This is a genomic window from Rhizobium aouanii, assembly GCF_037002925.1.
GTDB lineage: Bacteria > Pseudomonadota > Alphaproteobacteria > Rhizobiales > Rhizobiaceae > Rhizobium > Rhizobium aouanii.
This window is the reverse complement of the sequence record NZ_JBAMYD010000015.1, coordinates 54158-109910: the sequence shown is the minus strand read 5'-3', so window position 1 is coordinate 109910 and position 55753 is coordinate 54158. Positions and strand designations below refer to the sequence as shown.

54 protein-coding genes (2 of these 54 cut by a window edge) are annotated in these 55753 nt (G+C 62.1%); 25 read left to right on the top strand and 29 right to left on the bottom strand.

What is annotated here, in order from left to right:
• The 3 genes in view from V8P77_RS24835 to V8P77_RS24825 are tightly spaced (at most 2 nt apart) and all read right to left on the bottom strand, a layout consistent with a single transcriptional unit that may run on beyond the window.
• Window positions 1-212: the start of an MBL fold metallo-hydrolase gene (locus tag V8P77_RS24835; RefSeq protein ID WP_335914634.1), read on the bottom strand. Its footprint begins 799 nt before the window's first position; 212 of the gene's 1011 nt are visible here — the first part of the coding sequence; the start codon lies at window positions 210-212; its stop codon lies off the left edge, out of view.
• A 2-nt stretch (window positions 213-214) separates the two neighbouring features.
• Window positions 215-1465, bottom strand: a complete 1251-nt coding sequence (locus V8P77_RS24830) for a class I SAM-dependent RNA methyltransferase (protein WP_335914633.1) — start codon at window positions 1463-1465, stop codon at window positions 215-217.
• Window positions 1462-2247 carry a TlyA family RNA methyltransferase gene (locus V8P77_RS24825; RefSeq protein ID WP_373694606.1) on the bottom strand — a complete coding sequence of 262 codons (786 nt, stop codon included), beginning with the start codon at window positions 2245-2247 and terminating at the stop codon, window positions 1462-1464. The genes V8P77_RS24830 and V8P77_RS24825 overlap by 4 nt, the downstream gene beginning before the upstream one ends.
• 89 nt (window positions 2248-2336) lie before the next feature.
• Between V8P77_RS24825 and V8P77_RS24820 the strand changes: the two genes are divergently transcribed.
• Complete coding sequence (locus V8P77_RS24820; RefSeq protein ID WP_335914631.1) at window positions 2337-3335, top strand: DUF4424 domain-containing protein; 999 nt, start codon at window positions 2337-2339, stop codon at window positions 3333-3335.
• Between the two features lie 217 nt (window positions 3336-3552).
• Complete coding sequence (locus V8P77_RS24815; RefSeq protein ID WP_335914630.1) at window positions 3553-5487, top strand: methyl-accepting chemotaxis protein; 1935 nt, start codon at window positions 3553-3555, stop codon at window positions 5485-5487.
• A gap of 265 nt (window positions 5488-5752) precedes the next feature.
• Here V8P77_RS24815 and dxs read toward each other — a convergent pair whose 3' ends face one another.
• The 5 genes from dxs to V8P77_RS24790 form a co-directional block, all read right to left on the bottom strand.
• Window positions 5753-7669 (bottom strand): 1-deoxy-D-xylulose-5-phosphate synthase, encoded by a 1917-nt coding sequence (dxs, locus tag V8P77_RS24810; RefSeq protein WP_335914629.1) that lies wholly within the window; start codon window positions 7667-7669, stop codon window positions 5753-5755.
• 165 nt (window positions 7670-7834) lie between these two features.
• Window positions 7835-8758 carry a pirin family protein gene (locus tag V8P77_RS24805; protein WP_033181434.1) on the bottom strand — a complete coding sequence of 308 codons (924 nt, stop codon included), beginning with the start codon at window positions 8756-8758 and terminating at the stop codon, window positions 7835-7837.
• A 147-nt stretch (window positions 8759-8905) separates the two neighbouring features.
• Window positions 8906-9673 carry an SDR family NAD(P)-dependent oxidoreductase gene (locus tag V8P77_RS24800; protein ID WP_028742753.1) on the bottom strand — a complete coding sequence of 256 codons (768 nt, stop codon included), beginning with the start codon at window positions 9671-9673 and terminating at the stop codon, window positions 8906-8908.
• 86 nt (window positions 9674-9759) lie between these two features.
• A complete protein-coding gene (locus V8P77_RS24795) occupies window positions 9760-10011 on the bottom strand; it encodes an exodeoxyribonuclease VII small subunit (protein ID WP_003545921.1) in 252 nt (83 codons plus the stop codon).
• A 2-nt stretch (window positions 10012-10013) separates the two neighbouring features.
• Entirely contained in the window at window positions 10014-10949 is a 936-nt protein-coding gene (locus V8P77_RS24790) for a histone deacetylase family protein (protein ID WP_221947007.1), read from the bottom strand.
• A gap of 285 nt (window positions 10950-11234) precedes the next feature.
• Here V8P77_RS24790 and V8P77_RS24785 point away from each other — a divergent pair, with 285 nt between their 5' ends.
• On the top strand, window positions 11235-11636 hold the full coding sequence (locus V8P77_RS24785; protein WP_335914628.1) for an acyl-CoA thioesterase: 402 nt from the start codon (window positions 11235-11237) through the stop codon (window positions 11634-11636).
• Window positions 11637-11704: 68 nt separating this feature from the next.
• Here the strand turns inward: V8P77_RS24785 and V8P77_RS24780 are convergent, their stop codons facing one another.
• Window positions 11705-12598: a LysR family transcriptional regulator gene (locus V8P77_RS24780; RefSeq protein ID WP_335914627.1), complete on the bottom strand. Its 894-nt coding sequence runs from the start codon at window positions 12596-12598 to the stop codon at window positions 11705-11707.
• Between the two features lie 137 nt (window positions 12599-12735).
• Between V8P77_RS24780 and V8P77_RS24775 the strand changes: the two genes are divergently transcribed.
• Window positions 12736-14394: a carboxylesterase/lipase family protein gene (locus V8P77_RS24775; protein ID WP_335914626.1), complete on the top strand. Its 1659-nt coding sequence runs from the start codon at window positions 12736-12738 to the stop codon at window positions 14392-14394.
• A gap of 85 nt (window positions 14395-14479) precedes the next feature.
• Here V8P77_RS24775 and V8P77_RS24770 read toward each other — a convergent pair whose 3' ends face one another.
• On the bottom strand, window positions 14480-15130 hold the full coding sequence (locus V8P77_RS24770; RefSeq protein WP_335914625.1) for a GntR family transcriptional regulator: 651 nt from the start codon (window positions 15128-15130) through the stop codon (window positions 14480-14482).
• A 177-nt stretch (window positions 15131-15307) separates the two neighbouring features.
• Between V8P77_RS24770 and V8P77_RS24765 the strand changes: the two genes are divergently transcribed.
• The 5 genes from V8P77_RS24765 (at window position 15308) to V8P77_RS24745 (ending at window position 21983) form a co-directional block, all read left to right on the top strand.
• Window positions 15308-16732: a malonyl-CoA decarboxylase gene (locus tag V8P77_RS24765; protein ID WP_335914624.1), complete on the top strand. Its 1425-nt coding sequence runs from the start codon at window positions 15308-15310 to the stop codon at window positions 16730-16732.
• A complete protein-coding gene (locus tag V8P77_RS24760) occupies window positions 16729-18243 on the top strand; it encodes a malonate--CoA ligase (protein WP_335914623.1) in 1515 nt (504 codons plus the stop codon). Before V8P77_RS24765 ends, V8P77_RS24760 begins: the two co-directional genes overlap by 4 nt.
• 198 nt (window positions 18244-18441) lie before the next feature.
• Window positions 18442-19788 (top strand): SLC13 family permease, encoded by a 1347-nt coding sequence (locus V8P77_RS24755; protein WP_335914622.1) that lies wholly within the window; start codon window positions 18442-18444, stop codon window positions 19786-19788.
• 271 nt (window positions 19789-20059) lie between these two features.
• Window positions 20060-21604 carry a methionine--tRNA ligase gene (locus V8P77_RS24750; protein ID WP_335914621.1) on the top strand — a complete coding sequence of 515 codons (1545 nt, stop codon included), beginning with the start codon at window positions 20060-20062 and terminating at the stop codon, window positions 21602-21604.
• 184 nt (window positions 21605-21788) lie between these two features.
• Complete coding sequence (locus V8P77_RS24745; RefSeq protein WP_335914620.1) at window positions 21789-21983, top strand: hypothetical protein; 195 nt, start codon at window positions 21789-21791, stop codon at window positions 21981-21983.
• Window positions 21984-22113: 130 nt separating this feature from the next.
• On the opposite strand, the gene V8P77_RS24740 is transcribed toward V8P77_RS24745, so the two are convergent.
• The 6 genes from V8P77_RS24740 to V8P77_RS24715 all read right to left on the bottom strand — a co-directional run bounded on the left by V8P77_RS24740 (window position 22114) and on the right by V8P77_RS24715 (window position 26716).
• Window positions 22114-23253: a PAS domain-containing sensor histidine kinase gene (locus tag V8P77_RS24740; protein WP_335914619.1), complete on the bottom strand. Its 1140-nt coding sequence runs from the start codon at window positions 23251-23253 to the stop codon at window positions 22114-22116.
• Window positions 23253-24041, bottom strand: a complete 789-nt coding sequence (locus tag V8P77_RS24735; protein WP_335914618.1) for an alpha/beta fold hydrolase — start codon at window positions 24039-24041, stop codon at window positions 23253-23255. Before V8P77_RS24735 ends, V8P77_RS24740 begins: the two co-directional genes overlap by 1 nt.
• Window positions 24042-24161: 120 nt before the next feature.
• Complete coding sequence (locus tag V8P77_RS24730) at window positions 24162-24707, bottom strand: GXWXG domain-containing protein (RefSeq protein WP_335914617.1); 546 nt, start codon at window positions 24705-24707, stop codon at window positions 24162-24164.
• A 138-nt stretch (window positions 24708-24845) separates the two neighbouring features.
• Window positions 24846-25409: a biotin transporter BioY gene (locus tag V8P77_RS24725; RefSeq protein WP_335914616.1), complete on the bottom strand. Its 564-nt coding sequence runs from the start codon at window positions 25407-25409 to the stop codon at window positions 24846-24848.
• 24 nt (window positions 25410-25433) lie between these two features.
• Window positions 25434-26042, bottom strand: a complete 609-nt coding sequence (locus V8P77_RS24720) for an energy-coupling factor transporter transmembrane component T family protein (protein ID WP_335914615.1) — start codon at window positions 26040-26042, stop codon at window positions 25434-25436.
• On the bottom strand, window positions 26042-26716 hold the full coding sequence (locus V8P77_RS24715) for an energy-coupling factor ABC transporter ATP-binding protein (protein ID WP_335914614.1): 675 nt from the start codon (window positions 26714-26716) through the stop codon (window positions 26042-26044). The genes V8P77_RS24720 and V8P77_RS24715 overlap by 1 nt, the downstream gene beginning before the upstream one ends.
• Window positions 26717-27052: 336 nt before the next feature.
• Here V8P77_RS24715 and V8P77_RS24710 point away from each other — a divergent pair, with 336 nt between their 5' ends.
• On the top strand, window positions 27053-28243 hold the full coding sequence (locus V8P77_RS24710; protein WP_335914613.1) for a winged helix-turn-helix domain-containing protein: 1191 nt from the start codon (window positions 27053-27055) through the stop codon (window positions 28241-28243).
• Window positions 28244-28454: 211 nt separating this feature from the next.
• Here V8P77_RS24710 and ribB read toward each other — a convergent pair whose 3' ends face one another.
• The 3 genes from ribB to V8P77_RS24695 all read right to left on the bottom strand — a co-directional run bounded on the left by ribB (window position 28455) and on the right by V8P77_RS24695 (window position 34044).
• Window positions 28455-29558 (bottom strand): 3,4-dihydroxy-2-butanone-4-phosphate synthase, encoded by a 1104-nt coding sequence (gene ribB / locus V8P77_RS24705; RefSeq protein WP_020048761.1) that lies wholly within the window; start codon window positions 29556-29558, stop codon window positions 28455-28457.
• Window positions 29559-29570: 12 nt separating this feature from the next.
• On the bottom strand, window positions 29571-30668 hold the full coding sequence (gene aroC / locus V8P77_RS24700) for a chorismate synthase (RefSeq protein ID WP_335914612.1): 1098 nt from the start codon (window positions 30666-30668) through the stop codon (window positions 29571-29573).
• 199 nt (window positions 30669-30867) lie between these two features.
• Complete coding sequence (locus V8P77_RS24695; protein ID WP_335914611.1) at window positions 30868-34044, bottom strand: bifunctional diguanylate cyclase/phosphodiesterase; 3177 nt, start codon at window positions 34042-34044, stop codon at window positions 30868-30870.
• Window positions 34045-34285: 241 nt separating this feature from the next.
• Between V8P77_RS24695 and V8P77_RS24690 the strand changes: the two genes are divergently transcribed.
• Window positions 34286-34546, top strand: coding sequence for a DUF1344 domain-containing protein (locus tag V8P77_RS24690; RefSeq protein ID WP_003569889.1), 261 nt, complete (start codon window positions 34286-34288; stop codon window positions 34544-34546).
• Between the two features lie 249 nt (window positions 34547-34795).
• Here the strand turns inward: V8P77_RS24690 and V8P77_RS24685 are convergent, their stop codons facing one another.
• From V8P77_RS24685 to V8P77_RS24670, 4 genes are all read right to left on the bottom strand, one after another.
• Complete coding sequence (locus V8P77_RS24685; RefSeq protein WP_335914610.1) at window positions 34796-35386, bottom strand: histidine phosphatase family protein; 591 nt, start codon at window positions 35384-35386, stop codon at window positions 34796-34798.
• 24 nt (window positions 35387-35410) lie between these two features.
• A complete protein-coding gene (fabI, locus tag V8P77_RS24680; RefSeq protein WP_335914609.1) occupies window positions 35411-36229 on the bottom strand; it encodes an enoyl-ACP reductase FabI in 819 nt (272 codons plus the stop codon).
• A gap of 121 nt (window positions 36230-36350) precedes the next feature.
• Window positions 36351-37571, bottom strand: coding sequence for a J domain-containing protein (locus tag V8P77_RS24675; RefSeq protein WP_335914608.1), 1221 nt, complete (start codon window positions 37569-37571; stop codon window positions 36351-36353).
• A gap of 277 nt (window positions 37572-37848) precedes the next feature.
• Window positions 37849-38307, bottom strand: coding sequence for an RT0821/Lpp0805 family surface protein (locus V8P77_RS24670; protein ID WP_335914607.1), 459 nt, complete (start codon window positions 38305-38307; stop codon window positions 37849-37851).
• Window positions 38308-38372: 65 nt separating this feature from the next.
• On the opposite strand from V8P77_RS24670, the gene pdxH reads away from it, so the two are divergent.
• Window positions 38373-38993: a pyridoxamine 5'-phosphate oxidase gene (gene pdxH / locus V8P77_RS24665; protein WP_020048768.1), complete on the top strand. Its 621-nt coding sequence runs from the start codon at window positions 38373-38375 to the stop codon at window positions 38991-38993.
• A gap of 6 nt (window positions 38994-38999) precedes the next feature.
• Here pdxH and V8P77_RS24660 read toward each other — a convergent pair whose 3' ends face one another.
• On the bottom strand, window positions 39000-40037 hold the full coding sequence (locus V8P77_RS24660) for a polysaccharide deacetylase family protein (RefSeq protein ID WP_335914606.1): 1038 nt from the start codon (window positions 40035-40037) through the stop codon (window positions 39000-39002).
• A gap of 260 nt (window positions 40038-40297) precedes the next feature.
• Between V8P77_RS24660 and V8P77_RS24655 the strand changes: the two genes are divergently transcribed.
• Window positions 40298-41581 carry a serine hydrolase gene (locus V8P77_RS24655; RefSeq protein WP_335914605.1) on the top strand — a complete coding sequence of 428 codons (1284 nt, stop codon included), beginning with the start codon at window positions 40298-40300 and terminating at the stop codon, window positions 41579-41581.
• Window positions 41582-41679: 98 nt separating this feature from the next.
• The gene (locus V8P77_RS24650) at window positions 41680-41997 is read left to right on the top strand and encodes a pyrophosphohydrolase domain-containing protein (RefSeq protein WP_335914604.1); all 318 of its coding nucleotides are present in this window, start codon (window positions 41680-41682) and stop codon (window positions 41995-41997) included.
• A 113-nt stretch (window positions 41998-42110) separates the two neighbouring features.
• On the opposite strand, the gene V8P77_RS24645 is transcribed toward V8P77_RS24650, so the two are convergent.
• From V8P77_RS24645 to V8P77_RS24635, 3 genes are all read right to left on the bottom strand, one after another.
• Window positions 42111-42602, bottom strand: a complete 492-nt coding sequence (locus V8P77_RS24645; protein WP_335914603.1) for a GNAT family N-acetyltransferase — start codon at window positions 42600-42602, stop codon at window positions 42111-42113.
• 16 nt (window positions 42603-42618) lie between these two features.
• Entirely contained in the window at window positions 42619-44034 is a 1416-nt protein-coding gene (tldD, locus tag V8P77_RS24640) for a metalloprotease TldD (RefSeq protein WP_335914602.1), read from the bottom strand.
• 366 nt (window positions 44035-44400) lie between these two features.
• Entirely contained in the window at window positions 44401-45066 is a 666-nt protein-coding gene (locus V8P77_RS24635) for an invasion associated locus B family protein (RefSeq protein WP_205937191.1), read from the bottom strand.
• Window positions 45067-45382: 316 nt separating this feature from the next.
• On the opposite strand from V8P77_RS24635, the gene coxB reads away from it, so the two are divergent.
• The 6 genes from coxB (at window position 45383) to V8P77_RS24605 (ending at window position 50687) form a co-directional block, all read left to right on the top strand.
• Complete coding sequence (coxB, locus tag V8P77_RS24630; protein ID WP_335914601.1) at window positions 45383-46267, top strand: cytochrome c oxidase subunit II; 885 nt, start codon at window positions 45383-45385, stop codon at window positions 46265-46267.
• 17 nt (window positions 46268-46284) lie between these two features.
• Window positions 46285-47985 (top strand): cytochrome c oxidase subunit I, encoded by a 1701-nt coding sequence (ctaD, locus tag V8P77_RS24625; protein WP_335914600.1) that lies wholly within the window; start codon window positions 46285-46287, stop codon window positions 47983-47985.
• Between the two features lie 66 nt (window positions 47986-48051).
• On the top strand, window positions 48052-49002 hold the full coding sequence (locus V8P77_RS24620; RefSeq protein ID WP_027666679.1) for a heme o synthase: 951 nt from the start codon (window positions 48052-48054) through the stop codon (window positions 49000-49002).
• Complete coding sequence (locus tag V8P77_RS24615; protein WP_020048779.1) at window positions 49002-49142, top strand: cytochrome c oxidase system small membrane protein; 141 nt, start codon at window positions 49002-49004, stop codon at window positions 49140-49142. The genes V8P77_RS24620 and V8P77_RS24615 overlap by 1 nt, the downstream gene beginning before the upstream one ends.
• Window positions 49139-49747, top strand: coding sequence for a cytochrome c oxidase assembly protein (locus V8P77_RS24610; RefSeq protein ID WP_335914599.1), 609 nt, complete (start codon window positions 49139-49141; stop codon window positions 49745-49747). Before V8P77_RS24615 ends, V8P77_RS24610 begins: the two co-directional genes overlap by 4 nt.
• Before the next feature lie 61 nt (window positions 49748-49808).
• Window positions 49809-50687, top strand: coding sequence for a cytochrome c oxidase subunit 3 (locus V8P77_RS24605; RefSeq protein WP_003545992.1), 879 nt, complete (start codon window positions 49809-49811; stop codon window positions 50685-50687).
• A 296-nt stretch (window positions 50688-50983) separates the two neighbouring features.
• On the opposite strand, the gene V8P77_RS24600 is transcribed toward V8P77_RS24605, so the two are convergent.
• The gene (locus V8P77_RS24600) at window positions 50984-51625 is read right to left on the bottom strand and encodes a chloramphenicol phosphotransferase CPT family protein (RefSeq protein WP_335914598.1); all 642 of its coding nucleotides are present in this window, start codon (window positions 51623-51625) and stop codon (window positions 50984-50986) included.
• A gap of 119 nt (window positions 51626-51744) precedes the next feature.
• Here V8P77_RS24600 and V8P77_RS24595 point away from each other — a divergent pair, with 119 nt between their 5' ends.
• The 5 genes from V8P77_RS24595 (at window position 51745) to rnhA (ending at window position 55427) form a co-directional block, all read left to right on the top strand.
• A complete protein-coding gene (locus V8P77_RS24595) occupies window positions 51745-52125 on the top strand; it encodes a DUF983 domain-containing protein (RefSeq protein WP_003545995.1) in 381 nt (126 codons plus the stop codon).
• Window positions 52118-52873, top strand: coding sequence for an SURF1 family protein (locus V8P77_RS24590; RefSeq protein WP_335914597.1), 756 nt, complete (start codon window positions 52118-52120; stop codon window positions 52871-52873). The genes V8P77_RS24595 and V8P77_RS24590 overlap by 8 nt, the downstream gene beginning before the upstream one ends.
• A 63-nt stretch (window positions 52874-52936) precedes the next feature.
• A complete protein-coding gene (gene ispH, locus V8P77_RS24585) occupies window positions 52937-53938 on the top strand; it encodes a 4-hydroxy-3-methylbut-2-enyl diphosphate reductase (RefSeq protein WP_011650764.1) in 1002 nt (333 codons plus the stop codon).
• 71 nt (window positions 53939-54009) lie between these two features.
• Entirely contained in the window at window positions 54010-54975 is a 966-nt protein-coding gene (locus tag V8P77_RS24580) for a homoserine kinase (protein ID WP_335914596.1), read from the top strand.
• Complete coding sequence (gene rnhA / locus V8P77_RS24575) at window positions 54972-55427, top strand: ribonuclease HI (protein ID WP_017959271.1); 456 nt, start codon at window positions 54972-54974, stop codon at window positions 55425-55427. Before V8P77_RS24580 ends, rnhA begins: the two co-directional genes overlap by 4 nt.
• Window positions 55428-55715: 288 nt before the next feature.
• Here the strand turns inward: rnhA and V8P77_RS24570 are convergent, their stop codons facing one another.
• On the bottom strand, window positions 55716-55753 hold the 3' portion of the coding sequence (locus V8P77_RS24570; RefSeq protein WP_017959272.1) for a zinc-binding metallopeptidase family protein. It continues 1048 nt past the right edge of the window; 38 of the gene's 1086 nt are visible here — the last part of the coding sequence; its start codon lies beyond the right edge, outside the window — the gene reads right to left on this strand; the stop codon is at window positions 55716-55718.

The following is a 55753-nucleotide window of genomic DNA, read 5'->3' as shown; positions in this document are numbered from 1 at the left end:
CCGTCGACGTGTGGATCGGGCTTGGCCATCGCGTAAGGACTTGGGACCGACCTCGGCCAACGCTCTCGGCCACCGCCGAATTGCCAGCGCATCAGGTCGCGGAAACCAAGGGGCTCAATACCTTCGGGATTGAAGAAATGTGTGCCGTCGAAGTGATCGGACACTGGGCCGTTATAGTAGGGGTTGCGTCTTTTGGTCTTTCCGACAGGCACGCCTATTTCTCCAGCGTCGCCACCACCTCGACATGCGAGGTCCAGAGGAACTGGTCGATCGGCGTTACCCCGGTGATGCGGTAGCCGCCCTCGACAAGGATCGCGAGATCCCGCGCTAGCGTCAGCGGATTGCAGCTGACGGCCACGATCTTCTTCACGCCTGAGCGGGCAAGCTCCTGGCACTGGAACTCGGCACCGGCGCGCGGCGGATCGAAGACGACGGCGTCATAGGGCTTGAACTCCTGCGTCATCAGGGGACGGCGAAAGAGATCGCGCTTTTCGATGGTGACCGGCTTCAGCCCTTGCGTGTTGCGGGCGGCATGATCGAGGGCTGCGAGCACCTTTGCCTCGGCTTCGACGGCGTGCACGCGGCCGATCCGCGCCAGCCGCAGCGAAAACGTGCCGGCGCCGGCAAAGAGATCGGCGATCCGCTTCGACTTGCCGACATGGGCGGTGACCAGTTCGGCCATCGCCTCTTCCGCGGGCTTGGTTGCCTGGGTGAAGCCGCCCGGCGGCGGTGAAACCTGGACCCCGCCGAATTCGACCATCGGCTTCGACGGCTCGACGAGGATTTCGCCGTTCAGCGAAACACGGGCGATGCCGCGCAGGCTGAGCGCGGTCTCGATTGCCTTGCGCCGCTGCGGGTCGGAGAGTTTCTTCACCTCGTCGACTGATATGTCGAGCCCGGAAAGCGTTTCGAGCACCGAAACGCGGAAGGGTTCGGCGCTGGTCGCCAGCGATGCCGCAATCGCCCTGATCGCCGGCAGCCGGGCAATGATCCCTGCCGACGAGATCGGACATTCCTCGATGGCGACGATATGGTGGCTTTCGGCCTGGTTGAAGCCGATTAGCATGTCCTTCTCGGTCTTGCGCGCCGCAAACACGACACGCCGCCGTTCACCCGGCCCGGCCGGAACGATCTCGCCGACGTTAGGCGTCAGCCCCTTCGATTTCAGCGCATCGATGACCAACTGTCGCTTGAAGGCGCGGTAGGGCGCATCTGCCATATGCTGCAGCGTGCAACCGCCGCAGGTGCCGTTGACGCCATCCGGGCCGAAATGCCGGCAGGGCGGCTCCTGCCGGTCGGGCGAGGGCGTCGTGATCGACATGATCGTGCCCTGGCTCTTGACGCGGGCAATCGCCACCGTTTCCCCAGGCAGGGAAAAGGGTACATAAACAGGTCCGCCGGCGCTGCTGGCGATGCCGTCGCCCTGGGCGCCGAGCTTCTCGATCGTGACGCTTTCGGTGCTCACGGTTTCAATCCTGCCAGAAGAAATTCCTGATTGCCATCGCCGCCGGAAATCGGGGAGGGGATGAGGCCGAGACTTTTCCAGCCCATGTCCTCGACGAACCAGCGCTCCAGTTCTGCAGCAACGGCGGGAGCAGACGAGGGGTCCTTCAGCATCCCGCCCTTGCCGATCGCCTCGCGGCCGGCCTCGAACTGCGGCTTGACCAGCAGCACGGCGACAGCGCCGGGTTCGGCGATCTCAAGGGCCGGCGCGAGCGCCAGTCTCAGCGTGATGAAGGAGACGTCGGAAACGATGAAGGTCGCGGGATGCTCGATATCCTCTGCCGTCAGGTTGCGGGCGTTGAGGCCCTCTCTGTTGGTCACGCGCGGATCGCCTGATATGCGCGGATGCATCTGCCCATGGCCGACATCGACCGCGGTGACATGCGCGGCGCCGCGCTGCAGCAGCACCTCGGTGAAGCCGCCGGTGGAAGCGCCGACATCGAGACAGTGATGGCCGGCAGGATCGAGCCGGAAATTGTCGAGTGCGGCGGCAAGCTTCAGTGCGGCGCGCGAGACGTAGTCCTGCGCCGGATCGTCGATCTCGATCGACGCGTCTGCGCCAAACAGCGCGCCGGCCTTCGTGACCACCTGGCCGCCGATCCTGACGGTGCCGCGCTGCACGGCGTCGCGGGCGCGTGAACGACTGGCAAAGAGGCCGAGAGAGACGAGAAGTTGGTCGAGGCGTTGGGTGTTTTGATCTGACATCGGCTGTGCATGACCGGCAAAGCTGCCGGTTGCAAGCATTTTGTTCCCAAGACCGTCATTGACCCTCGAAAGCTTTCGGCGATAATCCTGCCGCGGCGATCGCGGGGCGGGCCGCATGGGGGTGCTCTATGCTGAAGCTCTTCACTCTTCTTATCGCCGCGGGGATCGCATCGCCCGCGCTGGCGAATGATACTCTGGCCGAGATCAAGACCGGCGGGCTGATCTTTGCCCAATCCGACGATGTCAGCATGGCGGAAGAGGATCTCTTCATCTCCGCTTCGGAAGTGCGTGTCGACTATGTCTTCGAAAACAGCTCCGACAAGGACGTCGAGAGCCTGGTCGCCTTCCCGATGCCCGACATCACTGGCCAGGTCGACAACAATTCCGCCATCTCCGATTATGACAGCGACAATTTCCTGCATTTCTCCACCGTGCAGGATGGCAGTCCAATCACCGCCAAGCTGCAGCAGCGTGTCGTCTCGCTCGGCATCGACGTGACCGAGGAGCTCGCCAAGCAGGGCATTCCCGTCCTGCCCTACAGCCAGAAGACCACCGAGGCGCTGGCCAAACTTCCCGAAACCGTCCGCAAGGACTGGATCGCCCGCGGTATCGTCTATCCCATGGGCGCAGGCGATGCTGCCGGGGTCGACCTCGTGCCGCTCTGGACGCTGCGCTCGACCTATTGGTGGCGCACCACCTTTCCGGCAAAAAAGAAAGTCAGCGTCCAGCATCGCTACAAGCCGGCAGTCGGCGGCACCGTCGCCATCAGTTTTCTCGAAGGCGGTGAGCCGAAGGGTGAGCGTTTCGAGGAATATTCCCGCAAATACTGCCTCGACGGAGACTTCGTCAGGGTTGCTCAGCAGCGTGCGCGGGAAGCCGAGACCGGCGGCGCCAACTACACCGAAAGCTGGATCTCCTATGTGCTGTCGACCGGCGCCAACTGGGCGGGGCCGATCAAGCGCTTCCAGCTGACGATCGACAAGGGCAAGCCCAGCAGCCTTATCAGCTTCTGCGGCAGCAATGTTCAGAAGATCGGCCCGACGACCTTCCGAATGACGGCCGAGGATTTCGATCCCTCAAAGGATTTAGACATCCTGATCCTCAATCCTCCGGAAACGGCACAATAATCCGCAGGTTCGGCTGCTGCTGCGCTGCACCAATTTAAACAAATTTAAAGCCTCCCCGGATAGGGTCGGCTTGATTGCAGCGGTTCATCCGAGCCGCTCGGCGCCATGACGGCGCAAGTTTTTCCACGCCGATCATGTTCAGCTTCAAACATCCCGGCGGTTGCGTCTCGCGCGACCTGCCTCTCGCCGCGTCGACTGTCGTCAGGAGAAACCACCGATGTCCGCCAAAAACATTTCCTTGAACGGTAAGCTTGCGGCCACGTTCGCAGCCCTCATTCTCATTTTCGTCGCCGTTTCCGCTTTTGTCTATTCCAAGGCGACGGCCTCCGCGGCAGCGTCTGCCGAGCAGGAAAAATCCGAACTGCTCGTCAACCAGATCGACGATGCGCTGCAGGCAATGCTCGAACAGGCCGTCAACCTGCGCGGCTTCATCCTCTTCCGCAGCGACAGCACCTATGGCGATGTCTTCGCGAACCGCGAGCGCATGCTGAAGGCGATTGCCGCCGCCAAGCAGACAGCGGCCGGCGAGCCGCAGCTGGTCGAGATGATCGACGGCATGCAGAAGGCCGCCGATCTCTATTTCCATGAACTTGCCGAGCCGCAGACCAAGGCGCGCAAGGAAACCGATATGCCGATCGCAGAGGTCGTCAAGATCGGCGTCAACGCCACCAAGGGCCAGCTCGACGGCTTCCGCCAGGCCTCGGCCAAGATCAAGGCCACCGCGCGTGAAAAGTCGAATGCGCTCGCCGCCATCCGGGCCGATGCCAACAGCCATCTGAAGACGACGCTCATTGCCGGCGGCATCGTCGCCTCGCTCGCCGCCGCCATGCTCGCCTGGCTGATGTCACGCACCATCGTCCGTCCGGTCGTCGGGATGACCGCGGCCATGGATCGCCTTGCCGGCGGTCAGAACGACATCGAGGTTCCGGCAACCGAGCGCGGCGACGAAATCGGCCGCATGGCCCAGTCGGTCCTGGTCTTCAAGCAGGCGGCGATCGAGAAGCTGCGCCTTGCCGGCGAGACCGACCGCATGCGCGACGACGCCGAGCGCCAGCGCCGGGCGGCTGATGAGCAGAAGGCGCGCGAGGAAGGCGAGATCCGCTACGCGATCGACGCTTTGGCGGGCGGCCTTGCCGAACTTGCCAATGGCGATATGGCCGGTCGTATCCAGACGCCGTTCGCCTCGCAATATGACAGCCTGCGCAACGACTTCAACCACGCCGTCGAAAAGCTGCAGGCGGCACTGCAATCGGTCGGCCGCAACGCCTCGGCGATCAACGCCGGCGCCGGCGAAATCCGCTCCGCTGCCGACGATCTGGCCCACCGCACCGAGCAGCAGGCTGCCGCCGTCGAACAGACCGCCGCAGCGCTCGAGGAAGTGACGACCACCGTCCGCGACAGCGCCAAGCGCGCCGAGGATGTCGGCAATCTCGTCGAGCGCGCCCGCCTCGGCGCCGAAAAGTCAGGCGAAGTCGTCCGCAAGGCCGTCTCTGCCATGCAGCAGATCGAGAAGTCCTCGGGCGAAATCTCCAACATCATCGGCGTCATCGACGACATCGCCTTCCAGACCAATCTTTTGGCCTTGAACGCGGGTGTCGAAGCCGCCCGCGCCGGCGATGCCGGCAAGGGCTTTGCGGTCGTCGCCCAGGAAGTGCGCGAACTCGCCCAGCGCTCGGCCAAGGCCGCCAAGGAGATCAAGGCGCTGATCACCACCTCGGGCGAACAAGTCGTTGCCGGCGTCGGCCTCGTCGGCGAGACCGGCAAGGCGCTGGAGGTCATCGTCTCCGAGGTGCAGGAGATCAACCACCACGTCAGCGCCATCGTCACCGCCACGCGCGAACAGTCGATCGGCCTGCAGGAGATCAACACCGCCGTCAACAACATGGACCAGGGCACGCAACAGAACGCCGCGATGGTCGAAGAGCAGACCGCAGCAAGCCATGCGCTCGCCCAGGAGGCAAACGCCCTCGAAGAATTGCTGCGTCAGTTCAAGCTCGGCCAGACGGCGCCGGCGCCGCGCGCAAGCGTTGCCGGCACGAGCTCCCGCCCGGTCGCCTCCCCGGCCCACGCCCTGACCCGCACCGTCGCCAGGGCCTTCGGCGGAAGACAGGCGAGTGCTGCGGCCGTGAAGGAAGACTGGACGGAGTTCTGAGAGCAAGCCCTTCTTGGGGACGCTAAATGAAGAGGGCGGTGCAGTGATGCGCCGCCCTTTTTTATTGAGAGGATCTGCATAGGTGGGAGCAAGTGGCTGCCCCTCACCCTAACCCTCTCCCCGTAAACGGGGCGAGGGGACGTGCCCTGCGAGAGGTTGGTGGGGGAACGGAGAAGGCCGAGACAGGTCCCCTTCGCCCCGCCTGCGGGGAGAAGGTGCCGGCAGGCGGATGAGGGGCCTCACACGGCACGCCCTCACCAAAACATTATCCCGCAACCCCAACCGCAACACCGCGCCCCAGCGCCCTGAACACCGTCGAGACGATGCCGGCGCGGTCGAGGCCGGCGTGGGCGTTCATGGCTTCGGGCTTGGCCTGTTCCATCCAGATGTCGGGCATGACGAGCGAGCGGATCTTCAGCCCGTTATCAAGCAGGCCTTCGCTCGAAAGGTACTGCATCACATGGCTGCCGAAACCGCCGATCGAGCCTTCCTCGACGGTGATCACCATCTCGTGGTGGCGGGCAAGCTGGCGGATCAGATCATGGTCGAGCGGCTTGGCGAAGCGCGCATCGGCGACTGTCGTCGAAAGTCCCGCGGCGTCGAGATCCTCGGCGGCCAGCAGACAATCGGCAAGCCGGGTGCCGAAGGAAAGCAGCGCCACCTTAGTGCCTTCCTTGACGATGCGGCCCTTGCCGATCTGCAGGATTTCGCCGCGCGCCGGCATGTCGACGCCGACGCCTTCGCCGCGCGGATAGCGGAACGAGATCGGCCCGCCGTCATAGGCGACAGCCGTGCGCACCATGTGCTTGAGTTCGGCCTCGTCTGCCGCCGCCATCACCACGAAGCCGGGCAGGGTGGTGAGGAAAGTGGTGTCGAATGAACCGGCATGGGTCGGCCCGTCGGCGCCGACAAAGCCGGCGCGGTCGATCGGAAAACGCACCGGCAATCCCTGGATCGCCACGTCATGCACGACCTGGTCGTAGGCGCGCTGCAGGAAGGTGGAATAAAGCGCGGCGAACGGCTTGTAACCTTCCGCTGCCAGGCCGGCGGCGAAGGTGACAGCATGCTGCTCGGCAATGCCGACGTCGAAACAACGCGACGGAAAGGCCTCGGCGAGCTTGTCGAGGCCGGTACCATTCGGCATGGCGGCGGTGATGCCGACGATCTTGTCGTCGAGGGTGGCTTCCTGCACCAGCGCTTCGGCAAAGACGCTGGTATAGCTCGGCGCATTCGGCTTGACCCTGGCCTGGGCGCCGGTGATGACGTCGAATTTGTTGACGCCGTGATATTTGTCGGCTGCGGCTTCCGCCGGCGGATAGCCCTTACCCTTCTGGGTAACGACATGGATCAGCACCGGTCCGCGCCCATTGTCGCGCACGTTGCGCAGGACGGGCAGCAGGTGGTCGAAGGAATGCCCGTCGATCGGGCCGATATGATAAAAGCCCATCTCCTCGAACATCGTGCCGCCGGTGACATAGCCGCGCGCATGCTCGACGGCGCGAGTGATCGCCCGGTCGATATTCTTGCCGAGATAGGCCGTCAGCTTCTTGCCGAAGTCACGGAAGCCCATATAGGTGCGACCCGAGGCAAGGCGCGCGAGATAGGCGCTCATTGCGCCCGTCGGCGGCGCGATCGACATGTCGTTGTCGTTGAGGATGACGATGAGGCGCGCATCGAGTGCGCCGGCATTGTTCAGCGCCTCATAGGCCATGCCGGCCGACATCGCCCCGTCGCCGATGACGGCGATGACGCGGCGGTCCGATTTGTCGAGGTCGGCGGCAATCGCCATGCCGAGGCCGGCCGAGATCGAGGTCGAGGAATGCGCCGCCCCAAAGGGGTCATATTCGCTTTCGGCCCGGCGGGTGAAGCCGGACAGCCCGTCTTCCTGACGCAGCGTCCGGATGCGGTCACGCCGGCCGGTGAGAATCTTGTGCGGATAACATTGATGGCCGACATCGAAGATCAGCCGATCATCAGGCGTGTCGAAGACGCTGTGAATGGCGATCGTCAATTCGACGACGCCGAGACCGGCGCCGAGATGGCCGCCGGTGCGCGACACCGCATCGATCATTTCGTCCCGGACTTCGCGGGCGAGCTGCGGCAGGTCGCGATCCTCGAGCTTGCGCAGGTCGGCGGGATAGATGACCTGGTCGAGCAGGGGGGTCTTCGGCAGTTGTGTCACGGGCGGGCGCTCTTTCTTGCTTTTCCTTGTTCCGCTTTATTCGATTAGATTGCGGCAAAACAAGTGCATTTCAGGAACCGAAGCTTTTCACCTTAGAGCATGGTGTCGAAAAGTGTGAACGGTTTTCGGAGTATATCCTGGTCTATTTCTCTCATTTCGTGTCGCTCAGCCCTCCGGCAACGGCACGAATTCCTCTTCATCCCCCGGCACGATATCGAAGCGACCGGTACGCCATTCCTCCTTGGCCTGTTCGATCCGCTCCTTCGAGGAGGAGACGAAATTCCACCAGATATAACGTTTCGAATTGAGCGCCGCCCCTCCGAAAAGCATCAGGTGGCAGCCATCGCGGCCGGCTTCCAGCGTGATCTGATCGCCCGGCCGGAAGACCAGCAACTGGTCGGCAGCGAAGCGGTCGCCTGATATGACGACCTCGCCCGACAGCACATAGACGGCGCGCTCTTCGTGGCCCGCGCCGAAGGGAAATTTGGCGCCCGGCTGCAGGTCGAGATCGACATAGAGCGTGTCGGAGAAAACGCCGACCGGCGATGTCATGCCTTCGAACGAGCCGATGACCACGCGCCCGCGCACGCCTGCCGTCTCGATCAGCGGCATGGCGGATTTTTCCGTATGGGCGAAGGCGGGATCGATCTCCTCCTTGTCGTCGGGCAGCGCCAGCCAGGTCTGCAGCCCCGACATCAGCAGCGGATGGCCGCGCAGATTGTCGGGCGTGCGCTCGGAATGGACGATGCCGCGGCCGGCCGTCATCAGGTTGATGTCGCCGGGACGGATGACCTTTTCGGTGCCGAGACTGTCGCGATGGCGGATCTCGCCGTCGAACAGATAGGTGACCGTCGACAGCCCGATATGCGGATGCGGCTTGACGTCGAGCGCCTCATCCGGCTTCAGGATCGCCGGTCCCATGCGGTCGAAGAAGATGAACGGCCCGACCAACCGCCGCTGCCGGCTGGGCAGCGCGCGGCGCACCTGAAAACCGCCGATATCGCTGGTGCGCGGGATGATCAGGCTCTCGATCGCATCACAGGCGAAGGCATCGCCGGGCAGGGGATCTTTACCGGGAAAGAAGGACATGGGGATCTCCGATCGCTACAGTGCCGCGCGTCATCGCCCACAGATAGCGCCTGGAGCGCCGCGCGTCCAATCGGACGCGCAAAGGGACGCTTCAACACTCGAAAGCGCAAAGGACGCTCCGGCACTGGAAAGCACGTCGCGATTGGTTCAGATCGCGGTAAAACCGTTGTCGACGAAAAGATGGGCGCCGTTGACGAAGCTCGACTCGTCGCTGGCGAGATAAAGCGCGGCCCGCGCCACGTCTTCCGGCTCGCCGATCCGCCCCTGCTGGGCGGCAATGGCGGCATCCGAAACGTCGACGCCGAGCGCTTGCAGGTCGGCCACCTCGCGCAGGCCGTGCGGCGTGCGGATGAAGCCGGGGCAGACGGCGTTGCAGCGGATGTTGCGGTCACGGAATTCCACCGCGATGGCGCGGGCAAACATATGCACGGCCCCTTTAGTCGTGTCGTAAAGCACTTCCATCGGCGTGGCGGCGACCGCCGAGATCGACGAGGTGCAGACGATCGACCCGCCGCCGCTTGCAATCATCTTCGGCAGCACGGCCTTGGTCATCAGGAACATCGAGCGCACATTGACCGCGTGCAGCCAGTCCCATTCCTCAACCGTCGTTTCCAGGAAAGGCTTGATGACGATCGTGCCCGCATGATTGAAGAGCACGGTCACCGCGCCGTAGCGTTCTTCGACGCCCGCGACGGCGGCGTTGACGGCGGCTTCGTCCGAGACATCGGCCGTCCAGCAATCGGCCTCGCCGCCGGCATCACGGATTTGCTTCACGGTCTCTGCGGCTGCATCGCCATTGCGGTCGATGATCGCAACACGCGCGCCTTCCGCCGCAAAAAGCTTCGAAGCGGCACCGCCCATGCCGGTCGCGCCGCCCGAGATAATGGCGACCTTGCCCTTCAACCTGTCCGTCATTTCCTTGTCCCCTCATCGTTTTGGATGGGGATCATAGATCGGTCCGAAGCCGATAGCCAAGCGCCTTCAAAAGGGAGTTTGCTGTCTCAGGCGCCGTCGAGCGGCTCGACGCCCTGCGGCTTGCCGGCGCGGTCGAGCCTGATCTTCTCGATGCGGTTTTCGGCGGCTGAAAGCAGCGTCTCGCAATGTTTCTTCAGCGCTTCGCCGCGCTCGTAGATCTCGATCGATTCATCCAGCGCCACATCGCCGCGTTCCAGCCGGGCGACGATGCTTTCGAGTTCGGCGACCGCCTTTTCGAAGGAAAGGCCTGATACCTCAGGCTTGGCGCTGTCAGTCATTCTCAACCCTTCATCATTCTCAGAATATGCATGCCCGCCGATTCGGCGAGTCCCTCGAGATCATAACCGCCTTCGAGCAGGCTGACGACCCGGTTCTTCGCGTGCCGGTCCGCCAGTTCGAGCACACGCCCGGTCGCCCAGTCGAAATCCTCGCCGGTCAGATTGATCTGCGCTAAGGGATCGCGGTGATGCGCGTCGAAGCCGGCGGAAATGATGATGAGATCCGGCCGGAAATCGTCAAGGGCGGGCAGCACACGCGATTTGAATGCCTCGCGAAAATGGTCGCTGCCGACATTCGGCGACAGCGGCGCATTGACGACGGTATTGTGCTTGCCCTTCTCGTCCTTGGCGCCGGTGCCGGGATAGAGCGGCATCTGATGCGTCGAGCAGAACAGCACCGAGGGATCGTCCCAGAAGATATCCTGCGTGCCGTTGCCGTGGTGCACGTCCCAGTCGACGATGGCGATGCGCTCGGCGCCATGCGTTTTCTGCGCATGCCGGGCGGCGATCGCCGCATTGTTGAAGAAGCAGAAGCCCATCGCCGTCATCTTCTCGGCATGGTGCCCCGGCGGGCGGGCGGCGACGAAGACATTGTCGGCCCGGCCGGTAAAGACGTCGTCGACCGCCGCCATCGCCCCGCCGATACCGGTCAGCGCCGCCTGCAGGCTCTTGCTGCTGGCATAGGTATCGGCTTCGATCTGGTTGATCTCACCCTCTTCCTCGGGGATTTCCCGCATGACGGCGATGAGATGTTCCTCCGGATGCGCCAGCAGCACCGCATCCTCGTTCGCCTGCGGCGCCTGCCGGCGCTCCAGCCGCTCGAAATTCGGATGTTCCAGCGCGACATTGATGGCGCGGATCCTGTCTGATCGCTCCGGATGGCCCGCGGGCGTGACATGTTCCAGGAAGATCGGGTGTTCATAAAGACGGGTGCTCATGAAGACACTCTATCGGTCGCTTATGTCATGTGCCACAGCAGATGGGGCATCGCCTGACGATTTCAACAAGCGCTCTTGCCGCGCCGTCCGACAGTTCGCCTATTACACTGTCTCATTTGCGCCGTTTCCATCGAGCCGGTCCATTGCAGCGCCGCCGCATCTTTTCAGGCGCGTGGAGGACACTGTAACACTTTGAACTATTGCGTAATTTATCCTTAAACAGGTTCCGGTATAAGCAATTATGAAGTAGTGTTGTGATGGGAACTCTGTAAGGCAGATCTGTTGATGAGTCGGTCGAAACGTCCTGATGTGGCGGAAATACGCGTGCCGTTTCGCGATGTCGATATGACCGGCCAGATGTTTCTGGCCTCCTATATTTCCTATGCCGAGTCCGTGCTTGCGAACTTCTGGTCCTCACGGCCCGATGTCGATGACGAACCCGTCTATAGCCCCAGCAAGGTTTCCTGCTTTCTCCACCGTCCGCTGCACTACGACGAGCCGGCAACCTTCACCGCCACCATCGACAAGATCGGCGTGCGCTCCATCGGCTTCCTCATTTCGATCGATACCGGCGAGGAGCGCGCCGCCGAAGTGGAAATCATCTGGCAGGCCCACACCCCCGAAGACCAGTCCCCGGCTTCGTTGCCGGAGGAAACGCGGGATTGGCTCTATCGGTTTCTGAATTAGGGCAGGTCTAGCAAAAATACGAAGCGGTTTTCCAAGGAATTGCCTGGCACGCACTCTGTGCCGGCGCTTCATGTCCGATACCGCAATGCATCCAATAACAGCGCAAACGCCGCAGAGTGCTGTTTGCGACTTGGGTAATAGAGATGGTATCCGGGAAATGGTGGACACCAGTCCGTTAAGACTCGGATTAGCCGTCCGTCGCCCAGGTAAGCCTGCGCGTGGTCTTCAAGCATGTAGGACAAGCCGACACCGGCAAGGGCGGCATTCATTCGCAGCGAGCCGCTGTTGAACACGACCTGACCGTCAACCCGCACTTTCACCGCCTTGCCATCCTTCTCGAATTCCCAGGCGTTGATCGCCTTGGAGGTCGGCATGCGGATGTTGATGCACTTATGTCGTGTGAGGTCATCCGGGTGTTGTGGCTCCCCATATCGCGCGAAATATGCGGGAGAGCCGACCACTGCCATGCGCAGGTCCGGGCCGATCCGCATGGCTATCATATCCTTTTCGACCTGCTCTCCAAGGCGCACGCCCGCGTCAAACCGTTCTGCAATCACGTCAACCATCACCGAGTCGACGATCACTTCGATGTTGATCTCGGGGTAGTCGAGGAGAAATTTCTGCAGCACGGGCCAAAGGATCGTATCGGCCGCATGCTGGCTTGTCGTAATCGCGATCCTGCCCGCCGGCCGCTCGCTTAGTTGGATCAGCGCTTCCAGTTCCGCGTCGATTTCCTCGAAATGGGATCCGAGTGACATCAGAAGCCGCTCTCCCGCATCGGTGGCGGAGAGATTGCGCGATGTTCGCGCCAGCAGCCGCAATCCCAGGCGCTCCTCGAGATTTTTGATCGTCTGGCTGAGTGCCGATTGGGAAACGCCGAGCTTTGCCGCCGCCTTGGTAAAACTTCCCTCGCGCGCGACCGCGACGAAAACGGCAAGATCATTATAGCTTCTGTTGGCCATGTATTAGAATTCCTAATAGGGGCTAGATCATTTCACCATCTTTTCGATGGAAGCAAGCCAAGTTACTCATGATGCCAGACGTGCCTGCCGATTGGTTTCAGTGGCCAGCAAGATGCTGACCACCGATGGAGAGACGCATGAAAACCGGACGCCAGAACAGACGCCAGTTCCTTTCAACTGCTATGCTCAGCATCGCCGCACCCATCGTTTTGCGAGGAACCATGGCAATGGCGGCAGACCCGATCACGGTGAAGATCACGAATGGTATCCTGCGAGGCGCCGCAGCAAAGGGGGCGGTGAGCTTCAAGGGCATCCCCTATGCCGATACGACGGCGGGAGCCAATCGCTTCAGGGCGCCGCAGCCCGTCCCTCATTGGAGCGGGGAGCGAGATGCCACGCGTTACGGCTCGCTATGCCCGCAGATCAATACCGGAATGGATGGGGCGATCTTCGAATGGTATAATCAGCAGGAGCCGCTCGGCGAAGACTGCTGCGTCCTCAACGTCTTCACGCCTGACCTGAATGCCAAGGCCAAGCGGCCGGTGATGCTCTATATCCATGGCGGCGGTTATATCAATGGCGGTGGCGGCGGTGCCGGTCTCGATGGCAGCAATCTCGCTCGCTACGGCGACGTGGTCGTGGTGACGATCAACCATCGTCTCAATGCATTCGGCTATACCAGTCTTTCGCATCTCGATCCCGAGGCGTTCGGCGATGCCGCTAACGCCGGCAACCTCGATATCATTGCCGCCCTGGAATGGGTGCGCGACAATATCGAGGCCTTCGGCGGCGACCCCGGCAGCGTGACGGTTTTCGGCCAGTCCGGCGGCGGATCGAAGATCATGACCCTGCTGGCCATGCCAAAGGCGCAGGGCCTCTTTCATCGCGCCATCAGCATGAGCGGGGCGGCTGGGCTCAATGTCGATCCGGCTTCGGCGATGGAACCCTATGTCAACGCGCTCATCAAGGAACTCGGTGTCGATCCGAAAAATCTTGCGGCCATGCAGCAGCTTCCGTTTCAGAACCTTCTTGATGCGCGGACGCGCGCGGTCGCGGCGTCGGGTCTGGAAGGGGCGCGGCCCGTGATCGACGGAAAGCACATCATCGCACAGCCGATGACCCGGCTGGGATTGGCAATGCACGTCAATGTGCCGTTGATGATGGGCAGTACCAAGACGGAGGCCAGCCTGTTCTTTCAGAGCGACATGCGAAATTTCAGCCTTACCGAGGCGCAAATGCGTGCGCGGATGCGCTCTGTCTTCGCGATCGATGACGCTAAAATCGATACCATCGTGGCGGCCTACCGAAAGGACGCCCCCGAGATGACGCCTTCGGACATCCTGGTCGCGGTTGCATCGGATGTACAGTTCCGTCGCCCGCTCACCGAGGCAGCGGAAATCAAGTCGGGCGCATCAGGCCAGGCATCTGTTTATATGTATAATTTCACCTGGACCATTCCGTGGCAAAACGGCGTGCTCGGCTCGCCGCATGCCGTCGATATTCCATTCGCCTTCGGCACGGTGAACGAAGCCGGAGCCATGACCGGAGCGGGCGCTGATGCGATGGAAACCTCGATGAACATGATGTCGGCCTTCGTGAACTTCGCGCGGACGGGCAACCCGAACAATGAGCGCCTGCCCGAATGGAAACCGTACGACAGCGCCACGCGGACGACGATGCTGATCGACGCAAGTTGCGAGGCCGCCAGCGACTGGCGTGGCGACGCACGTCGGGCCATTGCCGACCTGAAAATCGATCCCTTCAATCGTGCCGCGCTTTATCGCTATGCGGCGTGAAAGACCGCCCGCTTTCGTCGCTGGGCGATGAGATCGCAGACGCCCCTCGGGTTCGCTGCCGCCTGAGATCACTTACGCTGCCGACTCATCTGATCGCCATGCTTGCGACCAGATCGCTGAACCTCTCTCCCTGAATGCCGACATGCGTCCGCAGCAGGCGGCGGGCTTCATCTCCGTCTCCGGCAAAGATCGCGTCGACGATGGCGCAATGTTCTGAGAAGGACGTCGACAGGCGGTTGCGTACGCGCAGCTGGAGGCGGCGATAAGGCCGCAGGCGGCGGTGCAATTGCACGCATTGCTCCTCGAGGAATTCGCTTCGGCCCGCTGCATAGATGGCCTTATGGAATTCCTCATTGTCGTAATAATAGGCATCGCTGTCACCGGCCGCGGCTGATTGCTCGCAGCGGCTGTGGGTGGCCGTGATCGCTTCCCGGGAGGCCTTGTCCAGCCGTCGTGCGGCAAGCGACCCGGCCAAGCCCTCCAATTCGGCCATCACCTCGAACATCTCGTAGACGCGGTGTGGCCCCGGATCGATGACGATTGCGCCTCTGCGCGGTCGAATTTCGATGAGGCCGATCGCATCGAGCTGCATCAGCGCCTCGCGCACCGGCGTGCGGGAGACCCCGAAACGCGTCGCAAGCACCATTTCGTCGAGCCGCTCACCGGGGGAGAACTCGTTGGAAAGAATGGAATTTTCAATCTCATCACGAAGCCATCGGCCGACATTCTCGGACATTCGTTTCAATTCCCTCATACATAGTGGCACTTCTTGTATACACGATCATTGACCTCGTGTACGAAGAGTGGCATTCTACATACTACCGGTGAAACCCGACGATGGGAAGCAGCCGTCGAAAACGGTCCGCACCCAGCCGGCCCAACAGAAAATACCAGCAGAAGAAAGGAGAATGGCATGTCTGAGGCTTCCTTCTTCACCGACATGCTGCAGAGCATCACGGATCGCGGACGCCAGCTTCTGTTTTCCGGCGCGCGCGCCACGCAGGTCGCAGCCAAGGCCGATCTCCAGACACTCTGTGAAATGCTGCTGTCGAGCCGGGGCGAAGCCTCGGGCATGGCGCTTGCAGCCGAGATATTTGATCGCTGGGAGGCGCTCGACAGCGAGGGCGCCCAGGCATTCCTTCATATGCTGCATGAAAAGTTCGGGCCCGACTCGGCCAAGCTCGACCAGGCGATTGAAAATTACCGCACCGACAAAAGCTCTGCCGCGATCATCGCGCTCCACCAGGCAGCCGAGCCGCGGCGACAGGAGCTTCTGCGCCGATTGAATCACGCGCCGAACGGCACCGCCAAGCTTGTCCGGATGCGTGAGCAACTGCTTGCTTCCAAAGACCAATCCGCAGGATATCACGCGCTTGACGCCGACTTCACGCATCTGTTCGGCTCCTGGTTCAATCGCGGCTTTCTGACGCTGCGACCCATCGACTGGTCGACGCCGGCCTACATTCTTGAAAAGATCATCAAATACGAGGCCGTGCACGAGATCGCCGGCTGGGAGGAATTGCGCAGTCGTTTGGCACCGGCCGACCGCCGATGCTTTGCCTTCTTCCACCCCCGATTGGCCGACGAGCCGCTCGTGTTCGTCGAGGTGGCGCTGACACGATCCGTACCCAGCGCGATCGGAGATGTGCTGGTCGAGGGCAGGGAGCAGATCAATGCCGACGAGGCGACGACGGCTGTCTTTTATTCGATCTCCAACTGCCAGGATGGTTTGCGCGGCATCTCGTTCGGCAACTTCCTGATCAAGCAGGTCGTGGAAGACCTGCGCAGAGACCTGCCCGGCCTCAAGAATTTCGTCACGCTGTCGCCCGTCCCAGGCTTTGCCCGTTGGCTTGCCAAGGCGCGTGCGCAGGCCGCCGACCGGTTGCTGCCGGAAGCGGCCCTCGAAACGCTGACGCTGCTGGACGATCCGAGCTGGCCTGACAACGAGAAGACGGCGGCGGAAGTGGAGCGCGTGCTGCTGCCTCTTGCAGCGCGTTATTTCCTCATCGAACGGACGCCAGAGGGCCGCCCTGTCGATCCTGTCGCCCGCTTCCATCTCGGCAACGGCGCTCGACTGGAAAGACTGAATTTTCTCGGCGACCGCTCGGCCAAGGCGATGCAGCAGGCACACGGCCTGATGGTCAACTACCTCTACAAGCTCGACGATATCGTGGCCAACCACGAGGCCTTAGCGCAGCGCGGCGAGGTGATTGCCTCGCCTGCCGTCAAGAACCTGCTCAACCAGAACGACGAAAGCCGCCGCGGCGGCAATGGCCAGCAAGGCTCCCGGCCATTCGCACAGATAATGAATTCAACGCTTGGAGGAGGGCGAAAGTGAGCAACCACCTTTTCGACGCCATGCGGACGGCCGCACCCGGTGACGCACCGTTCATCCGGATCGATAGCACGCGCACATGGACCTATGATGACGCGCTCGCTCTTTCCGGCCGCATTGCCGGCGCGATGGACACGCTCGGCATTCGCCCCGGCGACCGGGTGGCGGTGCAGGTCGAGAAAAGTGCCGAGGCACTGATCCTCTATCTCGCCTGTCTTCGAACCGGCGCGGTCTACCTGCCGCTCAACACCGCCTATACGCTGGCTGAACTCGATTATTTTATCGGCGATGCGGAGCCGCGTTTGGTGGTTGTTGCGTCGGCTGCGAGAGAGGGCGTGGAGAAAATCGCCAAGCCTCACGGCGCGATCGTCGAAACGCTCGATGCCGACGGCAGCGGCTCGTTGCTGGATCTCGCACGCGATGAGCCGGCCGACTTCGTCGATGCCTCGCGTTCCGCCGATGATCTGGCTGCGATCCTCTACACGTCGGGAACGACCGGACGCTCCAAGGGGGCGATGCTCACGCATGGGAACCTGCTCTCGAACGCCCTGACCTTGCGAGACTATTGGCGCGTCACCGCCGACGATCGGCTGATCCATGCCTTGCCGATCTTCCACACGCATGGGCTGTTCGTCGCCACGAACGTCACATTGCTCGCCGGCGCCTCGATGTTCCTGCTGTCGAAATTCGACGCCGACGAGGTCGTTTCACTGATGCCTGAGGCAACCATGCTGATGGGCGTGCCGACCTTCTATGTGCGCCTCCTGCAAAGCCCGCGCCTCGACAGAGAGGCGGTCGCCAGCGTCCGCCTCTTCATTTCCGGTTCGGCTCCCCTGCTTGCCGAAACCCATACCGAGTTCCAGGCCCGCACCGGTCACGCCATTCTCGAGCGCTACGGCATGACGGAAACCAATATGAATACGTCGAACCCCTATGAGGGCAAACGGATTGCCGGAACCGTCGGCTTCCCGCTGCCTGATGTGACGGTGCGCGTCACCGATCCCGCCACCGGGCTGGTGCTGCCGCCTGAAGAAACGGGCATGATCGAGATCAAGGGGCCGAACGTCTTCAAGGGCTATTGGCGCATGCCGGAAAAGACGGCGACCGAGTTCACCGCCGACGGTTTCTTCATCAGCGGCGATCTCGGCAAGATCGACCGGGACGGTTATGTCCACATCGTCGGTCGCGGCAAGGATCTGGTGATTTCGGGTGGATACAACATCTATCCGAAAGAGGTCGAAGGCGAGATCGACCAGATCGAGGGTGTGGTTGAGAGCGCTGTGATCGGTGTGCCGCATCCCGATTTCGGAGAAGGCGTAACGGCCGTCGTCGTATGCAAGCCCGGCGCTGCCCTCGATGAAAAGACCATCGTCAGCGCCCTCCAGGACCGTCTTGCCCGCTACAAACAACCCAAGCGCATCATCTTCGCCGACGACCTGCCGCGCAACACCATGGGTAAGGTTCAGAAAAACATCCTGCGGCAGCAATACGCCGATCTTTATACCGGGAGGTAGAGCAATTCCAGGAAAAGTGTGAAGCGGTTTTCCGTACGGAATTGCGTAAAAACAAAAACTTAGAGCGGCTCTGCGTTTCCATGAAAAGCTGATCCGCTCTAAGGCGGCTGCGCCCTCTGGGAGGAGGGTGCGTCGACATTCCGCATCAATCTTGAACACAACAACTACGGCGCTGGAGGCGTCGGAGGGAGGGGAATCATGGGTATTGAATTACTGGCCATAGGCCTGCTGGTCGCTATGTTCATTATTGCGACGATCCAGCCGATCAACATGGGCGCGCTCGCCTTTGCCGGCGCCTTCGTGCTCGGCTCGATGATCATCGGGATGAAAACCAGCGATATTTTTGCCGGCTTTCCGAGTGATCTGTTCCTGACGCTCGTCGCCGTCACCTACCTCTTCGCCATCGCGCAGATCAACGGCACGATCGACTGGCTCGTCGAATGTGCCGTCCGCCTGGTGCGCGGGCGGATCGGCTTGATTCCCTGGGTGATGTTCCTGGTCGCCGCCATCATTACCGGTTTCGGTGCTCTTGGGCCTGCCGCGGTCGCCATTCTCGCACCCGTCGCGTTGAGCTTTGCTGTGCAGTACCGCATCCACCCGGTCATGATGGGCCTGATGGTGATCCATGGCGCGCAGGCCGGCGGCTTTTCGCCGATCAGCATCTATGGCGGTATCACCAACCAGATCGTTGCGAAGGCCGGCCTGCCTTTCGCGCCGACCTCGCTGTTTCTCTCCAGCTTCTTCTTCAACCTGGCGATCGCAGTGCTGGTCTTCTTCGTTTTCGGCGGGGCAAAAGTGATGAAGCAAGATCCCGCGTCACTTGGTCCCTTGCCCGAACTCCATCCAGAGGGCGTATCGGAGTCGATCAGAGGTCACGGCGGCACGCCGGCAAAACCGATCAGGGAGCATGCCTATGGTACGGCGGCGGATACCGCGACAACCTTGCGCCTGAACAATGAGAGAATTACCACCTTGATCGGCCTGACGGCGCTCGGCATCGGCGCGCTGGTTTTCAAGTTCAATGTCGGTCTCGTCGCCATGACCGTCGCGGTCGCCCTGGCGCTGCTGTCACCGAAGACCCAGAAGGCAGCAATCGACAAGGTCAGTTGGTCGACCGTGCTGCTGATATCAGGCATCATCACCTATGTCGGCGTCATGGAGAAGGCCGGCACCGTCGACTACGTGGCGAACGGTATATCCAGTCTCGGCATGCCGCTGCTGGTGGCGCTCCTGCTTTGCTTTACCGGCGCCATCGTCTCGGCCTTTGCCTCCTCGACCGCGCTGCTCGGCGCGATCATCCCGCTCGCCGTTCCGTTCCTCTTGCAAGGACATGTCAGCGCCATCGGTGTGGTCGCGGCGATCGCGATCTCGACGACGATCGTCGATACCAGCCCATTCTCCACCAATGGCGCGCTTGTCGTCGCCAATGCCCCGGATGACTGGCGAGAGCAGGTGCTGCGACAGCTGCTGGTCTACAGCGCCTTGATCGCGATCATCGGTCCGGTCGTCGCCTGGTTGGTGTTCGTCGTGTCGGGGCTGGTGTGACGGCGGGCTGCCAGGAACCATCGCTTTCCGCCGCGGCCATGCCCGCGGCGGCCGACGCATCCTGATCGAAGAGCACGCTTGTTCGAAACGGCCCGCGATGCTAGAAAATCGCATGGACAACACCCTGATTAGCACTTTCGTGATGATGGTGCCGCGCTCATAGCGTGGCGGGTTTCGTGCGTCCAGAATGCACCAGCGACCGCCCTCGAGGCGGTCTTTTCATGGGTCGATCCGTCTCGCGGGCAATAACAGCCTTCGAAAGGAAGCACCGATGAACACGATCTACATCACCACCTCGATCCCCTATGTGAATGCCGCGCCGCATGTGGGCTTTGCGCTCGAACTGGTCCAGGCCGATGCCTATGCCCGCCATTTCCGCCTTCTCGGCCACGACATCAGGTTCCAGTGCGGAACCGACGACAACAGCCTGAAGAATGTCCGTTCGGCGCAAGCCGCGGGAGCGCCGGTCAAGGACTTCGTCGATGCGAATGCAGACAGGTTCGCGCATCTTGGCGGCCTGCTCGATATCTCCAACGAGGAATTCGTCCGCACCTCCCGCGATCCCAGGCACATCGCCTGCGTCCACGGCTTGTGGAGGGCATGCGCGGGAAATGGCGACCTCTATCGCAAGGCCTATGAGGGTCTCTATTGCGTTGGTTGCGAGCAATTCTACGAGCCGTCGGAACTCGATGACGGGCGCTGCCCGGAACACGGTATTGCCCTTGAGACCATCCGTGAAGAGAACTGGTTCTTCCGTCTCTCCCGTTACGGCGACCGGCTGCTTGAGTTGGTCGAGACCGGCGAGCTTCGGATCGTCCCGGCTCATCGGCGCAACGAAGTGCTTGCCCTGCTGCGGCGTGGCCTGACCGACATCAGCGTGTCGCGCAGTTCCGAGCGGGCGCGAGGCTGGGGCGTTCTCATCCCCGATGGAGATGAGGTCGTCTACGTCTGGTTCGATGCGCTGGCGAACTATCTCACCGGTCTCGGCCACGGCTCCGATGAAACCCTGTTGCAGCGCTACTGGAACGGCGGCCAACGCATCCATGTCGTCGGCAAGGGCATCTCCAAGTTCCACGCCATCTACTGGCCGGCCATCCTGCTGTCGGCAGGCCTGCCGCCGCCATCGTCGATCCTCGTGCACGGTTACATCACGGTGGACGGCAGGAAGATCGGCAAGTCGGCCGGCAACGGCATCGATCCGGAACGCATCATCCAGTCCTATGAAACGCCGGACGCACTGCGCTATTACCTGCTCCGGCATATACGCTCGGCAGACGACGGCGATTTCTCCGCCGAGCGTCTCGAAGCCGCATGGTCTGGCGAACTCGCCGGGCAGCTCGGAAATCTCGCCAACCGGGTGCTTGCGCTTTTGTCCACCTCGTTCGACGGCATCGTTCCGCCGGTACCGGACAGCGACTTTGCAGACGAGGCTGCCCGTCTTCCGGGGAAGGTGGCTGAAGCCTTCGATGCCTACGAGCTCCACATCGGGCTCGCCGATATTTTCGCGTTTATCGGCGAGGCGAACAGGCGGTTTACACAACGCGCACCATGGGCGGATGCGAAAGCCCTGCTTGCCGATCTCACACCGGAAGATCGGAAGGCAACCGCTGCTCGTCTCGGCGCCTCCCTGGCCGAGCAGGTCTACGGTCTTGCGGTCGTTGCCCGCTGCCTCCTGCCGTTCCTGCCAAGCTCGGCCGCAAAGCTGCATTCGAGGCTCGGAATACCATCTCCTCGCCTCTATCGGGACCCCTTAATCGTCGGCGGGGTCAAAGCCGCTCCACAAGCCGTCCTCTTTCCGCAAAGAGCGGCGGCCTGAAGGGGAACCGGCCCGAGACCCTCTGCGCTGCAACTCAGGCAGCGCAGAGTTTTGACGTGACCCAGAATGTCATGAAAGTTTCATATTCAGGCTATTTCCGGGAGCGGGAAAATAATCTACTATTTTAATCAGGAAACGAGATTTCCTGGAACAAACGAAGGGAGACCGATTGGATATTTTTGTCATGACTACCATGCTCATCGCAGGCTTCGTCCTGGTTTTGATCACCCGGGCAGCACGAGGACGCACCGTCCAGACCACCGCGAACACCAAGCGCAGGTCGGGCAGTTCAGGAAGCTCCGGCGATGGAGGTGGAGGCTGGTTCGATGCCTCAGGCGGCTGTGATGGCGGTGGCGGAGATGGTGGAGGAGGAGACTAGATCAAACTGAAATCGATGGAATGCCCGACCGCCTCAAGGCGGTTTTTTGTTGCCCAGATTCCCGGCTGCCGGCTGCCGAGACGGCAATCAACCGGATAGTCGGCCCATGCCGGCGCGGCGTGCGCTCCGGTCAATCCAAGGGCATCACAAAGGCGAAGCGCGTCTCCTTGTCGTCCGAACTGACCGTGATCGTCCCGCCATGGGCGCGGGCAATTTCCGACGCGATGTGCAGACCCAGCCCCAATCCTCTTTGACTTGTGCCGGCTTCGCCTCTGAAGAAAGGCTGAAAAAGCCGTGTCATCGCCTCGCTGGAAATCGGAGCGCCGCCGTTAGCGATCCAAAGCTCCAGTTTTCCGTCGACGGTTGCCGCCGATAGCCGCACCGGTTCTTCCGGCGTTCCATGGGTCAGGGCATTTCCCAGAAGATTGGACACCAACTGGCCGATCCGGCCGCTGTCGCAGTTTATCGGCCCGTCGAATTCGATCGTCACCTCAATTGCGCGGTCGGGATGACTGAAGCGGAGTTCTTCGATGACCTGCCGCAAGAGCGGCTCGAGATGCTCCGCTTGCCTCTCGAGCGTGATGCCGCCACCCAATCGTCCGCGCGCGAAGTCGAGGACGTTGTCGATCAGGCCGGACATGCGAACGACGCTGCCCTGCATCAAGTCGAGAACTTTGATCGCGCGATCGGTCTGCTCTTCCTTTCGCAGCATGCGCGCCGCCGCAGCAATCGAGGCAAGCGGGTTGCGCAGGTCATGGCCGAGGACAGCGATGAACTCTTCCCGCAATTCGGCGGTTTCCCGTTCAAAGTCGAGTTTGGATTTGATGCTGGCGCCGGCAGCATCCGCCGCGGCGCGCGCCTCGACCAGTTCCCGTTCATAACGGCGACGCTCGGCAGCCTGAAACATCGTCACGCGGGTGAAAAGCAGGGCACCGTCTTCCGCCCGTCTTTCCATCGCATTGGCGAGCACAGGCAGCGTTCTGCCGTCCACTGTGACAAGGTCGAGGGCAACCTCGTTGAAAAATCCTTGCATGCGCAGCAAAGGCGCAAAATGGGTTTCGTAAAATATCCGGCCCGATGTGTTGAGCAGGTCGTGAAGTCGTTTGCCGAGGAGTTGCTCGGCAGGGATGCCGATCCAGGTGGACAGCGTTCTGTTGACCTTTACGATGCGCCCGTCCGGCTGCAGCGAAAGATAGCCGCAGGGCGCGTTTTCGTACAAGTCTTCAAGGTCTTCCGCCGGCATGGAACTTTGCGTGTCGATTGCAGTCATCAGACGAACCGCCGGATTGCAGATATGACCTCGTCGGGAGCGCTGAGGTTAGGACAGTGGCCACTCGCGTTCAGCACCACCAATTGGCTATTCGGGACCTGCCGGTGGACGAAGTCGCCGACCTTCTCGGAGGCGATGATATCGTCGCGGCACTGAAGGATCAGCGTTCTGGCGGTCACGTGCGGCAGGTCGTTGCGATTGTCTGACGTGAATGTCACTCGTGCGAATGCTTTGGCGATTTCCGGATCGGTGCGGCAGAAACTGTTCGTCAGCTCTTGGCCGAGTTCCGGCCGATCCGGATTGCCCATGATGGCCGGCGCCATGGCGGCAGACCAGCCCATATGGTTGTCGTCCAACGATGTCAGCAGTTCGTCTATGTCAGCCGCGCTGAAGCCGCCGAGATAGTCACCGTCGTCGATATAGCGCGGCGACGGTCCGACAAGGATCAGGCTTTCAAACAGCTCCGGCGCCTTCAGCGATGCCACGACGCCGATCATTGCGCTGACGGAGTGCCCGACGAAGACCGTTTGCGTCAGGCCAAGCGCGCGGCAGATTTCCACGAGGTCATCGGCATAACCCGCCAATGACGAATACTTCTGGGCATCATAAGCCGCGAGATCGGATCGTCCGGCGCCGACGTGATCGAACAGCACCGTCTTGAAGTCGTCCTTAAAGGCTGGCGCCACGAAGCGCCACATATTCTGGTCGCACCCGAATCCATGCGAAAAGATCATCGCACGCTGGCCATCGCCCCGCACTTGAACATGATTTCGATCGATGACGGTCATCTCGCCCTCTTCCCTGCTTTCGTAACATGTTCCGGCTGTTTTAGAACGGGAAAGATCAGCCAGACAACCAGTTCGATGGCTTTGCCGCGTTGTTTTCAGAGGCGGCGGCCCAAGTCGCTGTTATGCGCCCGGACCCGTCACCCGTCGCAGCTTGAAGAACAACCGTCGAGGGTCATCGCGCACGCACATCATCCCGGCGATCTCGTCATCGTCGATCCTCCGGAAGTAGTCCACGATCGGCTGTTTGTCGTAGACCATCGCAGCCGTGTCGATGCCGTCTAGGGTCCGAAGCTGCAACGAAGCTGTCGTGCCTCTCGCTCGAAGCAGCTTCTGCAGATAGGAGAACAAGTTGCGCGCAACGAACGTCCGGCCAAAGGGCGCCATCTTGATCGCCAGCCCGATAGGAAAGAAATTTGGCTCGATCGGCACGAGCCGGCCCGGTCTCCACCTGAAGAGCAGGGCGTCCGCTCGCATGTCGGAATGGAAGCGCTTGCCAAACCAGTTGAGATTCTCGAGCACGCCATCCAGCGGATGACCCGACGGAATACCGACTCCGCTCCAAAGGCCGACCATCTCCTTTGGCTGGACGGGCTCCAGCGACCGAAACCAGGCAGCCATCTCCTCCTGCTGATCGCCTCGCACGATTGCTCCTTCACGGATGTTCATTGCGACAAATGAAAAGAAGGTTCGGAAGTTCCCGCATTAGCGGGCCGGAAGCGACTGCTGGTGAAGGGCTTACGTCTTTAAGCGCAACGGCCCGCAGGGGCCGTTGCGGCATTTCGCCGGAGAAGACCGGCTTACGCCTCAGGCGCGCGACGGCAGCAGGGGATAGCCGACCATGACGGCGCGGCCGAGCAGGGCTGCGATGAAGGCCTTGATCACGTCGCCGGGGATGAAAGCCATTGAGCCGACGAAGGCTTTCTGGAAGCCGAGGCCGGCGGCGGTCGCCAGATAGGCAATGCCGAAGGCGTAGAGCACGACGATGCCGCCGATCATGGCGGCGAGAAAGAAGCTCACCGTCTGCACCAGGCCGGATTGCTGATGGTTGACCATCCGCTCGCTGAGATAGCCGGTGACGAAGGCGGCAAAGATCCAGCCGACGAGGAAGCCTGCCGTCGGTGCGGCGAAGATCGCAAGCCCGCCGCGGCCGCCGGAAAGCACAGGCAAGCCGATCGCCACCAGCACCAGCACGATCAGCACGGCAATCGCGCCGCGCCGGGCGCCGAGCACGACGCCGGCCATCATGACGCCGAGGGATTGCGCCGTGATCGGCACCGGAATGAAGCCGAGCGAGATTGGAGGCAGCAGGCCGAGCGCCACGATGATCGCGGCCAAGAGGGCGGTAAGAACGAGATCGCGAGTGCTCATCATGAAATCCGTGTTTATCGATCGTTAACTCACATGCCGCCGAATGCCGCGCGCGTCAATCGCCGCGGCGATATTATCCGCATCCCTGAGCGTCAGGATGATCAGCGGCGCAAGCATGGTCGTCGGCCGGACCTTCAGTCCGCGCGCCTGATGCGCCTCGCGGATCGCCTGATAACGGCCGACGATCTCCGGCACGAAACGTAGCACCAGCCCCAGCGCCAGGCCGATATCGTCGGCCTGCACCCAGCCGGTGCGTTCGAGCGGCCGGGCAAGCGCCGTCACCTCGTCGATGAACTCAGCGATCGACGTCGTCGCCGTCACGGTGGCGGCAAGCAGCATCAGCGCCGTCAGCCGCAGCAGGGGCACGAGCGCCTCCTGCCAGGGATTGAAGATGAGGTTGAAGAGTGCGACGACCGCGATCGTCAGGAAGATCGGCCGCAGCCGCCTGAGCCCATCCGCAAACGGCAGGCCGACCATCCGGTAGAGAGCCGCCGTCAGCAGCACGGCGATCGAGAGCAGAACCAGGTTCCCGCTGATGAACAGCACCACGCCGAAGATCGTCAGCGACAACAGCTTTACCCGCGGCGAAAGCCGGTGCATCACGCTGTTGCCTTCGACATAGAGCGATTGCATCAGGCGGCGATCTCCTTGTAGCGGGCGATCGCTTCGGCGGCCGGCGCATCGGCGGCAAGCTGCCCTTCATGAAACAGCAGCACCCGCTCGAAATCGGCGATCAGGTCCAGATCATGGGTGATGATGATGGCACTTTCCGGCAGCCCGGCGATGATCTTCTCGACGAGCGCCCGGTTCTTGAGGTCGAGCTGGTTGGTCGGTTCGTCGAGGATCAGAATGCCTGGCCCCGTTGCCAGCACCGAGCAGAGGGCGGCCACCTGCAACTCGCCGCCGGAAAGCTCGTGGGCGCGGCGATCGGCCAGCGCCTCAGCGCCGAAGCGGGCCAGCACGCCCTCGACCTTCGCCTCGATCTCCGCCTTGGTGAAGCCGCGCCGCTTCAGCCCGAAGGCGATGTCGTCCTTGACGATCGGCAGGATGATCTGGTTCTGCGGCGACTGGAAGATGAAGCCGACGTCCGCCACGGCAGTCTTCTCATCGCTCGTGTCGCGGCCGTTGACGGTGACGCGGCCGACCGACGGCTTGGCCAACCCGTTGATGAGCCGCGCGAACGTCGTCTTGCCCGAACCGTTGAGCCCGATGACGCCGATGCGTTTTCCACTGATGCCAAGCGTCAGCGGCTGCAGCGCCACCCGTGCCCCGAAACTGACCCCGGCACCTTCGAAACGAATATCCAAACCAATCCCTCGCATCCACGCGATCCTGCTGCCGACGTTTCGCAGCGTGGTATACGTCTTGCCCAATGAGATCGCCGCCTGCCCCTCATCCGCCTGCCGGCACCTTCTCCCCGCTCGCGGGGAGAAGGGGATATGCCGCACCGGCTTCCTTTACTCTCGACGCTGCGTTTGGCACGTCCCCTCTCCCCGCAAGCGGGGAGAGGGTTAGGGTGAGGGGCAGCCATTGGCGCCAACCTGACAGCAGTGCTTCTACACGGGGAATCGAGGATGATGAAAGCGCAAATGTCGCTGTCGATATCGGGTGGCTAGGAAGATTTTCCGGATTATGATGCGGTCATGACGAATCTGCTTTCCAATTCCGACGCCCGCCGTGTCTTCCTTGCCAAGCAGGGCCTCAGCGCCCCGCCGAACCGCGCCTTGACCAAGGCCGGCCTGCTGCAGCTCATCCACGAACTGGGTTTCGTCCAGGTCGACAGTATCCAGACGGTGGAGCGGGCGCATCATCAGATCCTGTTTTCCCGCAATCAGACCTATAGGCGCGAACATCTGAAGGCGCTGCTCGAAAAGGAACGCGCGTTGTTCGAGCACTGGACACACGATGCCTCGATCTTGCCAAGCGCCTTCTTCGTTTATTGGAAGCACAAGTTCCGCCATCAGGAGAAGGTCTTGATCGAGCGCTGGCGCAAGTGGCGCGGCGAGGGCTTCGAGGCGGCTTTCGAGGAGACCTACGAGCGCGTGCGGCGCGACGGCGCGATGCTGGCGCGCGACGTCAAGGCCGATGGCCACGTTTCCGGCGGCTGGTGGAACTGGCATCCGAACAAGACGGCGCTCGAATATTTCTGGCACACCGGCAAGCTCGCCATCGCCGGCCGCTCGAATTTCCAGAAGATCTATGATCTCACCGAGCGGGTCATTCCGGCCGAATTCCGCGAGCCGGAAGTGAGCCGCGAAGAATTCGTCGACTGGGCCTGCCGCAGCGCGCTCAACCGCCTCGGTTTTGCCACCCATGGCGAGATATCGGCCTTCTGGAACCTGGTCTCGCCCGATGAAGCCAAGGCCTGGGTATCAGCCCATCGCGACGAGCTGACCGAAGTGCTGATCGAACCGGCACTCGGCGGCAAGGCGCGCCCATCCTGGGCTTTTGCCGATTTCCTCTCGACGCTCGACACTTACCCCGGCGCTCCGCCCCGCATCCGCGTGCTCAGCCCCTTCGACCCGATGATCCGCGACCGCAACCGCACCGAACGCCTGTTCGGTTTCTTCTACCGCATTGAAGTCTTCGTGCCCGAGCCGAAGCGTGAATATGGCTATTACGTCTTCCCGCTGCTCGAAGGCGACAGGCTGATCGGCCGCATCGACATGAAGGCGGATCGAAAGAAAGCGACGCTCGATGTCAAGCGGCTCTGGCTGGAACCCGGCGTCAAGCCGTCAGCCGGGCGGCTGGAGAGGCTGGAAGCGGAGTTGGAGCGGCTGGCGCGGTTTGCCGGCGTGGAGAAGGTGGTGTTTCTGGACGGGTGGAGGGGTTAAAGCCTTCGCCGGAGCAGCAGCATCCTGTGCGAAAACCCCTCCCCATCCCCTCCCCACAAGGGGGAGGGACTAACACGCGGCACGGTACTGCCACCAAAATACGCCACATGCTGCACGGCGAGGAATGAAGCTCGACGGGCGCCACACGGCAGCCCCTCCCCCTTGTGGGGAGGGGTTGGGGAGGGGTCTTTTTCCGTGCTTGCCGGCCCCCTCAGCAGATCTCCGTCGTGCTGATCTTGATGCCGAAACCTTCGAGGCCGACATAGTGGCGCTCGCGGCTGGTCAGCAGCTTGATCGAGCTGACGCCGAGATCCTTAAGGATCTGCGCGCCGAGGCCGATTTCCAGCCATTCGCTGTCGCGGGTCTGCGCTTCGGCATGGGCCTCGCGGCCCTGGTTGCGGGCCTTGCGGCCATTGTCGGTATGGCCGACGCCGACGGAGCCCTCGCGCAGATAGACAATGACGCCGCGGCCTTGCTCGGCAATCTTCTGCATGTAGAAATCGACCGGGCTGTTCTTGCCGAACAGATCTTCGGCGACATTCTCCGGATGCAAGCGCACCGGGATGTCGACGCCGTCGCGGATGTCGCCGAAGACGACGGCGAGATGCTGCATCGGATCCCAAGGCAGGGAATAGGTATGAGCCTTGGCCTTGCCGAACGGCGTCTCGATGTCGAAGCTGGTGCCGAGTTCGATCAGCGTTTCCTTGCGCTGGCGATAGGCGATGAGATCGGCGACGGAGACGAGCTTCAGCCCGTGCTGTTCGGCAAAGTCGACCACCTGTGGGCCGCGCGTCACCGTGCCGTCGTCATTGACCAGCTCGGAGATGACGCCGATCAGCGGCAGGCCGGCGAGCTTGCAGAGGTCGACGGCGGCTTCCGTATGGCCGGAGCGCATTAGCACCCCGCCTTCGCGTGAAACCAGCGGAAAGATATGGCCGGGACGGACGAAATCGGAAGCGCCGACATTCGGATTGGCGAGGTTGCGCACCGTCAGCGTCCGGTCGTCGGCCGAGATGCCGGTCGTCGTGCCGTGCTTGAAATCGACCGAGACGGTGAAGGCCGTCGTATGGGCCGAATCGTTTTCCGCCACCATGGCGTTGAGGTTGAGGCGCTTGGCCTCTTCCTTCGGCATCGGCGCGCAGACGATGCCGGAGGTGTGGCGCACGATGAAGGCCATCTTCTCGGGCGTGCAATGCACGGCGGCGACGATCAGGTCGCCCTCGTTCTCGCGGTCATTGTCGTCCATGACGACGACGATCTCGCCGGCCTCGAAGGCCCGGATGGCGTCGACGACGCGCTTCTGGTCATAAGACATGGGCGAGCGCTCCTATTTCAGACGGCCGGTCTGGCCGCGGTCGCGAAGATAATGGTCGGCGATGGCGCAGGCGACCATCGCCTCGCCGATCGGCACGGCGCGGATGCCGACGCAGGGGTCGTGCCGGCCCTTGGTGCGGATATCGACATTCTTGCCCTCCGCATCGATCGACTGGCGTTCGGTCAGGATCGAGGAGGTCGGCTTGACGGCAAAACGCGCCACCACCGGCTGCCCGGTGGAGATGCCGCCGAGAATACCGCCGGCATTGTTGGAAAGGAAGATCGGCGCGCCGTCATTGCCCATGCGCATCTCGTCGGCATTGTCTTCGCCTGAGGTTTCGGCGGCGGCAAAACCATTGCCGATCTCGACGCCCTTGACGGCATTGATCGACATCAGTAGCGAGGCGATATCCTGGTCGAGCTTGGCATAGATCGGCGCGCCGAGGCCGGCCGGCACGCCTTCGGCGATCACTTCGATGACGGCGCCGATCGAGGAACCGTTCTTGCGGATGCCGTCGAGATATTCCTCCCAGACCGGCACGATCGCGGCATCGGGCGAGAAGAACGGGTTCTGCCCGACCTGATCCCAATCCCAGTTGCGGCGGTCGATCTTGTGTTTGCCGATCTGCACCAGCGCGCCACGGACCGTGACGCCTGGCACTACGAGGCGGGCGATGCCGCCGGCGGCAACGCGGGCGGCAGTCTCGCGCGCCGAGGAGCGGCCGCCGCCGCGATAGTCGCGAATGCCGTATTTGAGGTCATAGGTATAATCGGCATGGCCCGGGCGGTACTGCCGGGCGATCTCGCCGTAGTCCTTGGAGCGCTGGTCGGTGTTTTCGATCAGCATCGAGATCGGCGTGCCGGTGGTCGTCATCGTCTCGCCGTCGGCGTCGAGCATGACGCCTGATAGTACCTTCACCAGATCGTCCTCGCGCCGCTGCGTCACGAAGCGGGATTGGCCGGGCTTGCGCTTGTCGAGCCAGACTTGCAGGTCCTCGAGCTTGAAGCTGAGCCCCGGAGGGCAACCGTCGACGACGCAGCCGAGCGCCGGACCATGGCTTTCGCCCCAGGTGGTTACGCGGAAGAGGTGACCGAATGTATTGTGCGACATGTGTTCCCACGGTGGCGCGCCAAAGCCGATCGCGCCATTGCTTGAAAAGGCGCGACACTCATAGGCCAAAAAAACCGCCGAGGCAAAAGCCTTTCTTTGCGCTGTTTCCGTTCGTTGCCAGGGGCGGGCGGCGCATCTTGCCGCCACTCTTTCTGCGCAGGCGGAGAGGGCCAGGGCGAAGTCGATCGGCAGGCGCCGATCAGGACGCCAGCCGCCACCCCGTTCCTGTGGCTTCGTTGGTGAAATCGTCGAAGGAGAGCGGCCGCGAGAAGGCGTAGCCCTGCAGGATATCGCAGCCGAGATCGCGCAGCAGTGCGGCATGGGCCGCCGTCTCCACCCCTTCGGCCACCGTTTCGACGCCGAGCGAGCGGGCGATCTCGATGATCGAGCTGACGAGTGCGCGCTCCTGCGAGGCATTGACGATCGGCTGCACCAGCTGGCGATCGATCTTCAGCCGCTTCGGCTTCAGCTTCAACAGGCTGACGATCGAGGTATGGCCAGTACCGAAATCGTCGATCTCGATATCGATGCCGAGCGCCTTGATATGCTCGAGATTCTGCGAGACCACCTCCTCGCTCTCGTCGAGGAAGATCGATTCCACCAGTTCGAAGGAAATCTCGCCGGGGCGGATATGCAGATCGGCGAGCGATTCCAACAGGCTGCCGTCATGCAGCCGCCGCGCCGACACATTGACCGAGACCTTGGGCACGGCAATGCCCAGCGCCGTCCAGCGCACCTTGTCGCGCAGCGCCGTTTCCAGCACGATCCGGTCGAGCATCTGCACGACATTGATCTCGTCGGCGATGCGCAGGAACTTGTCGGGAGCGAGCCATCCCTTGGAGGGATGCTTCCAGCGCACCAGCGCCTCGACGCCCGTCAGCTCCATCGTCCGGGCGCAGAATTGCGGCTGGTACCAGGCGGTGAATTCGCCATTGTCAATGCCGGCGAGGATCTCGTCGGCGGTGCGCTTGGTGTTGATGATATCGGCCTGGAGATTGTGATTGAAGAATTCGAAGCGGTTGCGGCCCATGCTTTTTGCGCGGTAGAGCGCGATATCGGCATTGATCAGCACCTTGCGCGCATCGACATGGATGCCGTTGGCGAGCGCAATGCCGATCGACACGCCGCAGCGGCAGGAGAAGCCCTGGAAATCGATCGGCTGGCGCATCTCCTCGATGATCCGGGTCGAAAGCTGCGCCATCTCCTTGTCGCCGACGTCAAGCGCGAGGATGACGAACTCGTCGCCGCCGATGCGCGCGACGACGTCGCTGCCGCGGACATTCTTGGCGAGCACCTTCGAGGCGTGCACCAGCATCGCGTCGCCGGCGGCATGGCCGAGTGTGTCGTTAATGTCCTTGAAGCGGTCGAGATCGATATGCAGGATCGAGAATTTCTGCCGCTGCTGACGACCGTCCTGGGTGAGATTTTCGAGCGCGATGTCGAGCTTGCGGCGATTGGCGAGTGCCGTCAGCGGATCGTGCAGCGAATTATGCTCGATCCTGTTTTTGGCGAGCTCGAGCTCGATATTCTTGGCGACTGCCTCGTCCTTGGCCGCTTTCAGCCGGATCGTCATCAGCACGTCTTCAGTGGCGTCGAAGGCGATGCCCATGATCTTCATCTCGCCGGTCCCCGTCTGGTGGACCTTGCCGACCGAGCGCACATAACGCACCGAGCCGTCGTCGACGAGCACGCGGCAGACAAGGATATGCGTGTCGCCGTTCTTCTTGAAGTGGCGTGCGCTTTCGAGCGCTAAGGCCCGATCCTCGGGGTGGATGCAGCCAAGCCAGGTCTCCTCTGTCATGAAGCCGTTGCGCGGCGTCAACCCATAGAGCTCGTGCATCCGCTCGTTCCAGATCGAACCGCCGAGGCCCGGCCGAGCCTCCCATATGCCGCACTGATAGGAATCGAGCGCCAGGTCGAGCCGGCTGGAAAGCTCGGCGAGCTGCCCCTCGCGGCTCGAGAGCTCTTCAAGCGCCAGCTCCAGCTCGGCATTCTTGACCTCGCTCATATCCTTGGCCTTGCGCAGCGTATCGGTGGTCTCCGCATCTGCGGTCACGTCCCAGACAATGCCTATCGTCTTGCTGATGCCGCCGGCATCCGTATAGAACGAGCCGACCGAGCGCAGGTGGCGGATGCCGCCATCGCCGAGCAGGATGCGGTACTGCGCCGTGCAGGCGGCACCCGCAATGCTGCAGCTGAAGAAATGTACTTCGGCGGTGTCGCGGTCCTCGGGCAGGATCGCCGCCAGCCATTCGTCGAGCGCCCGGCTTCCTTCTTGCGCCGGTTTGCCGTGCAGGGCCGCGGCGCGCGCGTCCCAGTGCAGGCTGTTCGAATAATCCTGCAGCTCCCAAATGCCTATATTGGAGGATTCCAGCGCCAGGTTGAGCCGCTGCGACAGTTCCAGCAGTTTTGCCTCGCGCGTCTCCAGCGCGTTGATGTTGCGATTGCGCTCGCCGAGCAGCATGGTCGCAAAGAAGATCGGCACGATGATGATGAAGCCGGCGGCAACGATGATCAGCCGCAGCTCGGTGCGGTTTTCAGGAATCGCGTCCCAGCCGCTGTTCGGGACGGCGGCAAGCTCCCATTTGCCGCCGGCAAAACCGATCTTCTGGCGCATCGGATCCTTGCCGTCGATATCGGAGGACCCGAAGAACGGCGCCGGGGGAGGAGCTTTGGCAGTCGGCGCGCCGATATCGCGAATGGCGATCGAAAGATGGCCGAGATGCGGATAGCGCTCCTGGTTTTCGCGGTCGCGTGCCGGCATCAGCCCGGTCGCCTGGTAGAACATTGTCTGGTCGATGGCGACTTCGACCGCCCCCCAGATCCGCCGCTGACCATTCTCCTTGACGTAAACCGGGAAGAAGATGGCAAAGGCGTCCCGGCCGTCGGTGCTGATCGGGCCGTAGAAACGCGCCGACTGGTCGCCGGCCGCGGCGGTCATCGACTGGCGGAAGAAAAGAACCTCGCGCACGTCGCGGCCGACCCGCTCATTGCCGGATTGCGGCGGATGGATGTCGCGGATGATGAAATCGGGCGCGACGGCGATATGAATGAAAGACGGATTCTGGATCAGCAGCCAGTTGATCTGGCGTTCCATCTCCTCTCCATTTGCCGCGCTGACGGAGATCAGGTTCGTCAGGTCGCGGACGACGCTGAGGTCCATATTGATCTCGGCCATGACCCGGGCGCGGATGAGGTTTGTCTCGTTTTCGGTGCGGATATGAAGTTCGCGCACATGAGACGCAGTATTGGCCTGGTCGAGCCCGAAGCCGACCATGATGACGACCAGGGCGACAAGCGACGAAACCAGAAACGAGACGCGGCTATTCTTCAACACGCGCCGCAACTGCTTGCTGTCGCTGAGCCTGGATAACAAAATGAACCCCCATGTTGACGAGCAACTGTAGGGCGCGCGGGTTAATTTACGATTGCCCCCCTTCGACGCCGAGAGATCGCGGGAAAGGAAAAGCGCGGGTTAACGCTGCATTTTGATTATATTTAAAATCCTATTCATCAATTGGGCGGGAAAAGCCATTCTTACGGGCAATTTTCGCCATATTCAGGAGCTTATCTGTGGCCGGTCATGTTCTCGTGCAGCGTCTTAAAGGATTGTCGCCATGCGTTTCGTCGTCGCCACGCTTTTGGCAACAGCAAGCTTCCTGTCACCAATGAGCGGTTTTGCCGAGAGCGCCGATGTCGAGGCGACGATCAAGAAGGTCGACACGGCCAACCTCGTCCTGACGCTCGACGACGGCAAGACATATCAGGCGCCCGAGGAGTTCAATTTCGACGGCCTCGAAGCCGGCGTGAAGGTGATCGTCTTCTATACCGAGGTCGACGGCAAGCGCGTCATCAACGATCTCGACATCGTCAAATAGCCGGTTCTCTGGAGAATGATCGGGTGAGGTACGCGCAGATGGCTGCCCCTCACCCTAACCCTCTCCCCGTAAACGGGGCGAGGGGACGTGCCCTGCGAGAGGTTGGTGGGGAACGAAGAGGTTGCGGCATATCCCTTCGCCCCGCGAGCGGGGAGAAGGTGGCGGCAGCCGGATGAGGGGCAGGTCTCGGCAATCTCCTGGACCGACAACTCGCTCCTATCCCCAATCCGACCTAGCGCCCTGCGATGTCTACAGCCAGGCGATCGTCCGCTCAGCGGTTTCGATCCGGATGATCCGGTCCTGCGGGATCGCACCTTCCGCAGCGCTGCTCTTCGGCAGATCGGCGATGGTCTGGAAAAGCGTGCGAATGACGCCGCCATGCGTCACGCAGACCGTCGGACGATCGACGGAGTTCAGCCATGAGCCGGTGCGCCAGGAGAGGATTTCGTAGCTTTCCGCGTCGTCGCCGGGCGGGATGAAATCCCATTTCGAGGCATTGCGTTCCGCCACCCGCTCGCGCTGCGTCGCCTTCAGCTCCTTGAGCGTCGAGCCCTCCCAGTCGCCGAAGGAAATTTCCACCAGCCTCGGATCGGTGCGATAGGCAAGCGGCGCCAAGCCCATGGCGGTGCGCATGATTTCCATCGTCGCGCGTGTGCGCCCGAGCGGGCTTGCGACGAAATCGAATTCGCCGACGGCGTCGCCGAGGATCTCGGCAAGCGCGATACCGTTCTGCCGGGCCTGTTCCAGGCCCGTGGCATTCATCGGGATATCTTTCTGACCCTGCAGGCGACGTTCGGCATTCCAGTCGGTCTGGCCGTGTCTGATCACGTAGATAAGCACGGTCTCAGCTCCGCTCAGAATGCTCTAGTCCTTGACGACGGAAATGTCGGGCGCGTCGACCGCCTTCATGCCGATGACATGATAGCCGCTGTCGGCATGGTGCACTTCGCCGGTGACGGAACGCGATAGGTCGGACAGAAGATAGAGGCCGACATCGCCGACTTCCTCGATGGTGACGGTGCGGCGCAGCGGCGCGTTATATTCGTTCCACTTCAGAATATAGCGGAAATCGCCGATGCCCGAGGCGGCAAGCGTCTTGATCGGCCCGGCCGAGATGGCGTTGACGCGGATGTTCTGCGGTCCGAGGTCGACGGCGAGATATTTGACGCTCGCTTCGAGCGCGGCCTTGGCAACGCCCATGACGTTATAGTTCGGCATCACCTTTTCGGCGCCATAATAGGTCAGCGTCAGCATGGCGCCGCCTTCCGTCATCAGCTTCTCGGCGCGGCGTGCGACCGAGGTGAAGGAATAGACGGAGATCTGCATCGTCTTGGTGAAATTGTCGGCCGAGGTATCGACGTAGCGGCCGGTCAGTTCGTCCTTGTCGGAAAAGCCGATCGCATGCACGAGGAAATCGATCTTGCCCCAGAGCTTTTCGACGTTCGCGAAAACCTCATCGATGGTGGCTTCGTCGGCGACGTCACAGTGGCCGACGAGCGTCGCGCCGATTTCCGCCGCGAGCGGCTCGACGCGCTTCTTCAGCGCATCGCCCTGGTAGGTGAACGCGACTTCTCCGCCCTGCGCATGAATGGCCTTGGCAATACCCCACGCAATCGAACGATTATTGGCGACACCCATGATGACGCCGCGTTTGCCTGCCATGAGGCCGGATGCTTGAGCCATATTTCGCTCCCTAGGATTCTGATCGATCCTGCCTATGGCATAGGCCGTTAATCGGTTCAAGCTTGGCCGGGATCATCAACTGTTAGGGATCGTAATAAAGGGTGCGAATGTCATAAAAATTTCATAGGAACAGGCCTTCGCGCATGCTCCGCATGAGATCGGTGATTTTATCGTCGGGTTTTTCCCACAAGATAATGCGCAATTCGACGACGAGATCGCCTCTGCCGCCCTCTTCGCGGGGCAATCCCTGGTCAGGAATCCGGATCGTCTTATCGGAGCCGGACCATGCGGGAATCGTCACGTTCAGCGGCCCGCTCGGACCTTCGATGCGCGCCTCGGTCCCGAGCACGGCGTTTTCAATGCTGAGCGGCAACACGGCGTGCAGATCGAAACCGTCGACGGTGAAACGCGGATCGGGTGCGATGCGAATGTTGATGACCGCGTCGCCCCGCTGCATGCCCGGCAGCTTGAAACCCTGTCCCTTGAGCCTGATCTCGTGACCGTCGGTCGTGCCTGCCGGCAATGCGAAGCCGATTTCGCGGCCCTCCGGCAGCGACGCGGTGATCCAGCCGCTCTTCAATACGTCGTCGATCGTCACCGTCGCCGTCGTCACCTCATCCGGCGCTTTTTCCAGGCCGGTGTCCTTGGCGCCGGTGAAACGGCGCACCAGGTTTGTCAGGATGCTGAGCGGCAGCGACAGGTTGGCGGCGGCATTTTGCCCCGTTTCGCCCGGTTCCTCATCGCCCTTGTTTTCGGCCTCGGCGGCATCGCCATCCACCCGCCTGCCGGCCTCGCCCTGGGCGGCGTTTTGTGTCTGCTGGTTTTGGGCCTGCTGGTACTGCGTCTGCTGGGCGCGGCCCTGCGCGTGGCCGCCGGCTGCAGCCCGGGCCTGGGCGCCGAAAATGCGATCCACCATCTCGTCGGCGGCCTCAGCCGAACCTGCCTGTTGTCTGGAGCCGTCGGCGGCAGCCTTCTGGGCAGCACGCGCCAGTTCTTCCATCACGCGCTCGGCATTGGCCTGCGCCGCCTTGGCGCGCACAGCGGCCTCGCGGGCGGCCTGGCGCTGCTGCATGATCGTCTGTTCGTGCTTTTTGGCTTCCGCCATCCGCACGGCATTGTCGAACAGGCTGCGTTTGCGCGGGTCCTTCAGGGTTTCATAGGCGCGGCCGATCTCGGCGAACCGGGCCGTCGCCGTCGGATCGTCCTGATTGTGGTCTGGATGAGCTGATTTGGCCATGTTGCGCCAGGCCGCCTTGATCTCGTCTGCTGCCGCGTCGCGCTTGACGCCCAGAATTTTGTAAGGATCGCGCATGTTAAAACCGCCGGTGTTGCGATGCGGCAAGCCTCGTCCTTGCCCGGCATCCCCGTCCAATAAAACCTGTGTGGCGTCATCCGCCGCAAAGGCAGGAACGGCCACTCTCAACGCCGATCCTGCGGGCCGAGTTGCTAATCACTTGTTATTTCTGTGAAGAGATGTGGGGTGTTTTGCGGTAAATGGTTAGCTCTTTGCTAAGCATTCGGCAGAAAGCGGTCACGCGTTAACCTGTTGGGGAGGGCGCCCCCCGCGTCTTTTCGAACGCCCAAAGGACGCTGTAATATTTGAGCGACCTTGGGGAAGATCAGCTTTCCGGCTGGAAACTCAGAAGCTGCCAGTTGCCGCCGCCGACGAGGCAGGTCTTGCCGTAGAATTTGGCGATGCCGACATAGGAATGGCGGGTGGTGCGGAACTGGCGGCAGACCTGGCCGGACTCATTGTTCTCGACGATCGTATCGATGACGCCGGCACTGCCGGTCGATGCGTTCGCCCAGGGAAGCGGTTGGCCCTCGAGCCTTTGCACGTCGGCGGAGGTCACGGCGTTGCGCACGGTCATTTCGTCGGAAAGCGTGTCGGTGCTCGGCGGCGTCTGTGGCACCGTGCCGGTTGCCACCGACCGGTCGACCTTGGCTTCACTCAGGAAATCCATGCCGCCGCCGACGCAGCCGGACAGCGACAATATCGCGACGCCGATGACGAAGAACACACTGCTGCGTCGCCGCAGGCCCTTTGTATGGCGAGATGACTTTGTTATGACTTCCACCCTGCATCCTGTCCAGTTATCAAAAGCTGGGCGAGTTTTGAATAATCCGGGGCATTTGAACCAATATGTCGGCAAACGAGTTAACAAGCGGTGACTTTACCGAAAGTGGCGAGCCCTTCAAGCTCTTTGCCGAATGGCTGAAAGAAGCCGAGGCTTCCGAGCCCAATGACCCCAATGCTGTGGCGCTGGCAACGGTCGATGAGGATGGTCTTCCCAATGTCCGCATGGTTCTCCTGAAGGGATTCGACGACGACGGTTTCGTCTTTTACACCAATTTCGAGAGCCAGAAAGGCCGCGAAATTCTCGGCCAGAAAAAGGCCGCCATGTGCTTTCACTGGAAAAGCCTGCGCCGGCAGGTCAGGCTGCGCGGCCCGGTCGAGATCGTCACCGATGCCGAAGCGGACGCCTATTTCAAGACGCGGGCCCGCGGCAGCCGTATCGGCGCCTGGGCCTCAAAACAATCCCGCCCGCTCGAAAGCCGTTTCGCGCTGGAAAAGGCCGTGGCCGAATATACCGCGCGTTATGCCATCGGCGAGATTCCGCGCCCCGCCCACTGGTCGGGCTTCCGCATCCGGCCGACCTCGATCGAATTCTGGAAGGACCAGAAATTCCGCCTGCATGACCGGGTCGAATTCCGCCGCCCATTACCGGAAGGCGAATGGGACAAGGTGAGGATGTACCCGTAACGGGCTTTACCGGCCCATCAGCTTCAGCGGTATGCCGGAGGCGAGCGCCGAGACGTAGCGTCGCTTCTGGTAGAAGCCGTTCAGCGAAATGCGCGGGAGATAGCCGGTGAGCCGCGCTGACGGCAGCCCGGGCTGCGTGGTGACCGCAAGGGTAAAGCCGAGATTGCGAGCGATGCGCGCCTCGCGGGCGGTGGCAGCCTCCGGCGTGCCATAGGGATAGGCGATCGTCTCGGGACGGATGCCGGTCACCGCCTCGACGTAATCCGCCGAAACCTGCATTTCGATTCGCGCTTCGGCTTCCGGCAGCCGGGCGAGCGCCCGATGGCTGATCGTATGGGCGCCGAGCGTTGCGAGCGGATGTGCCGCCAGCCATTGCAATTCGCCAGGCCCCATCACCAACTCGCGGACGATATCCGTCGGCTCGATGCCGTTTTCGCGCGCCAGCAGATCGATGGCGGCAACGGCGCGCGCCTCGTCGGAGCCGTGGATATAGGCGGCAAAGCGGTCGAAGGCATGCCATTGCTGCTGCGGGCTGTCGAGCGCCAGGCGCTCTCTGCCGCGGCCGAAATCGAAGTGGATTTCGCTTGGCCGGCGCAAGAGGACGGCGAGCGTTTCCCACCAGATGCTGTGAGAGGCTTTGGCAAAACCCTGGGCGACAAACACCGTGAACGGCGCCTGATGCCGCTCGAACACCGGCAGCGCATGCTCCAGATTGTTGCTGTATCCGTCGTCAAGCGTGAAGGCCACAAACGGCCTGTCACCCTCGGGCTCCGCTAGCAGCGCCGGCACCTGATCGAGCGGCACGAAGCGGTAGCCCTCTCGCCGCAGCCGCCGCAGCGCCGCGTCGAGAAAACGGGGAGTGATTTCGAGATGCGCATTCGGCTCGAAGGCCTGGGCCACGTGCGGGCGGACATGATGCAGCGTGAAGACGACGCCGCGCCCGCGCGCTTCGCGCATCAGCCCGGCCAAGGCGAGCAGCCAGGAAAACTCGAGCCCGGCGCCGATCGCCAGTCGCTTGCCCAATCGCTTGAATTGTCCAGTCATGCGGTGCCTATCCCTTGCCTTTCAGGAAATTAGCAAGTGCGACTTAAGCCTTGCTGAATCCCGATCCGGCACGGGTCTTTCATTTCCTGTTTACCAAGACGACGAAAAGACTAGAAAAATGATAGGCGTTGCCTCAAAGTCGCGCCAAACTTACGGCTTCTGTCACATTACGGTACAAATGCCGGTCTGACCGAGAGCCCGCATCAAGGGCTGCGCATCAGGGCCAACGTATGAGGGGCCAGCATATGAGGGGAAAGTGCATGAGAAAGCTTTTGGCGGCTGTTTTGACCGTAACGCTTGCCGTTTCGGCGCCGCTTGCGGCCCTTGCCGGCAACGCTTCGCTGATCCTCGATGCCCGGACCGGCAAGGTTCTCGCTTCCGAAAACGCCGATACGCTGAACCATCCGGCCTCGCTGACGAAGATGATGACGCTCTATCTCACCTTCGAGGCGTTGAAGCGCGGCAAGATCACCTGGGACACGCAGATCCGGATGTCGAAATACGCAGCTGCACGCCCGCCGACCAAGCTTGGCGTCAAGGCGGGCGGCACGATCACCGTGCGCGAGGCGGTCTATGGCATGATCGTCAAATCCGCCAATGATGCCGCCTCCGCCATGGGTGAGAAGCTCGCCGGCTCGGAAAGCGGCTTTGCTCGGGTGATGACGGCCAAAGCCCGCCAGCTCGGCATGAGCCGCACCGTCTTCGTTAACGCCTCCGGCCTGCCGGACGGCCGACAGGTCACGACGGCGCGTGACATGTCGACGCTCGCCATCGCGCTGATGAAGAATTATCCGAACGAATACCGGCTGTTTTCGACGGCCAGTTTCAATTTCCGCGGCCGGACGGTGCGCGGCCACAACAATCTCATGTACCGCTACCAGGGCATGGACGGCATCAAGACCGGTTATACCAACGCTTCCGGCTTCAACCTCGTCAGCGCCGTCAGGGACGGCAACCGCCGCGTTGTCGGCGTCGTGCTCGGCGGCCGCACCGCCCGCAGCCGCGACGCCAAGATGGCTGGTTTGCTCGACCGTTATCTCGGCCGTGCCTCGTCTTCTGGCGGCGCAAAGCTGGTGGCGAGCGTCGGCGCGAGGGAACCCGTCGAAGTCGCGTCCGCCGCCGAGGCCTCCGATGTTCCGGTGCCGCTCAACGCACCGCGCCCGGCCGACGATCTCGCAGCAAAGAGCCTTGCCTATGCCGATGACGCCGTCGTGCCGCTGGAGCGTCCCGTCGCGATGGACGAGATCCTCAACGCCGGCAAGACACCGAAGACATCGGCAGAGAAGACCAATGGCGACTGGCAGATCCAGATCTCGGCCGCACCGAGCGCCGATGCGGCGCGTGCGCTTCTCGCCCAGGCGAAGTCGGAAGGCGGCGCACCGCTCGTCTCCGCCTCGCCCTATACGGAGGCGGTCGGGCAGGGGGTCAACAAGATCTATCGCGCCCGCTTCGTCGGCTTCGCCAGCAAGGATGCCGCCGTCTCGGCCTGCGACGCTCTGAAGCAGCGCTCCTATGACTGCATGCTGCTGCCGGACCACGGCTGACCGCCGCTCCAGCACTCTGGACAATCCACGCGGGACAATCCCACGCTGGACAAACATTGGGAATCAGCGTCTCCTCCATAAACAAAAGGAGAACGTTTATGCTGCGCCGTCTCGCCGATCAGTTCGAAATTTCTTCCTCCACCCATGTCGCGGCCCACGGCATCGAGCGTGATGCCGATTGGTTCCTTCTGAAACTCCAGGAGGAAATGGGCGAGCTGACACAGGCCTGGAACCGGCTGACCGGGCGCGGTCGTGCGAAGGGGCGTTCACCGGAAGATATGCAGGCAGACCTTGCCGACGAGGCCGCCGACGTCCTCGGCCACCTCCTGCTTTTCGCCCGACACAACGATATCGACCTTGCCGCCGCGATCGAACGCAAGTGGCTGTTTCAGCCGGCGCAAACGTCGAAGAGCTGATGCAACGCGCCGAAAATGCGCAGTGTGTTTGGGGGGCGACGGCATTTCGATCTGACGCGCTTTAGGCGAGACTGTCCCTCGTCAACCGCACCAGGATTCTCCCTCAGCTTAAGTCAGCCGACCTTATAGCGGTAGAATTTGCTGTCCACCGCCATCAGCGGGAAGGCGCGGGGAAGGGCGCTCCTGGCGATCTCGCTAAAGCCGTTCTTCTCGTAGAAGCGATGGGCGGCGACGAACTTGTCCGTCGTGCCGAGGAAGATATCGGTGAGGCCGGCATCCCTGGCATGGGCAGACAACCGATCGAGAAGCCGTGCGGCCACGCCATGCTCGGAGCCGCGAACTTCAGCTGAGACGAACATCTTGCGCAGCGCCGCCTGGTTATTGCCGATATCCTTGAGCCCGACCGTGCCGACGATGGCGCCATCCTTGACGGCGACCCAGAACTGCCCCTTGCCGGACTGATAGAAATCCGGGATGACCCTGAGATCCGGCTGCTCATCCGCGGTGATATCGATGCCGAATTCCTCGCGCTGGATCGGCAGGATCACCGAAAGCACGGCATCGGCGTCATCAGCGGTGAAGGGTCTGATTTCAACGTCCGCCATGACGGGTCCTTTCGCCTCAGGTCTGCGTGCCGCCGACCGTCACCTGATCCATGCGCAGATGCGGCTGGCCGACGCCGACCGGAACCCACTGGCCGGCCTTGCCGCAATTGCCGATGCCGGTATCGAGCTTCATGTCGTTGCCGATCATCGACACCCGCTTCATCGCATCCGGGCCGTTTCCGATCAGCATCGCGCCCTTGATCGGCGCGCCGACCTTGCCGTTCTCGATCAGATAGGCCTCGGTGCAGCCGAAGACGAACTTGCCCGAGGTGATGTCCACCTGGCCGCCGCCGAAGGAGACGGCATAAATACCCTTCTTCACCGAGGCGATGATTTCCTCCGGCGTCTTGTCGCCGCCGAGCATATAGGTGTTGGTCATGCGCGGCATCGGCACATGGGAATAGCCCTGGCGGCGGCCGTTGCCGGTCGGAACCATGCCCATCAGCCGGGCATTCTGCCGATCCTGCATGTAACCGACGAGCTTGCCGTTCTCGATCAGCACATTATAGGCCGAGGGCGTGCCCTCATCGTCGATGGTGATCGAGCCGCGGCGATTGTCGATCGTGCCGTCATCGACGACGGTGACGCCGGGAGCGGCGACCATCTGGCCGAGAAGGCCGGCAAAGGCCGAGGTTTTCTTGCGGTTGAAATCGCCTTCCAACCCGTGACCGACAGCCTCGTGCAGCATCACGCCCGGCCAGCCGGAGCCGAGCACCACGTCCATCGTGCCCGCCGGCGCATCGATCGCCTCGAGATTGACGAGCGCCTGGCGCAGCGCCTCGTCGGCGCCGTATTGCCAGCTGCCCTCGGCGATGAAGTCGCCGAAGCCGATGCGCCCGCCGTGGCCGTAAGAGCCGCTCTCCTGCCGATCGCCTTCGCCGACCATGACCGAAATGTTGATGCGCGTCATCGGCCGGATGTCGCGCACGCGATGTCCGTCGGCGCGCAGGATATCGACGACCTGCCAGCTAGCGGCGACCGAGGCAGTCACCTGCCGAACCTTGTCATCCTTGCCCCTGAGATAGGCGTCGATGTCCTGCAGGACCTTGACCTTCTCCTCGAAGCTCGGCTGACCGATCGGGTTCTCGTCGCTGTAGAATTTCTTGTTGGTGCCCTGGGGTGCGGCGGCATAGGAGCCGGAATAGCCGCGCGTCACCGCGCCGACGGCATCGGCCGCCCGCTTCAGCGCCGCCACCGAGAGATCGCCGGCATGGGCATACCCCACCGCTTCGCCGGCAACGGCGCGCAGGCCGAAACCCTGTTCGGTGTTGAAGCTGCCGCCCTTGAGCCGGCCATTGTCGAAGGTCAGCGCTTCCGCCTGCGCATGCTCGATGAACAGTTCGCCGTCATCGGCGCCGGACAGAGCCTCGGCCACATGCTTGCGCATCGTAGCTTCGTCGGCATCGAAAAGCGTCAGGAGATCGGTGTTCATGATAGGGCTCCAATGGGCATGCGTTCGGGAGTGCACTTACACCCTAGATAGGGCTCCATATAACAAGGAGTGAAGCCCTGCCGTCGAATTATTCTTTTTTAATGGGATGGGAGCGGCAAACCGCCTTGCGCTGCGTGGCGGCGCGGCCTTTCTACATAATCAGCTTGGGAGCCGATTTGTTCGAGATGGTGAGCAAACAAATGCCCCTCACCCTAACCCTCTCCCCGTAAAAACGGGGCGAGGGGACGTGCCTTACGCGAGGTGAGTGGGGAACGGAGAGGTTGCGGCATATCCCCTTCGCCCCGCGAGCGGGGAGAAGGTGGCGGCAGCCGGATGAGGGGCGGGCCACGGAGAAGACGGTTGCCCTCACGGCAGAGCGTCGAAACCTTCGGCGAAGCCCTTGAGGTCGACGGGGATGCCGATGCCTTCCTCCGGGGTCTGGAAGACGATGAAAGTTGCCTGGGCGCCGCTGCGGAAGGTCTTGAGCAGTTCATCTTCGAGCACGACCTCGGCATAGCAGCCATCGGCGAAGCAGCGGACGAAATAGGCGCGGCCGATATCCTTGCCGTCGACATTGAGCCCGAGGCCGTTTGGCAGCAGCACGCCGAGCGGTGCCAGCACGCGCAGGATCTTCGACTTGCGGTCGGCCGTCTTCAGGACGACGACGGAAAGCCCGACCTCCGGCCGATCCTCGGCGATGACATTCTGCATCAGCGCGCATTGTTCGGTCGCTGCACCCGCCGGCTTGTCGCAGACGACGGACCATGCGCCATGATTGGACTTCACCGTGCCCGGCGCCGGCGGCTGTGTCTGGCCAGGCACCGGTTCGACATTCGGTTTGGCGGCGCTCGGCTGTTGCGGCGCCGGAGCAGGGGCCGGCGCCGGCGCGGAAGCCGGGGGCTGGGCCTGTGACGGAGTGGGTTGCTGCTGTGCGAAAACGGGCGTCGTCGCTGCGGCCGCGATGCTGGCAGTCAGGAGAAGCGACTGCGCGAGGGAACGGAAACCCATGGAAACCTCTGGATATCGAATCATTGCGGCTATTGTTGAAGCTGCCCACCAAAAATGAAAAGCCCCACCCCGTGAAAACCGGGGGACTGCGGCGGAAATTGGACCTTTGCGAAAGAATGTTTCGCGCGCGGATTGGCCGGAAAGCCGTTTTTTCATATGCTGATGAAAAACTTGGGATGTTTTGCCGTTCCACCCTGCCTATGCTTTGAGCAAAAATGCCGCATAGACAATTGCTCTGACCTGTTGCGGCAAATGCCAAACTGTGGTTTGAAGCGCTGAAGATGGCAAGGATTCTGCGTTCTATTTTGCAGGTCAAGCGCTCGAGGGAGATACTAAGGTGATGAAGAAGGCTTATGCAGCCCTGACCACGCTGGTCTGTCTGCTTTTTGCTTCCGGCACATATGCCGACCAGCCCACGCCGTGGCAGGCGACGCTGCAGCCGGCGGCAACGCCGATCATGCGGGAAATCCACTGGTTCGAACAATATACCCTGTGGTTTATCGTTCCGATCACGCTTTTCGTTCTGGTCCTGCTCATCGTCGTCTGTTTCAAGTTCCGCGCCAGCGCGAACCCGGTTCCCTCGAAGACGAGCCACAACACGCTGATCGAGATTGCCTGGACCGTGGGGCCGGTCCTGGTGCTGCTTTTTCTTGCCATTCCCTCGTTCAACCTGCTGACGGCGCAGCTGACGCTGCCCGAAAACCCCGATGTGACGATCAAGGCGACCGCCACCCAGTGGCAGTGGAACTACGAATATGAAGGTTCGGGCGAAAGCCCGCTGGCTTTCGATTCCTTCCTGCTGAAGGATCAGGACCGCGCAGCCGCCGGCAAGGAAGACAAGTCGATCTATCCGCGGCTTCTCGCCGTCGACAACGAGCTGGTCCTGCCGGTCAACAAGACGGTCCGCGTTCTCGTGACCGCATCACCGACCGACGTCATCCACGCCTTCGCCATGCCGTCCTTCGGCGTCAAGATCGATGCCGTGCCGGGCCGCCTGAACGAGACCTGGTTCAAGGCCGAGCGCGAAGGCCTGTTCTACGGCCAGTGTTCCGAGCTCTGCGGCAAGGACCATGCGTTCATGCCGATCGCCATCCGCGTCGTCTCCGAGGACAAGTACAAGCAGTGGCTGACCGCAGCCGCCAGCGACCTGCCCGGCGCCTACAAGACACTCATGGCCGCAACCGATGGTCCCGCAAAGACCGTCAACGTCGCCGAAGCACAGTAATAAAGGGGATCGGGACAATGGCTGGACCTTCCGCTCACGACGATCATTCAAATGATCACGCCGCCCATCATGACCACGCGCATGACGATCACGATCACGGGCACAAGCCGAGCTTTGCCAATCGCTGGCTGTTCTCGACCAACCACAAGGACATCGGCACGCTCTACCTGATCTTCGCGATCATTGCCGGCATCATCGGCGGCGCGCTGTCGGTTGCCATGCGCATGGAGCTGCAGGAGCCGGGCATCCAGATCTTCCACGGCCTGGCCTCGATGGTCTATGGCTATGAGGGCGAAGCCGCGGTCGACGGCGCCAAGCAGATGTTCAACATGTTCACGACAGCGCACGCGCTGATCATGATCTTCTTCATGGTCATGCCGGCGATGATCGGCGGTTTCGCCAACTGGATGGTGCCGATCATGATCGGCGCGCCGGATATGGCCTTCCCGCGCCTCAACAACATCTCCTTCTGGCTGATCGTTCCTGCCTTCATTCTCCTGCTGCTGTCGATGTTTGTCGAAGGTCCGGCAGGCGCCTATGGCACGGGCGGCGGCTGGACGATGTATCCGCCGCTGGCGACAAGCGGCACGCCGGGACCGGCGGTCGACCTTGCGATCTTCGCACTCCACATTGCCGGCGCCTCGTCGATCCTCGGTGCGATCAACTTCATCACCACGATCCTCAACATGCGCGCCCCCGGCATGACGCTGCACAAGATGCCGCTGTTTGCCTGGTCCGTGCTGATCACCGCCTTCCTGCTGCTGCTGTCGCTGCCGGTTCTGGCAGGCGGCATCACCATGCTGCTCACCGACCGCAATTTCGGCACGGCGTTCTTCTCTCCGGAAGGCGGCGGCGATCCGATCCTCTACCAGCACCTGTTCTGGTTCTTCGGTCACCCCGAGGTCTACATCCTCATCCTGCCGGGCTTCGGCATGGTCAGCCACATCATCTCGACCTTCTCGAAGAAGCCGATCTTCGGCTATCTCGGCATGGCCTACGCCATGGTCGCGATCGGCGCCGTCGGCTTCGTCGTCTGGGCTCACCACATGTACACGGTCGGCCTGTCGCTCGACGCGCAGCGCTACTTCGTCTTCGCGACGATGGTCATCGCCGTTCCGACGGGCGTGAAGATCTTCTCCTGGATCGCGACGATGTGGGGCGGCTCGATCTCGTTCAGCACGCCGATGCTCTGGGCGATCGGCTTCATCTTCCTGTTCACGGTCGGCGGCGTCACCGGCGTCCAGCTGGCCAATGCCGGTCTCGACCGCTCGCTGCATGACACCTATTACGTCGTAGCCCACTTCCACTACGTTCTGTCGCTCGGCGCCGTCTTTGCGATCTTCGCCGGCTGGTACTACTGGTTCCCGAAGATGACCGGCTACATGTACAACGAGCTGGTCGGCAAGCTGCATTTCTGGGTCATGTTCATCGGCGTCAACCTGGTGTTCTTCCCGCAGCACTTCCTCGGCCTCGCCGGCATGCCGCGTCGCTACATCGATTATCCGGATGCCTTTGCCGGCTGGAACTATGTTTCCTCGATCGGCTCCTACATCTCGGCCTTCGGTGTGCTGATCTTCCTCTATGGCGTTTTCGAAGCCTTCGCCAGGAAGCGTGTCGCCGGCGACAATCCGTGGGGTGAGGGTGCAACGACGCTCGAATGGCAGCTGCCTTCGCCGCCGCCGTATCACCAGTGGGAACAGCTTCCGCGCATCAAGTAATTGCGCTGATATCAGGACGCCGCATTCGATACGGCGTCCTGATCGTAAGACATTCAGGACGGAATGATGACGGTCATCGACAATCACGGGGCGCTTGCAAAGGACGGCGAATTGTCGGAAGCGAGTGCGCGCGATTATTTCGAATTGTTGAAGCCGCGGGTCATGTCGCTCGTGGTCTTCACTGCCTTTGCCGGTCTCGTGCTGGCGCCGGGCCACATTCATCCCGTCCTCGGCCTGATCGCCATTCTCTGTATCGCCGTCGGCGCCGGCGCCTCCGGCGCGCTGAACATGTGGTATGACGCCGATATCGACGCCATCATGAGCCGCACCGCCAACCGTCCGATCCCGGCCGGCCGCATCGCGCCTTCCGAGGCACTCGCCTTCGGCCTGGTACTGTCGGGCTTTTCGGTGGTGATCCTCGGCCTGGCCGTCAACTGGCTCTCGGCCGGCATCCTCGCCTTCACCATCTTCTTCTATGCCGTCGTCTACACCATGTGGCTGAAGCGCTCGACGCCGCAGAACATCGTCATCGGCGGTGCTGCCGGCGCCTTCCCGCCGATGATCGGCTGGGCCTGCGTGACCAACAGCGTGACGATCGAGAGCACCGTTCTCTTCCTCATCATTTTCCTGTGGACGCCGGCGCATTTCTGGGCGCTCGCCCTCTTCAAGATGCGCGATTACGAGGCCGTCGGCGTGCCGATGCTGCCGAACGTTGCCGGCGAACGGGTGACCAAGCATCAGATCGTCGCCTATGCGGTGCTGACCGCCGTCTGCGCGGTATTGCCGTCCTTCCTCGGTTTCGCAAGCCTCGGCTATGGCCTCGTCGCCGCCGCCCTCGGTGCGATCTTCATATACTGTTCCATCGCCGTCTGGCGCATGCCCGACGGCGATCTGAAGATGATCCCGGCGAAGAAGCTTTTCGGCTTCTCGATCTTTTATCTCTTCGCCGTGTTCTCCGCCTTGATGATCGACCGGCTGGCGTCGGTGCTGGTCTCGCATGCGGGAGGTTGGTTCTGATGGAATTGGTAAAGCTCACGGAAAAGCAGCTCAAGTCGCGCCGCAACCGCAACATCGCGCTGGGGCTGGTGCTTGCCGGCCTCGTCGTTCTCTTCTACGTGATGGCAATCGTGAAGATCGGCGGGGGAACGGCCGGATGAGCGATAACCCCGCCGCACCGAAAAAGCCCGGCCGCAACAACGGCGCCGTCGTCCTGATGTGCCTGAGCTTCGTCTTCGGCATGGGCGCGATGAGCTATGCCGCCGTGCCGCTCTACCGCATCTTCTGCCAGGTGACCGGCTATAACGGCACGACGCAGCGCGTCGACCAGGTCTCGAGCGTCGTGCTCGACCGCACGATGCGCGTCACCTTCGACGCCAATGTCGCCTCCGGCCTGCAGTGGGACTTCAAGCCGGTCGAGCGCGAGGTCAATCCGAAGATCGGCGAGACCATCCAGGTCAATTTCACCGCCGAGAATCGTTCGAACGAGACCCAGCGCGGCCAGGCGGTTTTCAACGTCACGCCGGGCGAAGCCGGCGTCTATTTCAACAAGGTGCAATGTTTCTGCTTTACGGAAACGGACCTGAAGCCGGGCGAGAAGCTCGACATGCCGGTCGTGTTCTACATCGATCCTGAAATCGTCAAGGCGGTGGAATCCAAGAATATCCATACGATCACGCTGTCATACACGTTCTACCCGAAAGAGGGTCCGAAGCCGGTGGCTTCGAATGAGGGTGGAGCGGAGAAGATTGAAAAGAAACTTTGATCAAGGCTCGTTTCCGGCTATGCCGGGAGCGGAGTGAAGGAAGACATCCGGGGATAACGACATGGCCGATGCTCACCAGAAGAATCACGACTATCACATCATCGATCCGAGCCCGTGGCCGATTCTCGCCTCGCTCGGCGCCTTCATCATGGCGCTCGGCGGCGTCTCCTACATGCGTTATCTCAATGGCGGCTCCTTCAAGGTCGCCGGCTTCGAGCTTGCCAATCCCTGGGTTTTCTATATCGGCTTCGCGCTGGTGCTCTACGTCATGTATGGCTGGTGGGCCGATACGGTGAAGGAAGCCCATGAGGGCGCCCATACCCGTGTCGTCTCGCTGCACCTGCGCTACGGCATGATCATGTTCATCGCTTCGGAAGTGATGTTCTTCGTCGCCTGGTTCTGGGCCTATTTCGACGCCAGCCTCTATCCGAATGAAGCGATCCAGGCCTCGCGCCTGCTCTATACCGGCGGCACCTGGCCGCCGAAGGGTATCGAGGTTCTCGACCCCTGGCACCTGCCGATCTACAACACCGTCATCCTGCTCCTGTCGGGCACCACGGTCACGTGGGCGCATCATGCGCTGCTGCACAACGACCGCAAGGGTCTGATCCAGGGCCTGACGCTGACCGTGCTGCTCGGCATGTTCTTCTCTGCCGTTCAGGCCTACGAATATGCTCACGCGCCGTTCGCCTTCAAGAGCTCGATCTACGGCGCGACCTTCTTCATGGCGACCGGTTTCCACGGTTTCCACGTCCTCGTCGGCACGATCTTCCTGGCTGTCTGCCTGATCCGTGCGCTGCGCGGCGACTTCACCCCGAAGCAGCATTTCGGCTTCGAGGCGGCCGCCTGGTACTGGCACTTCGTCGACGTCGTCTGGCTGTTCCTGTTCTTCTGCATCTACGTCTGGGGCGGCTGGGGCGCACCCGTCGCAGCCGGCTGACCGGAACGAAACTTGAGAAAAGGCGGGCCTGGTGCCCGCCTTTTTTGTTGGCAGATCTCGCTTTGCTTGGCCTCGTGCGCGGCTGTTCTTTGCGTGAGTGGCTGCCCCTCACCCTAACCCTCTCCCCGTAAAAGACGGGGAGAGGGGACGTGCCATGCGAGAGCGAGGTGGAAACGGAAAGGGTGCTGCATGTCCCTTCGCCCCGTTTACGGGGAGAAGGTGGCGGCAGCCGGATGAGGGGCGGGTGCGGCAATCTCCTGGGCCGAGGTGAGGGGCCCCGTGCCCGCCTTTTCGCCTCAGCGCGCCCCGGCGATCCGTTCGAAGGCCGAAGGTTCGGGAATGCCGAGATCCAACTGATGGCGGATCGCTTCGGCGCATTCGAGCGGTGTCAGCACTGAGGTATCGACCTCCATGTCGTAGATGCCGGGACGATGAACCTCATCCTGCCAGCGCTGCACCGGTTCCGGGACTGGTACGTCCTCCGTGGCGCTGAGATAAAGCGTCTCGCGCCCCTCTTGGACAATGTCGCGCCGCTGCATGATCGTCTCGATCGGACAGCGCACGCCGACGAACAGCACGCGAAACCCCTCCAGCCGGCGGGCGCAATCGCCGAGAATGCCGAGCGGCTGCGAGTAGCTGTCATGATGGCCGAGATCAGCCACGACATTGAGTCCCAATCCGGCATGGATGGCGATCGACTCGTAAAGCGCCGCATAGAGGAATGCCACTAGCTCCTCGAGATCCGGCCGCTCGCCGCCGGGCCTCAGGCCGATGCCCGGCAGGTAGCGCTTCGGTGTCATGGCATTGTAGCTGTCGACGCCGAGGTTGATCCACGGGCCTTCGAATTCATCCTGGATCACGCGCGCAATGCTCGATTTGCCGCTTCTGGGCGCGCCGTTCAAGATTACGATCTGCCCGGCATGGCTATCATTGGTCATCAGTCTTCTTCTTCTGTTTGGCGCGAATCGCTCGGCAGAGACCGCGCAGCTATTTCCATTCGGGATGCGAATACTTTATGGGAGAGTTAAGGCAGCATGGAATTGTCACAAGGAACAGCATGAACGAGGACAGCGCCCATTTTCCCCCTGTCGACCCGGTGAAAACAGGCATCAAGGGCTGCTGCCCGCGCTGCGGCCAGGGCAAACTCTTCGATGGCCTGCTCGGCGTGAAGCCGCGCTGCGCCGCCTGCGGCCTCGACTATTCCTTTGCCGATTCCGGTGACGGCCCCGCCGTCTTCGTCATCCTCATCGTCGGCTTCATCGTCATCGGCATGGTGCTGTGGCTGCAGGTGAATTACGGGCCGCCTATCTGGGTGCATATCCTGCTCTTCGCTCCGTTGACGATTATCCTGTCGCTGCTGACGCTGCGCTGGTTCAAGGGCATCCTGATCGCCATGCAGTACCGCCATAATGCCCGCGAAGGACGCCTGAGTGACTGATATCGACCATGCCGCGCCGCGCCGCCGGCTGCCTGTCTTGACCGGCATCCTGGTGCTGATCGCTCTTGCCATCCTGATTTCGCTCGGCACCTGGCAGGTGGAGCGCCTGTACTGGAAGGAAGGCCTGATCGCCGATATCGCCGCGCGGCAGGCAGCAAGCCCCGTGCCGCTTGCCGACATCGAGGCGATGGCGGCTGCAGGCGGCGATATCGAGTACCGCAAGGTGACCGCCGCCGGCCGCTACATCAATAACAAGGAGCGGCACTTCTTCGCCACCTGGCGCGGCCAGACCGGGTTTTACGTCTATACCCCGCTGGAGCTTGCCGACGGTCGCATTCTCTTCGTCAATCGCGGCTTCGTTCCCTATGACAATAAGGAGCCGGAAATGCGCATGCAGGGCCAGCTGACGGGAGAGCAGACCGTCACCGGCCTGGCCCGCGAAAAGCTCGCCCGCAAGCCTTCCTGGGTGGTGCCCGACAACGACGTCGCCAAGAACATCTTCTACTGGAAGGATCTCGACGTCATGGCCGAGAGCGTCGGGCTGGAGAAAGCGAGCGTCATTCCCTTTTTCGTCGATGCCGATTCCACCCCCAATCCGGCCGGACTGCCGATCGGCGGCGTCACCCAGGTGGATCTGCCGAACGACCATCTGCAATATGCTTTCACCTGGTACGGGCTGGCCGCCGTGCTTGTCGTCGTGGTGGCGATCTCCTGGTTCCGCAAGGGTGCCAAGGCACTTCAGCAATAGTATCACTTCAATTCTCGACCATATTGGGCTAGAGGTCCCTAAATCTCTCAACCCGGAACAGACATGAATATTGCGGCGAAACCTCCTTTGACGATCCGGCTCTGCGGTCCGCGCGGCTTCTGCGCCGGCGTCGACCGCGCCATCCAGATCGTCGTGCTGGCGCTGAAATCCTATGGCGCCCCGGTCTATGTGCGTCACGAGATCGTCCACAATCGCTATGTCGTCGAGGGGCTGGAAGCCAAGGGCGCCGTCTTCGTCGAGGAACTGGACGAGATCCCGGCCGAACATCGCGCCCAGCCGGTCGTCTTCTCCGCCCATGGCGTGCCGAAATCCGTGCCGGAGGATGCGGCAAGCCGCAATCTCTTCTATCTCGACGCCACCTGCCCGCTGGTTTCCAAGGTTCACAAGCAGGCGATGCGCCACAACCGCCTCGGCCGCCATGTCGTCCTCATCGGCCATGCCGGCCATCCCGAGGTGATCGGCACGATGGGTCAGTTGCCGGAGGGTTCGGTCTCGCTGATCGAGACGATCGAGGATGCCGACGCCTACGTCCCTGTTGATCCCGACAATCTCGGCTATGTCACCCAGACGACGCTGTCGGTCGACGATACGGCCGGCGTCATCACCCGCCTGCACGAGCGCTTCCCGAACCTGACGGCGCCGGCGGCGGACTCGATCTGTTATGCGACGACCAACCGCCAGGAAGTGGTGAAGCAGGCAGCCCCCGGCTGCGATCTCTTCATCATCGTCGGCGCGCCGAATTCGTCCAATTCGAAGCGGCTCGTCGAAGTGGCGCTCAGGGCAGGGGCGAAGAAATCGATCCTCGTGCAGCGCGCCGCCGAACTCGACTGGGACGAGATCGGCGCGATTTCGACGCTCGGCCTTTCCGCCGGCGCCTCGGCCCCCGAGGTCATCGTCAACGAGATCATCGAGGCTTTCCGCGCCCGCTTCGACGCCCGCGTCGAATTGGCCGAAACGGTACAGGAAACCGAAAACTTCCTCGTCAACCGCGAACTGCGCAATATCGAGCTGACGGCCGCCGACATGGCCTTCGTCAACGGCTAGGTCGGCCTTTCGGCCTAGGCGTCCACTCCGGCAAATCCAATATCAACAAAGGCATGAAGGCGAGACCTCACTTGGCAGTCTATACCGATATCGCCGAAGACGATCTAAAATGGTTCCTGACGGAATATGACGCGGGCACGCTGCTCTCCTACAAGGGCATCGCCGAAGGCGTCGAAAACTCCAACTTCCTGCTTCACACCTCCAAGGATCCGCTGATCCTGACGCTCTATGAGAAGCGGGTGGAAAAGAGCGACCTGCCTTTCTTCCTCGGCCTGATGCAGCATCTTTCCGCCCGCGGCCTGTCCTGCCCGCTGCCGCTGCCGCGCCGCGACGGCTCGCTGCTCGGCTCGCTGTCCGGCCGTCCGGCGGCGCTGATCTCCTTCCTCGAAGGCATGTGGCTGAGAAAGCCGGAGGCGAAACACTGCCGCGAAGTCGGCAGGGCGCTGGCCGAGATGCATGTGGCCGGAGATGGTTTCGATTTGAAGCGGGCGAATGCGCTGTCGATCGACGGCTGGCGGGGGCTCTGGGAGAAGTCCGAGGCGCGCGCCGGCGAGGTCGAGCCCGGCCTGCAGACCGAGATCCGCAGCGAACTCGATTTCCTCTCCGCCGCCTGGCCGAGTGGCCTGCCGGCCGGCGTCATCCACGCCGACCTCTTCCCCGACAACGTCTTCTTCCTCGGCGACCAGCTCTCCGGCCTGATCGATTTCTATTTCGCCTGCAACGACCTGCTCGCCTATGACGTCTCGATCTGCCTGAATGCCTGGTGCTTCGAAAAGGACGGCGCCTATAACATCACCAAGGGCACGGCGATGCTCGAGGGCTACCAGAGCGTCCGGCCGCTGAGCGATGCCGAAATCGCAGCTTTGCCGGTGCTGTCGCGTGGGTCGGCGCTGCGGTTCTTCCTGACCCGGCTCTATGACTGGCTGACGACGCCTGAGGGCGCCATGGTCACCAAGAAGGACCCGCTCGAATATCTCCGCAAGCTGCGGTTCCACCGCCAGGTCAAATCGCCCGCCGAATATGGATTGAGCCTATGAAACACGTCGATATTTTTACCGACGGCGCATGCTCCGGCAATCCCGGTCCCGGCGGCTGGGGCGCGGTGCTGCGTTATGGCGATGTCGAAAAGGAACTTTGCGGCGGCGAGGCGGACACGACCAACAATCGCATGGAGCTGCTGGCGGCAATCTCGGCGCTGTCAGCGCTGAAAACGCCCTGCGAGGTCGATCTCTATACCGACAGCGCCTATGTCAAGGACGGCATCTCCAAGTGGATTTTCGGCTGGAAGAAAAACGGCTGGAAGACCGCCGACAAGAAGCCGGTGAAGAATGCAGAGCTCTGGCAGGCGCTGGAGGCGGCCCGTGACCGCCACAAGGTGACGCTGCACTGGGTCAAGGGCCATGCCGGCCACCCGGAAAACGAACGCGCCGACGAACTCGCCCGCCGGGGCATGGAGCCGTTCAAGAAGGGCAAGGCGGTTTCGTTTTAAGTGTGCAGCCTCACGCATCCGCCAGAGAAAAGCCCGCTTGCGTGACTTACCCTCCGCCAACCCCACCCTCCGTCATCCTCGGGCTTGACCTGGCTTGACCCGAGGATCCACGCTGGTGTCCATCAGCATCGGGCATAGATCCTCGGCTCAAGGCAGCTCAAGGCCGAGGATGACGGAGATTGGGGTGGCGTTCTCGCCCAATCTCTCCGTCGGCGGACCAGATAGCCGGTGGGGTTCCATCGGGCGGACACTTACCTGACGGCAGCGATGCGACTGCCCTCCAGCACCTCAAGCCGCCCGCTGCTGCGGCGCGGTCGCCGCGCCCT

What these genes read in the sequence shown, in the direction of transcription:
- V8P77_RS24825 (WP_373694606.1), bottom strand. Translation starts at nt 2,247, where the DNA reads ATGCTTGCAACCGGCAGCTTTGCCGGTCATGCACAGCCGATGTCAGAT.
- V8P77_RS24820 (WP_335914631.1), top strand. Translation starts at nt 2,337, where the DNA reads ATGCTGAAGCTCTTCACTCTTCTTATCGCCGCGGGGATCGCATCGCCC.
- V8P77_RS24815 (WP_335914630.1), top strand. Translation starts at nt 3,553, where the DNA reads ATGTCCGCCAAAAACATTTCCTTGAACGGTAAGCTTGCGGCCACGTTC.
- V8P77_RS24805 (WP_033181434.1), bottom strand. Translation starts at nt 8,758, where the DNA reads ATGTCCTTCTTTCCCGGTAAAGATCCCCTGCCCGGCGATGCCTTCGCC.
- V8P77_RS24800 (WP_028742753.1), bottom strand. Translation starts at nt 9,673, where the DNA reads ATGACGGACAGGTTGAAGGGCAAGGTCGCCATTATCTCGGGCGGCGCG.
- V8P77_RS24795 (WP_003545921.1), bottom strand. Translation starts at nt 10,011, where the DNA reads ATGACTGACAGCGCCAAGCCTGAGGTATCAGGCCTTTCCTTCGAAAAG.
- V8P77_RS24790 (WP_221947007.1), bottom strand. Translation starts at nt 10,949, where the DNA reads ATGAGCACCCGTCTTTATGAACACCCGATCTTCCTGGAACATGTCACG.
- V8P77_RS24785 (WP_335914628.1), top strand. Translation starts at nt 11,235, where the DNA reads ATGAGTCGGTCGAAACGTCCTGATGTGGCGGAAATACGCGTGCCGTTT.
- V8P77_RS24780 (WP_335914627.1), bottom strand. Translation starts at nt 12,598, where the DNA reads ATGGCCAACAGAAGCTATAATGATCTTGCCGTTTTCGTCGCGGTCGCG.
- V8P77_RS24775 (WP_335914626.1), top strand. Translation starts at nt 12,736, where the DNA reads ATGAAAACCGGACGCCAGAACAGACGCCAGTTCCTTTCAACTGCTATG.
- V8P77_RS24770 (WP_335914625.1), bottom strand. Translation starts at nt 15,130, where the DNA reads ATGTCCGAGAATGTCGGCCGATGGCTTCGTGATGAGATTGAAAATTCC.
- V8P77_RS24765 (WP_335914624.1), top strand. Translation starts at nt 15,308, where the DNA reads ATGTCTGAGGCTTCCTTCTTCACCGACATGCTGCAGAGCATCACGGAT.
- V8P77_RS24755 (WP_335914622.1), top strand. Translation starts at nt 18,442, where the DNA reads ATGGGTATTGAATTACTGGCCATAGGCCTGCTGGTCGCTATGTTCATT.
- V8P77_RS24750 (WP_335914621.1), top strand. Translation starts at nt 20,060, where the DNA reads ATGAACACGATCTACATCACCACCTCGATCCCCTATGTGAATGCCGCG.
- V8P77_RS24745 (WP_335914620.1), top strand. Translation starts at nt 21,789, where the DNA reads ATGACTACCATGCTCATCGCAGGCTTCGTCCTGGTTTTGATCACCCGG.
- V8P77_RS24740 (WP_335914619.1), bottom strand. Translation starts at nt 23,253, where the DNA reads ATGACTGCAATCGACACGCAAAGTTCCATGCCGGCGGAAGACCTTGAA.
- V8P77_RS24735 (WP_335914618.1), bottom strand. Translation starts at nt 24,041, where the DNA reads ATGACCGTCATCGATCGAAATCATGTTCAAGTGCGGGGCGATGGCCAG.
- V8P77_RS24730 (WP_335914617.1), bottom strand. Translation starts at nt 24,707, where the DNA reads ATGAACATCCGTGAAGGAGCAATCGTGCGAGGCGATCAGCAGGAGGAG.
- V8P77_RS24725 (WP_335914616.1), bottom strand. Translation starts at nt 25,409, where the DNA reads ATGAGCACTCGCGATCTCGTTCTTACCGCCCTCTTGGCCGCGATCATC.
- V8P77_RS24720 (WP_335914615.1), bottom strand. Translation starts at nt 26,042, where the DNA reads ATGCAATCGCTCTATGTCGAAGGCAACAGCGTGATGCACCGGCTTTCG.
- V8P77_RS24710 (WP_335914613.1), top strand. Translation starts at nt 27,053, where the DNA reads ATGACGAATCTGCTTTCCAATTCCGACGCCCGCCGTGTCTTCCTTGCC.
- ribB (WP_020048761.1), bottom strand. Translation starts at nt 29,558, where the DNA reads ATGTCTTATGACCAGAAGCGCGTCGTCGACGCCATCCGGGCCTTCGAG.
- aroC (WP_335914612.1), bottom strand. Translation starts at nt 30,668, where the DNA reads ATGTCGCACAATACATTCGGTCACCTCTTCCGCGTAACCACCTGGGGC.
- V8P77_RS24690 (WP_003569889.1), top strand. Translation starts at nt 34,286, where the DNA reads ATGCGTTTCGTCGTCGCCACGCTTTTGGCAACAGCAAGCTTCCTGTCA.
- fabI (WP_335914609.1), bottom strand. Translation starts at nt 36,229, where the DNA reads ATGGCTCAAGCATCCGGCCTCATGGCAGGCAAACGCGGCGTCATCATG.
- pdxH (WP_020048768.1), top strand. Translation starts at nt 38,373, where the DNA reads ATGTCGGCAAACGAGTTAACAAGCGGTGACTTTACCGAAAGTGGCGAG.
- V8P77_RS24660 (WP_335914606.1), bottom strand. Translation starts at nt 40,037, where the DNA reads ATGACTGGACAATTCAAGCGATTGGGCAAGCGACTGGCGATCGGCGCC.
- V8P77_RS24655 (WP_335914605.1), top strand. Translation starts at nt 40,298, where the DNA reads ATGAGAAAGCTTTTGGCGGCTGTTTTGACCGTAACGCTTGCCGTTTCG.
- V8P77_RS24650 (WP_335914604.1), top strand. Translation starts at nt 41,680, where the DNA reads ATGCTGCGCCGTCTCGCCGATCAGTTCGAAATTTCTTCCTCCACCCAT.
- V8P77_RS24645 (WP_335914603.1), bottom strand. Translation starts at nt 42,602, where the DNA reads ATGGCGGACGTTGAAATCAGACCCTTCACCGCTGATGACGCCGATGCC.
- tldD (WP_335914602.1), bottom strand. Translation starts at nt 44,034, where the DNA reads ATGAACACCGATCTCCTGACGCTTTTCGATGCCGACGAAGCTACGATG.
- V8P77_RS24635 (WP_205937191.1), bottom strand. Translation starts at nt 45,066, where the DNA reads ATGATTCGATATCCAGAGGTTTCCATGGGTTTCCGTTCCCTCGCGCAG.
- coxB (WP_335914601.1), top strand. Translation starts at nt 45,383, where the DNA reads ATGAAGAAGGCTTATGCAGCCCTGACCACGCTGGTCTGTCTGCTTTTT.
- ctaD (WP_335914600.1), top strand. Translation starts at nt 46,285, where the DNA reads ATGGCTGGACCTTCCGCTCACGACGATCATTCAAATGATCACGCCGCC.
- V8P77_RS24620 (WP_027666679.1), top strand. Translation starts at nt 48,052, where the DNA reads ATGACGGTCATCGACAATCACGGGGCGCTTGCAAAGGACGGCGAATTG.
- V8P77_RS24615 (WP_020048779.1), top strand. Translation starts at nt 49,002, where the DNA reads ATGGAATTGGTAAAGCTCACGGAAAAGCAGCTCAAGTCGCGCCGCAAC.
- V8P77_RS24610 (WP_335914599.1), top strand. Translation starts at nt 49,139, where the DNA reads ATGAGCGATAACCCCGCCGCACCGAAAAAGCCCGGCCGCAACAACGGC.
- V8P77_RS24605 (WP_003545992.1), top strand. Translation starts at nt 49,809, where the DNA reads ATGGCCGATGCTCACCAGAAGAATCACGACTATCACATCATCGATCCG.
- V8P77_RS24600 (WP_335914598.1), bottom strand. Translation starts at nt 51,625, where the DNA reads ATGACCAATGATAGCCATGCCGGGCAGATCGTAATCTTGAACGGCGCG.
- V8P77_RS24595 (WP_003545995.1), top strand. Translation starts at nt 51,745, where the DNA reads ATGAACGAGGACAGCGCCCATTTTCCCCCTGTCGACCCGGTGAAAACA.
- ispH (WP_011650764.1), top strand. Translation starts at nt 52,937, where the DNA reads ATGAATATTGCGGCGAAACCTCCTTTGACGATCCGGCTCTGCGGTCCG.
- rnhA (WP_017959271.1), top strand. Translation starts at nt 54,972, where the DNA reads ATGAAACACGTCGATATTTTTACCGACGGCGCATGCTCCGGCAATCCC.